Origin of the sequence: Bacillus norwichensis (assembly GCF_014836955.1) — a bacterium.
Taxonomy (GTDB): Bacteria; Bacillota; Bacilli; order Bacillales; family Bacillaceae_C; genus Siminovitchia; species Siminovitchia norwichensis.
In genome coordinates, this window is sequence record NZ_JACSPV010000009.1 from 1 (window position 1) to 52306 (window position 52306).

Consider the following 52306-nt stretch of genomic DNA (forward strand, 5'->3'; position numbering starts at 1 on the left):
AGTATAAAAAAATTGAAAGTCATGTTGGGTAGAATGAGCTTCCACCTCACTCTACCCCAACATTTGACATAGAACCTGTTTTCGGGAGCCGGATATATGAACTTAATGATGACTTATTTAATGGATCGCCGTTTTTTATGGCTGTTATTAATTGTAAACATTATTGGAACAGTTTACGGTTATTATTGGTACATCCCTCAGTTGGATGTTACACCATTGATTTTTGTCCCATTCGTGCCCGACAGTCCAACAGCAAGTTTGTTTTTTGTCTTCGTATTAATTGCTTTCCTTCGGTATAAAAACTACCCTCTTATTGAAGCGCTTGCACTGATCACATTAATCAAATACGGAGTATGGGCAGTTGTCATGAATATTTTAACGCTTCAAGTCACTGGCTATCTTCCATGGCAAGGCTACATGCTGATCGCATCCCACGGAGCGATGGCTGTCCAAGGCATTCTCTACGCAAAATTTTATAGATTTAAACTATGGCACGTCCTTGCAGCTGGCATATGGACCTTACACAATGATGTAATAGATTATGTCTTCATGCAGTATCCAAAATATCCGGGTCTTGAGCTGTATGTCAGAGAAATTGGTTATTTTACCTTTTGGTTAAGTATGTTGTCAATTGGCGTGGCTGTTTATATCTATCAAAAATTGAAGCGGGAACAAGAATGAGTTAACAGGATAGGACAGGTCTATTCTTGTCCGCTTCCTCATACTTTATTTATAGGAGTATGAGGAGGGGGGACCCTTATGAGATCATTTGTGGCTATACTATTCACCTTTTGCTTGGTCTTTAGCGGATTATTTGCATTTGCTTCATCCAATTCAGCACTTGTTGAGCTAGATAAGATGGCTGATGAAGCTTTGCAGTTGACCAAGTTTTCACGGTTGGAAGAAGCCAAATCAATCCTTGAAAGATTTTCAGTACAGTTTTCAAAAGAAGGGATTAAAGAGGGCAAATTTACCATGGATGAGTTGAGAGTGCTCACAGCCTCTCATCATGAAGCGCTGCGGGCTGTGACAAATATAAATATGAGTCTGGATGAAAGGGTCAGGATTGTCACTTCATTCCGATTAGCTACGGATGCCGTTGCATCAACACATCAACCGATGTGGGTTGAAATGGAGGCATCTGTCATGAAGGATTTTCAAGGAGTGAAAAACGCAGCTTTGGAAGGTGACAAGGATGCCTATAATCAAAATCTTAACACCTTCCTTTCAACATACACAGTCATTCAACCGAGCCTGAAAATAGACCTGACTGCTGAGAAACTGCAAAAATTAGATTCCAAAATAACGTATTTAGATCGTTACCGAGCTGATTTTTCCGAGCAGGAATGGACAGCTCATCTGGAATCACTGGAGCAGGACCTTCAGAAGTTGTTCTCTGATCCAGGTGAAGATGAAGCAGATCCATCACTCTGGTGGGTTATCTCCATGACAGGGAGTACAATCATTTTAACTCTTTCATATGTAAGCTGGAGAAAGTATAGAGGCCAAAAACAGCAAAGTAAGCGAAAAAGACTCAAATAATTGACCTTAATATTGAAATCAAATAGAATAATATTAGAGAAACTGTTATTGGAGGATGAAAATGGGCGGCTTTTTGATTTACTTTCTTATCATCATGATTGTCCCAATTTGGGCCCAAATCAGAGTGAAAAGCACGTACACCAAATATTCAAAGGTTGCAACGACGGAAGGTATGCCAGGAGCCGAAGTTGCAAGAAAAATTTTAGATGCAAACGGTTTGTATAATGTTCAGGTGAAAGAAACATCAGGTGTTCTCAGTGACCATTACAACCCTATGACAAAGACGGTAAACCTATCTTCGGAAAACTATCATCAACCCTCGATTGCAGGGGCTGCTGTTGCAGCACATGAAGTCGGACATGCTATTCAAGATCAGCAAGGCTATGCAGCACTCCGTTTCCGCCATGCATTGGTCCCTGTGGCCAATATTAGTTCAAATATTGCGTGGGTCTTTATTATTATCGGTTTGCTCTCAACAGCTATGTCTAGTATGCTTTTGATTGGAATCATCTTGATGGCAGCGGGAGTTTTATTCCAGCTCGTTACACTGCCTGTTGAGTTTAACGCCTCTTCAAGAGCGATGGATCAAATGGTGTCTCTTGGATTGATTGGAAACAGGGAAGAGCGTGACGCTAAAAAAGTATTAAATGCAGCTGCCATGACATATGTTGCAGCAGCGGCAGTAGCAGTATTGGAATTGCTTCGTCTCATCTTGATTTTTGTCAATAGGGATGACTAAGAGGATATGACAAATATGCTCGAACCGCACCATGAATAATAAGGTAAAAAAGTCGAAACAGGTTACTTTACTGTTTCGACTTTTTTATTCAGGAGTAAGAAGAATCTAGCTACGACGGACAGGATGTCCTAGTGCAAGCGAAGCGACAGGAAGTCGCTGCTCTGAGCCTACCGACGGAAAGGAACTACTAATATCACCGAAGCCACAAAATCAAGCACGCGGAAGTCATTCATTAAGAATCAGCTTTGCTGTGGTGGCTAAGGAGCTCTCTTATCAAAATTCTCCAAAGGTTGAGCGCCTTCCACATTTCATGTTTCAACGTTTATACGTCAATAGGCCGTTTGTTTTCATCAAGGGTGAATCCTTCTCCCATTACATCATGGACGACAATCACGGAAACGAAAGCGTGGGGATCAATGGTGTGTATGATTCTTTTCAAATTCACTATTTCGTTCCTGCCCACTACGCAGTACAGAACCTCGCGGTTTTCTTTTGTAAATGAGCCATAGCCTTTCAGCATGGTGACTCCTCGGCCCATTTCTTTCATAATGGCAGCCGCCAATTCGTCATAATGCTTCTCAGATATGACCATAGCTCCTCTTGCTGCGTAAGCTCCTTCTTGCATAAAGTCGATCACTCGGGCGCCGACAAAAACAGCAACCAGGGTATACATAGCTTCCTTATGATCCAAATAAGTTAAAAGGGAGACAAGAATAACGGCCGCATCAAATGTAAACATTGTCCTTCCCATGCTAATTCCTTTATATTTAAAGATGAGTCGTGCGATAATATCTACACCGCCGGTTGTTCCGCCAAAGCGAAAAATGATTCCGAGGCCGATACCGGCGAACACTCCGGCGAACAGAGCTGCAAGAAAAAGATCTCCATCTAACGGAATGGCGATTTGGAATCTTTGAAAGATAAATAGGAACACAGACACCGCTACCGTTCCTATTACGGTATATAGAAAGGATTTTTTTCCAAGCAGCTTCCATCCGATCACAAAGAGAGGAATGTTCAAAACTAAGTTACTATACGAAGGGTCAATTTGGAATAAGAAGTACAGAAGAAGGGTAATTCCTGTAAATCCGCCTTCGGCTAAGTTGTTTTGCATATTAAAATGTACTAGTCCAAATGCAAAAATTGCTGCTCCCAAGAGAATCAATAGAATATTTTTTATTTTTAATTGGAAAAGCACCACTACGCCCCCTGGCACAAAATATTATTGGAATTCTAATTATAACCAATACAGGATTATATCAGCAACTTCCACCAATTGAGCGCTTTCGTTTGTATATGAAAAAAGAATTAGCTAACATATGGTAAGAAGGTGAGGAAAATGAAAGAAAATAAAACAGTTAAACAACTCCAAAATGAAGTGGATGAATACATCGGACAGTTTAAGGAAGGGTATTTTAGCCCACTTGCAATGACTGCCCGGTTAACAGAAGAGCTTGGTGAGCTGGCCAGGGAAGTCAACCACTATTATGGAGAGAAGAAGAAAAAAAGTGATGAAAAAGAAAATACAGTTCAAGAAGAGCTGGGAGATTTGCTTTTCGTCATTATTTGCCTGGCGAATTCGCTTGATATTGATCTGCAGACAGCTCATGATCAAGTGATGTATAAATTTAAAACGAGAGATAAAGACAGATGGACAAAAAAGGATGAAGGTGATTTTGATGAGTGAAGCGATTCGAGTGATAGTAGCAGGCCCACGAGGCCGTATGGGAAAAGAAGCTGTTCAGCTTGTAAAAGAGACGCCAAATTTTGAACTTGCAGCAGTGATTGATAGAAAGTATGAAGGTAAACTCCTTTCAGAAGTGGAAGGTTTTGCAGGATTGGATGTTCCTATATTTATTGATCCAGCTGAATGCTTTCAACAGGCGAACGCGGATGTTCTAATTGATTTGACAACCCCTGAAAGAGGATATATACATACAAAAACTGCTTTGGAACATAATGTACGACCAGTGGTGGGAACAACAGGTTTTACCCCTGAACAGCTTGATGAATTAAAGGGGTTGGCTGAACAAAAGGGAATTGGATGTATCATAGCTCCGAACTTTGCTATTGGCGCTATTCTGATGATGAAATTCTCAGAAATGGCCGCTAAATACTTTAATGATGTAGAAATAATAGAGATGCATCATGATCAAAAGCTGGATGCACCTTCAGGTACTGCTATAAAAACTGCGGAAATGATTACTAATAATCGGAAACCCAAAAAACAGGGACATGAAGATGAAAAAGAAACCATTGAGGGAGCTCGGGGAGCAGATTTTGAAGGCATGCGGATTCACAGTGTAAGGCTTCCAGGACTGGTTGCTCATCAGCAGGTCCTGTTCGGAGCGGGCGGACAGACCTTGACAATCAGGCATGATTCTTATAATCGCGCTTCTTTCATGTCCGGTGTAAAAGTATCCGTCGAAACTGTTATGGGATTGGATACCCTTGTTTATGGACTTGAATCTATTTTAGATTAAGGTGGGATCCAGTTGATCCAAGAAAAAAAAACTGATGTGCTTGCTTTCGGTGCCCACTCTGATGATGTGGAAATCGGGATGGCCGGATCTATATATAAATGGACGGCATCCGGCAGGAATGTAGTGATATGTGATCTGACGAGGGCAGAGCTCTCTTCAAATGGAAACATGGAAACAAGGTTGCAGGAAGCTTCAGAAGCTGCAAGCAGGATGGGTGTACGTGAAAGAGTAAATCTGCAATTGCCAGACCGCGGCTTGTACATGAAAGATGAGTACATCCGGCAGATAGCTGATATGATTCGAAAGTATAGCCCAACCCTTGTATTTGCTCCATTTTCTGAAGATCGGCATCCTGATCATGGACGCTGTGCTGAACTGGTTAAGGAAGCATTTTTTTCCGCAGGAATTAAAAAATTTAAGACTCCTGGCGGATATAATGCCCATAAGCCGAATAATCTGTTCTACTATTTTATTAACAGCCAGCCGAACCCGGATTTTGTGTTGGATATTTCCGGATTCATGGATCAAAAGCTCTGTGCACTTCAAGCGTATCAGTCGCAATTCCAACCAGGCGAATCGGGTGTTAAAACTCCATTAACTGATGGTTATTTAGAAAGAGTCGAGGCTAGAGAGAGAATCTACGGAGTAGAAGCGGGGGTCACTTTTGCAGAAGGATTTAAAATAGACCGTCCGCTTTTAATCAATCAAAATATTTTTGGGGAAGGATTATGAAACTAAACATAGGCATTACTTGTTATCCGACGGTGGGCGGTTCTGGTGTGGTAGCAACGGAACTGGGAAAACACCTGGCCGAAAGGGGCCATAAGATTCACTTCATATCTTCAAATATTCCATTTCGGCTGAACCTATGGCATCATAATATATTTTTCCATCAGGTAACAGTCAACCAATATTCGCTTTTTCAATATCCTCCTTATGACATTGCATTAGCTAGCAAAATGGCGGAGGTTATCAAAAGGGAAAAGCTTGATATTTTACATGTGCATTACGCTATTCCCCATGCAGTTTGTGCGATTTTGGGCAAACAGATGTCAGGTACAGATGTAAAGATTGTAACAACTCTGCATGGGACAGATATTTCAGTTTTGGGATATGATTCAACATTGGCGGAAGCGATCAAGTTCGGAATCGAAAAGTCAGACCGGGTTACCGCTGTTTCGCATGCACTGGCCGCTCAAACAAAAGAGCTGGTAGCCCCTGATCAATCAATCAATGTGATTCACAATTTCATTGATGATCGGATCTATCAAAAGGTGAACACAGATGGCTTGAAAGAGGCGTATGGAATTTCTCCAGACGAAAAAGTGGTGATTCATGTCTCCAATTTTAGAAAAGTAAAAAGGGTTCGTGACGTTATTATCGCTTTTTCGAAAATCACCTCCAAAATTAAAGCCAAATTACTTTTGGTCGGCGATGGGCCTGAAATGACAGATATTTGCGGACTTGTAGAACAACTATCTTTAGATAAAGAAGTGTTGTTCTTAGGACGGCAGGAACATTTGGAAGAACTCTATTCGATGAGTGATCTGATGCTTCTTTTATCTGAAAAAGAAAGCTTTGGCCTTGTAGCCCTTGAGGGAATGGCATGCGGTGTTCCCTGTATCGGAACAAGGATCGACGGCATTCCGGAAGTAATTGAAGATGGATATAATGGATTTTTATGCGAGCTTGGCAATACTGACGATGTTGCGGCTAAAGCTCTGCTTTTGCTAAAAAATGATGAATTGCTGAACCGTTTTTCCAAACAGGCTATGTCTGTTCCGACAGAGCGGTTTGCTTCCGAAATGATTGTTTCTCAATACGAGGATCTGTACGAGTCCGTTCTTGGCAGTAAGAAAGAAGGATGAAATCATGAAAGAACCATTTTTGTCGGCTCTGCCGATTATTGAGAAAATTCAAAAGGCAGGATTTGAAGCTTATTTTGTGGGCGGTTCGGTTAGGGACTTTCTGCTTGGGAAAGAAATTCATGATGTGGATATCGCAACTTCTGCAACCCCTACAGAATTGAAAGCCATATTTTCCAAAACTGTAGATGTCGGCATTGCTCACGGTACCATTATCGTGATCAGAAATGGACAGGGGTTTGAGGTCACTACCTATCGGACAGAGGCAGAGTATAAGGATTACAGGCGACCTGAGTCCGTTTCTTTTGTACGCCACTTAACAGAAGATCTGAAACGCCGTGATTTTACAATGAACGCGATCGCTATGGATAAAAGTGGTTCGCTTGTTGATCCATTTGAAGGACAAAAAGCATTGAAGGATAAGTTAATTGTAACAGTCGGTTCTGCCGATGAACGGTTTCAAGAGGATGCTTTGCGTTTAATGAGAGCAATTCGATTTGTAAGCCAGCTAGGCTTTCAGCTTGAACCGGAAACGGAAAAAGCAATTGGGACTTATGCCCATCTTCTACAGCATATCGCTGTGGAAAGGGTTACGTCTGAAATGGCAAAAATTCTGGACGGACCTTACAAAGCGGACGCATTTTTAATCCTGTTAGAAAGCGGGCTTTATCGATATTTGCCTTCCTTATTCAAAGAAAGAGATGTTCTTTTAAAAAGTCTGGATTATAATGTTTCAGCTTTGACTGAGAATCAAATGTGGCTGTTAGCTTTGCATCTTTCACAAGCAACCGACAGTGCCAAACAGCTCAAAGAATGGAAGCTTCCGGCAAAAAAAATGAAGGCGCTGCTCCGAGCGTTGGATTTTTTAAAGCTAAGAACGCAGCATGACTGGTCTGCCTATCATTTATTTATGGCTGGAAGAGATACAGCTGTACTTGTCGAGACTATTTACCAAACTATTCAACATAAGGCAATCGATAGCTCCATCAAGCAAGTCAATGACCATTTTGATCAGCTCGCGATCAAAGCAAGAAATCAGTTGACTGTGACAGGAAATGATTTGTTAATATGGGCAGATGCTCCAGGGGGACCTTGGGTGAAGGAATTATTGGAGAACATCATTCAAGCAGTACTGAACGGAGATGTTGCCAATGATAAAGATCAAATCAGGAGGTGGATAAAAGCTTGCGGACTTCTATAAGACAGCAATTAATTGAGGCTCTCTCAGGAGCGGGAGGAGAATTTCTATCAGGACAGGCTCTGGCAGAAATCATCGGCTGCTCCAGAACGGCCATTTGGAAGCATATTGAGGAACTTAGGAAGGACGGTTTTGTGTTGGAGGCCGTTAGAAACAAAGGGTATAGAATTGTCAGTACTCCTGAAGACATAAGTGAAAATGACATCCTTTTTGGACTTGAAACCGACAGGTTTGGAAGAAATGTCCACTATTATGAATCTCTTGGCTCTACCCAAAAAGCAGCTCACCAGTTAGCGTATGATGGTGCACCTGAAGGTACACTTGTCATTGCAGAGGAGCAAACTTCTGGAAGAGGCAGGCTGGGAAGAGAATGGCATTCTCTAAGCGGCAAAGGGATTTGGATGAGCCTTATTGTAAGGCCAGATCTGCCGCCACAACAAGCTCCCCAATTCACCTTGGTCACTGCTGTTGCGATTGCTCGTGCCATTGAAGAGGTTACAGGGATTACGCCAGAAATAAAGTGGCCGAATGATGTGCTGATTAATGGTAAAAAAGTGGTTGGCATATTAACCGAGCTGCAAGCTGAATCCGACAAGATCTCCTCATTAATTATTGGAATTGGAATGAATGCGAATCATGAGCATGATGATTTTCCACCAGCTGTTAAACAGACAGCTACATCGCTTTTTATCGAAAAAGGAGAAAAAATTCCACGTGCCAGATTGATTCAAGCCTTTTTAAAAAATTTCGAACGGTATTATTCTCTATATATAACTGAAGGATTTAAGCCTATTCGTATTTTATGGGAAAGCTATGCTATTAGCATTGGAAAGAGGGTCAAAGCCACAACAGTAACAGGTATAATTGCTGGACGGGCTCTTGGCATTACTGACGAAGGAGTTTTGAAAATCGAGGATGATGAGGGTGTCATCCACAATATATATTCTGCCGATATACAGACAACTTAAATTTCATTCACCAATCAGGTTGATTTACACTTTTGTTGGTCATTCGACGCAATATTTGCTATACTTTTTTTGGGTGGTATCATTTATGAGCTGCACCACAGAATATAAGAAAAAAACGATTAATTCTGCCTTGATCCGCTAAAAGGACGGGGACAGAGGACCGAAACGAACGAGTGACAGTTACGGAGTCCTTCTGCCTTTTTTGGGAGAGGACTCCTTTTGCATTCTAACCACTGCTGCTCCGATTCATTTCGTATCCTCTACAAAAAAGGAGGATGAACAAAATGAAGTCAACAACAGATTTTTTGAAAATGAAACAAGCCGGGGAAAAAATTGCGATGCTTACTGCTTATGATTACCCGCAGGCAAAGCTCGCCGAAGAAGCGGGAGTAGATATGATTCTTGTTGGTGACTCCCTAGGGATGGTTGTGCTAGGGTATGATTCGACAGTACCTGTTACAACGAATGACATGATCCATCACACAAAAGCAGTTAAGCGAGGTGCGAAGGACACATTCATAGTCACTGATCTCCCATTTATGACGTTTCATATTAGCAAAGAAGAGGCTCTGAGAGCTGCAGGTAAAATCATGCAGGAAAGCGGAGCACATGCTGTCAAGATTGAAGGCGGGGGAGAAGTGGTTGAAACGATCAGGGCTTTGACAAATGCAGGTGTGCCTGTTATGGGTCATCTTGGGCTGACGCCGCAAACAGCGGGAGTGCTCGGGGGATATAAGGTACAGGCAAAAACAGCTGAAGCTGCTTCGGAATTGATTGAAGAGGCAAAAAAATGTGAAGAGGCTGGTGCTTTTGCCATCGTTTTGGAATGTATACCGCATCAATTAGGAAAAGAAGTTGCTTCCCAAATCAATATCCCTGTCATTGGGATTGGTGCAGGGCCCGACACAGATGGACAAGTTCTTGTTTTTCATGACGTTGTGACGTTCGGTGTAGATCGTGTCCCTAAGTTTGTTAAAAAATTTGCAGATATAGATTTTGAAGCATCAACAGGAATTGGGAAATATGTTGAAGAAGTAAAATCAGGTGTGTTCCCCGATCTTCAGCAACATACATTTGAAATGAAACAAGAAGAACTATCTTTTTTGTACGGGGGAAAGAAAGCATAGGCCATGAAAGAAACTATAAAAGAAGCTTTTTTTTGATTAGCTTCGCGGGACAGGACAACCTAGTGCAAGCGAAGCGACAGGATGTCGCGTTCTGAGCCTGCCAACAAGTACCTCCTCTACAAGCCGCTACCCTTTGTGCCTGAAGAACAGCGCTCAAGCGGCTTGTTTGCCTTAGCAGGGCAAGGAGTTTGCACTTTTCAAAAAAAGAATTGTAAGAATAGATGAAAAAATAAGTTTGTATATGTCTAGCTACAGGTGCTCATCGGCGCAAGGAGCAAGTCAAATTGTTTTGGTGGTTAAGGAACTGCCCCATTTTTAAAATTTGCCTTGTGCTGATCGCATAAGACTGCGCACCTTTCGCTTTTCTTGGGAGGAAAATGAATTGATCACAATCACGACAAAGCAAGAAATGCAACAACTGGCGAAACAACATAAGACAGATGGAAATTCTATAGGCTTTGTCCCGACAATGGGTTATTTGCATGTAGGACATTTGAAGCTTGTCAAGGAAGCGAAAAAAAACAATGACATCATCATTATGAGTATTTTCGTCAACCCGTTGCAATTTGGCCCTGGAGAAGATTATAAGGCCTATCCTCGAGATCCTGAGCGAGATAAACAGCTGGCTGAGGAGGCAGGGGTAGACATTTTATTTATGCCGAGCCCGGGAAATATGTATCAAAACGAAAAATCCATAAGAATGACTGTATTAAGGAGAACCGATACTCTTTGTGGGGTCAATCGCCCAGGCCACTTTGACGGTGTTGTGACGGTGTTATCGAAGCTTTTTAATATTATAATGCCTGACCGTGCCTATTTCGGTTTAAAAGATGCACAGCAATTTGCTGTTGTATCTGGTCTAGTGGAAGATCTTGATTTTCCATTAGAGCTGATTCCTGTCGAGACAGTCAGGGAAGCTTCCGGTTTAGCGGTCAGTTCAAGAAATGTCTACTTAAACGAAAAGGAGCGGATTCAGGCATCTGCTTTATATAAAAGTTTGCAGAAAGCAAAAGAATTAATTAATAGCGGTATCCAAGACATTGAAGCCATTATTTGTGAAGTGAAGGATTATATGAAAGCAAATATGGAAGGCGACATTGATTATGTGGAATTATTAAGCTTTCCTGAACTGGAGCAGATTACGGTTCTAAAAGGTAAAGTGATTATTGCAGTTGCTGTTAAATTTTCCAAAGCGAGGCTCATTGACAATATTATTATTGATATATAATTGGTTTTGATTTTGGGTGGAAAGAGGGCTCATATATGGTAAACTAACTAAGAGCAACGATTGTTTATAGTGTTAAAGGTGTGAAGCGGATGGCAGACAAATATGTCGTTGTAGATGTTGAAACAACGGGAAATTCATACGTAAAAGGATCTAGGGTAATGCAAATTTCGGCAGTTGTTGTCGAAAATGGACGCATTATGGATCAATATACTTCTTTTGTCAATCCTGAAGTGCCCATCCCTTCTTTTATTAAAGAATTGACAGGCATCGGAGAGGAAGAAGTAGCCAAAGCACCAAAATTCAAGGAGATTGCCGGAGTGGTCCAGTCCTTATTGGAAGGGGCAGTTTTTGTGGCCCATAACGTTAAGTTTGACCACAGTTTTTTAGCTGGTGAATTGGAAGCTGCTGGTTTAACCAGTCCAATAAAGAAAACCTTGGATACAGTTGAACTAGCCAATATCCTCCTTCCAGAAGCAAACAGTTATAAACTGGAAGAGCTTTCTGATCAAATGGAGCTTGAGCATATCACACCGCATCAGGCGGATAGTGACGCCCTTGCTACAGCGGAGTTATTGTTGATATTGCTGGAAAAAGCAAAAAGCCTCCCTATCGAAACCTTGGATATGCTTTGTAAATTATCAAAGAAACTTAACAGCAACATGCTTTCTTTTTTTGAATCGGTTAGGAAAGAAAAGGATAGCCTTTTGGAAAACCTTCCCGATGACCTTGATTGGTTCCGAGGTATTGTACTCAAGAAAAAAGAGATCCCATTCAAGGAAACTCCAATTCGTTCGTTTGACTATCCCGAAAAAATGGATGATAAAACAAAACTTCTTCAGCCCTACTTGGAAAAGTTTGAGCCGCGGGATGGACAATTTGAAATGATGGATACTGTTCATGATTCCTACCGTACTGACAGGCACGCTGTAATAGAGGCAGGTACTGGGATCGGAAAGACGATAGCCTATTTGCTCCCAAGTATATATTTTTCGATTGCTACAGAGGAAAAAGTAATCATTAGTACATACACTATTCAATTACAGCATCAGATTTTGGAGAAAGAGATAAAGGTACTGAAAGAGGCTATTCCTTTTTCATTTAGGGCTGCTCTGATCAAAGGCAGAGAGCATTATATTAATATGCTGAAGTTTGAACAGACGCTTATGGAGCCAGATTCTTCTTACGATGAAACGATCACCAAAATGAAGATTTTGATTTGGCTTCTTGAGACGGAAACAGGGGATATGGATGAATTGAACCTATCAAGCGGAGGGAAACTTTATTGGAAAAGGATCTGCAATGATGGTTCTTTTGTTGATCAATACAATGACCCTTGGGCTTCTCATGATTTTTATTTATATTCCAAAAAGCTCGCCGAGCATGCCGAAATCATTATTACAAATCATTCCATGCTAATTGCTGATTTGAAACATCAAATTTTGCCAAAAAGCCGTTATGTCGTAATTGATGAGGCGCATCATTTGGAAAAATCGGTAAGGACTAACCTTGGACGACAGCTTGATTATCAGCATATTAAGTTTTTGCTTGGAAAATTGGGAACCACCGAAAAAAAGAAGCGTTTTTACGTTCTTGAAAAGCATACAGCCAAGTTGAATGCGTCTCTTTCCAGGGATTCTTTCCTTGTTGACAGGGCAATAGAAGACCTTGAAGCAGAAACTGATGATTTATTTATGCTATTGAGCCAATTACTCAAGAATTACCAATCTCACAAAGAAAAGAATAGGAGAGCTAAACTGAGGGTAACTGAAAACATTCGATCTTCAGGAAGCTGGCAGAGAGTCATATTGTGTGCTGAACGTTTTTTGGATTTCCATAAGCTCATTTTGGACGGAATGGATGAGCGGCTTTCTCTGATCAAAAAAATGCAGACATCTCTTAAACCATCAGAATTGGCGTTTTTGGAAGAAATGACCGGTTTTTATGACGAATGGGCTGAAATAGGGCAACAGGTTAAATATTTGTTGGCACATTACGTAGCAAATGAGGTAATCTGGCTGGAAAGCGATCAAAAAATCTCAGCAAACAGAACGAGCATTCACAGACAGCCGTTAAATATTGACCAATTTTTAGCTGAAAAGCTCTTTAGAGTGAAGAAAAGTGTTATCTTGACGTCTGCATCTTTGACAACCAATAATACATTCAAGTTTTTTAATGATGAGATAGGTATTCATTCATTTGACAGAATCGAAACCAGAATTGCTTCTCCATTTCCATATCAACAGATGGTGAAGCTGTTTATCCCGACAGACCTTCCAGATATCAGCGCAACACCAATGGAGGAGTATGTGGAATCCATAGCCTGTCATTTGATTGCTGTTGCGAATGCAGCGGAAGGGCGGATGCTCGTGCTGTTTACCTCTCATGAAATGCTGCGAAAAACGTATGAATTACTTTGCGACAGTAATGAACTGGCAGATTTTGTGCTTTTGGCACATGGTGTTTCATCAGGGAGCAGGGGTAAGCTTGTGAAAAACTTCCAGCAGTTTCAAAAAGCGATTCTTTTGGGTACCAACAGTTTTTGGGAAGGGATTGATATTCCAGGAGAAAATTTGTCTTGCATCGTTGTTGTTAGACTGCCATTTTCACCAATCGATGAGCCAGTCACGGCTGCGAAATTGGAGTCCATAAAGGCGAGCGGCAAAAATCCATTCTCAGCTTACTCTCTTCCGGAAGCGATCATTCAATTCAAACAGGGGTTTGGACGCTTAATTAGAAAAAAAACTGATAGTGGTGTCTTCTTTGTCTTCGATCAGAGAATCATGACAACCGTATACGGAAAAGCTTTTATAAAGTCCATTCCTTCCATCGGAATGGAAAAGGGAGCATTAAGTAACCTGATCCCTTCAGTTGAACAGTGGTTAGAGAAAAAGTAAAACGCCGCGAAAAAAAGCGACGTCTTACAATTGTGGACTAGATTTTTTTAAAAAACGACGGCGTCATCATGATATAATGTTGATGGGATACCGCGTTGCTTACTAATATTGTGGCATAAAACAGGCCGCTTATAAGTAACAAAATATGTGTATTGAGGAATGCGTACTCAATATAACGAAGATTTTCTGCATGAACGAGGGATGTACATGTATAAATGGCTCGCAATTACCCTCTCCTGCATTTTACTTATTGTAGGAATTGGCGGATGCGTTTATAGCAAAGCGAAGGCACCCATAAAGAAAGCAAGGGCTGCTGCAGAGGAAAGACTTAAGAAGGAAACAGATATTAAAGAAGTGGACGAGTTTTATTTCTATAATGGTTCAAGCACTTACTATACTGTAATAGGGAAAAACAGCAAAGGCCAGGAAATGGCTGCTTGGATCTCTCCTAATAAAAAGGAAAAAGTCCATGTGAAGAAAATGTCAGACGGTGTTTCAAAACAGGATGCGCTCAATAAATTGCTGAGTGAGAAGAAGCCGAAGGAAGTTCTGGGCGTCAGGCTTGGAATGGAAAAGGAACTGCCTGTATGGGAATTGTCCTATTTGGATGAAAACTCAAACTTGAATTATTATTATATCCACTTTGATTCTGGAAAATGGTGGAGAAAAATAGAAAATCTATAAAAGGAAGCAGGGAATGCAAATGATTGAATTATCACATCGGGTGTCTAAAGTTGCACCTTCATCCACATTGGCTATAACAGCAAAAGCAAAAGAATTAAAGGCGAGCGGCCTCGACGTGATTGGGCTTGGTGCTGGTGAACCCGATTTCAATACTCCAGAAAACATTATTCAAGCGGCATACCGTTCCATGGAAGAAGGGCATACAAAGTATACACCTGCTGGCGGTCTTGCTGAATTGAAGAAGGCAATCATTGGAAAATTTAAAAAAGATCAGGGTCTTGATTATCTTGCTTCCGAAATTATTGTTACAAATGGAGCAAAGCATGCACTTTACACACTTTTTCAAGTCATCTTGAACGATGGGGATGAAGTGATTATTCCAACACCATACTGGGTTAGCTATCCTGAGCAAGTAAAATTGGCAGGAGGAGAGCCGGTTTTTATCAACGGGGAAGAAGCCAACCATTTTAAAATTAACGGAAAACAGCTTGAAGAAGCGATAACCCCAAAAACAAAGGCCGTTATTATTAACTCTCCAAGCAATCCGACAGGTATGATTTACTCTAAAGAGGAATTGGCTGAGATTGGTGAAGTATGTAAAGTACATAATATATTGATCATCTCTGATGAAATATATGAAAAGCTTTTATACGGCGGCAATGAGCATGTTTCAATAGCGCAGCTGTCACCCGAATACAAAGATTTAACAGTTATTATTAATGGGGTGTCCAAATCGCATTCTATGACAGGCTGGAGAATTGGATATGCAGCAGGGAATGAAAAAATCATCAAGGCGATGACAGATCTTGCGAGTCATTCAACGTCAAATCCTACTACCACATCCCAATTTGGTGCAATTGAAGCCTATAATGGAACCCAAGAATCTGTTGAGAAAATGAGACAGGCTTTTGAAGAACGAATGAACATCATTTTCGAGAAGCTCACAAGTATACCAGGTGTAACTTGCTTGAAGCCTCAAGGAGCATTTTATCTGTATCCAAACGTCAAAGAAACAGCTGAAATTTCCGGTTTTAAGGATGTAGACAGCTTTGTAGAGGCATTGCTCGAAGAAGCTCTGGTAGCTGTGGTTCCTGGTTCCAGCTTTGGATCGCCCGAAAATATCAGGCTCTCCTATGCGACATCGCTTGAATTGCTAGAGGAAGCAATCAGCCGCGTTCATTCTTTTGTCGAGTCTAAAAGAGATTAATTTATTTTGCAACTAAAGCCACGTGCAACTTGTGCGTGGTTTTTCCATCGAAGAGCTAAGGTGAAAAGCGGTTCTTCGAGTTGAACCGGAAACAATTTACAAACTTAAGTATTGTTGCTGAACTAAAAGTTAATTTAGTCAGGACAAAGCGGTTTCCACGCTAGTAAAGACGAGGTGCTGAATATGGATAAAGATATAATAGTGTCGTGGATGGAAGCCGGTATGATTCAAGTCCCGAATCTTTTATTGCAAAAGTATAAGCAGATCGGTTTGGATGAGAAAGAATTAGCATTACTATTGCATATTATGTCATTTATTGAGTCAGGAAATGGTTTTCCTACACCTGAACAATTGGCTGAAAGAATGACAATCAACACCAGTGAATGTTCCACTCAGTTAAGAAAACTTGTTCAGATGCAGTTTCTTTCAATTGAGGAAGGGATGTCGGAAGATGGAATCCATTTTGAGACATATTCATTAAGTCCATTATGGGTAAAACTTGCTGATGAGCTGCAATTTGAGAAGAAACAGAGCGACTTAAAACAAACCTTACATGAAGAAAATAATTTATATACTATTTTTGAGCAGGAATTTGGAAGGCCGCTATCTCCAATGGAATGCGAAAATCTAGCCATGTGGCTTGATGACGATGGACAGGATCCGGTACTTATCAAAGCAGCATTGAGAGAGGCAGTATTGGCGGGAAAGCTAAGCTTTCGTTATATAGACCGCATTTTATTCAATTGGAAAAAAAACGGAGTCCGTACAATCGAGCAGGCGAGGATGCAAGGCATACAATTTAGGCAAAAGTCAAAACAGCCCTCACGGCCGGCATCAGAAGCATCGTCCGAGACCATCCCGTTTTATAATTGGCTCGAACCATAACCTATGGCAATGGAAGGTGAGGCATATGTTAAATAAACAGGATATCCGGTTTTGTATAGATACAATGGGAGAAATGTTTCCGGAAGCAGAATGTGAACTAAACCATTCAAATCCGTTTGAACTCGTTATTGCTGTTTTATTATCGGCACAATGCACAGATGTACTTGTCAATAAGGTAACAAGATCGCTTTTTAAAAAATATAAAACTCCAGAGGACTACTTACAGGTTTCTGTAGAGGAACTGCAACAGGATATCCGATCAATCGGCCTTTATCGTAATAAGGCGAAAAACATTCAAAAATTATGTCTATTATTATTGGAGGAATATGGGGGAGAAGTTCCTCAAGATCGGGATGAGCTCGTTAAATTACCTGGTGTTGGGCGCAAGACTGCCAATGTAGTTGTCTCTGTCGCTTTTGGAGTTCCTGCCATTGCCGTTGATACGCATGTTGAACGTGTTAGCAAGCGGTTGGCATTTTGTCGCTGGAAAGACAGTGTATTAGAAGTTGAAAAGGCACTAATGAGAAAAATACCGGAAGAACTATGGTCTGTCAGTCATCATAGAATGATCTTTTTTGGAAGATACCATTGTAAAGCTCAAAATCCTCAATGTCCTATTTGCCCTTTACTTGATATTTGCAGGGAAGGAAAAAAAAGAATGAAGAAGAAAGATGCAGCAACAGTAAAATAATAAAAAACGGATGATCAGAAAAAGCGAAAGGCGCCTGTAGCTGGACAAGGCTAATTTCCTTTGAAAGAACATTTTCCATAACTTTCTTTTACTCTTTAAAAAAACGGGCTAAGTGCCCGTTTTTGTGTTTTTATAAATGCTTGCTAATAAAATAAGCATGAAGGTAAAAATAAATTTTAAAAAATGATCAGTGGTTTGAGTTCAACGCAGTCCGACCAAAAGAACAGAGCCATCGGTTCTATAGCCAATTGCAGCAGACACCAAAAATAGAAAATCAGTCGGGGAAAACGAAAGAACTGTTTTCCTCTCGACTGATTTACTTTTAGACGACCTCATTTTTTATTCATTATCTTCCTCACGGCCATCAGGGATTACATTGGTTGGTGTTTCAGGATTATTTGGTTCCTTATCCTTATTATCTTCTTTATTGTCATTTCCAGGATTTTGATTTTCTGGATTTTCATTGTCGTTATTCCCATTATCCCCGGGCTGCTGTCCATTGTCTTGATCTTGTTTACCATCATTTTTGTCCTTATCAGGCTCTTGATCCTTATTCTGATCTTCATCTTGCTTGTCTTGATCGTCTTGGTCCTCAGAATCCTGATCTTCCTCATCTTGCTTGTCTTCATCTTCTTCGTCCTCATCTTTTTCATCTTCGTCAGATGGAACTGTAACACTGGCTGTTCCAGCAGCACTTCGTTGTGAATCAGAAACGGCTACAACTTGTATTCCGTATGTTTCACCCGGTTCTACCGAACTGATTGTGTATCCAGTATCGGTTGTTGTACCGAGGTCTTTTTTCTTGCCGCCTCCAAGGTCAACCTGTACGCTGTATTTCACGTCTTTATCAGAATGACTCCATGAGAAAACAACTTGTTTTCCACCTTTGTCGTATTTTCCGTTCACAGATGGAGCATCCAGTTTATCGTATGTCTGGGACACTTCTGTTGGCTGCGTGCCTGCGACAAATAACTCGTATACAATATTGCTTTCAGGAGTATGCTTACTTGGCTTTTTGGCAGGATTGGATCCTTTTTCAACTGCAGCTTTTACTACACTCTTAGGCATGGTAAAATCAGGTGTTTCAATATCTGCTGACACGTGGGTCATCAGGTTTTTGAATAACTGCTGAGAAATTGTCAAGTCATTTGGAAGGATTGGATTCTTCCTGTTTTCATAACCTGTCCAAACTGCGATTGTATAATTCGTTGTATATCCCGCGAACCAAGAGTCCGGGGAACTTCCAGCTGGAATGTTGTATTTTTGCATTTCCTCTGATGAATAATTGGTTGTTCCTGTTTTACCCGCAACAGGAAGCCCAGGAATAGCCGCTGCTCCACCTGTAGCACCAGCCTTACCCGAAAGCACGTCTTTAAGCATATCCGTGACCATGTAAGCTGTCGAATCCTTCATGGCAACTTCCGGCTCCACTTTATTCTTAATTTCGGTTTCTTCATCCATTAGAACGATTTTTTTCACCGTATGCGGTTTATTGTACATCCCATTATTGCCAAAGGCTGCATAAGCACCGGCAAGAGTCATAGGGGAAGGGTGTTGTTTACCGCCACCGATTGAGTCTGCTTCCACAAGATCAGCATCGTCCATTCCCAGTTTTTTAGTAAATTGTTTGACATTTTCCTGTCCTACTTCATGGAAAGCTTTTAGTGCAGGGATATTTCTTGAACGATATAATGCTTCGCGCATCGACATTTGTCCAAGGTGCGATCTGTCGAAGTTATTAATTGGTATACCACCATGATAAGTATATGGTTCGTCCACAATTTGCTCATAGGTTGACCAATTTAGATATTCAATAGCAGGGCCATAATCAAAAATCGGTTTTGCAGTAGATCCCGGCGTTTTATCTTTCAATTGTGTAGCGAAGTTTCGTCCGCGTTTAACCTCTTGGTTCCTACTGCCTCCAATTGCTCTTACTTCTCCTGATTTCGTATCCATTAATACGATCCCGGCTTGGAATTTTTCATCCGGATATTGGACGACTTCGTCTGTAAAAAGCATATTTTCGGTGTGTTTCTGTGCATCTGGATCAAGGGTTGTATAAATTTTCAACCCATCTGCAAAGACATTATAGTCTCCCATTTCTTCGACTTCCCTGATGACTTGATCCACAAAAGAATCATATTTATAAGACTCTTTTTGGTTCTGCTCTTCGGGGACGAGTGTTTCGGCAACGGAAATTTTCTGTGCTTTTTCCATTTGTTCTTTACTGATTTTGCCGTGCTGATGCATCAGTGATAAAACGATGTTTTTCCTTTTATCCGCTTTTTCAAGATGTTTATACGGATTATAGTTGTTCGGGCTTTGCGGAAGTCCAGCCAAAAATGCTGCTTCCTGTAACTCCAATTCATCAAGGGTTTTATTAAAATAGAATTTTGAGGCTGTTTCAATACCGTGAATTCCGTTGGAATAATAAATTTTATTCACATACATCTCAAAGATTTGGTCTTTTGTGTAATTATTTTCAAGCTGGATAGATAGCCATGCTTCCTGCGCTTTTCTTTTCAGTGTTTTTTCATCAGAAAGGAAAGAACGTTTAACAACCTGCTGTGTTAAAGTAGAAGCTCCTTCAGAACCGAATCCGCGTGAAAAGTTCGCAAGGACGGCGCCAGCAAGTCTCTTGACATCGATCCCATGATGCTTATAAAAGCGCACATCTTCTGTAGCTAAAACAGCATCTTTAACCTGCTTAGAAATATGATCAAATTCAACATAATCGCGTCGTTCCGCTCCCAGTGTTGTAAATACTTCTCCGTTAATATCCAGCAATTGCGATGCAACGGGGTCAACCAGTAATTGTTTATCTAGTTTTGGTGCATCCTTCACATACCAGGCAAATGTACCGGCACCAGCCGCCAAACCTGCAAATGCAAGAATCAAAAATATTACAAACACTTTTTTGAATAAGCTTTTTTTCTTACCCTGATTTTGCTTTTTATTGGCACCCACTTTACGGCGGCGCCTTTCTGTCCGAGATTGATAATTCTCTCCCATTAATAAATCCTCACTTTCCGTACCGCTGTATCCTTATCCCATTAGAAAGAATAGAGATTCCGTAAGATTTTTAAATAATCGATTCTTGGTGCCCATCCTATTTCAATGGAATGCCCATATGCTTTTAATTCCTGTTTCGTGATTGATTTGCGGCCGCCATTTTCCATGCGGTCCCAAAATTTGAATAAATGCTCGCTTTCAAGCAAAAAGATTTCTTCGGAAGCTGCAAAACGAATAATGACAAAAGCAATTCCATTTTGTTTAATGACATTTTTCATGTGATCTATCTGGTGTTCATGAATATTTTTTAATGGAAAGGATGTAGAACTTTTTGTCTCTTTTGCCTCGAAATCAATATATTTCCCATTGGATATTCCATTATAATCAGTTGTTGATGCTTGGCGAAAGTATGCTTCTTTGATAACGGCTGTGCTTCTCTTTGCGTAATCAACATGAACAATTTGAACAGGCGTTGGTTTTTTATGGATGACAGCCAGTCCTTTAGTTAAATAATATTGATTTGTCTCGTTTAAATCTTCTTCCAGTGTCATACCCCTATTACTATAAATAATATCTTTATTAGGAGACTCTGCTTTTTTAACTGTTTTAGGCTGTGCCACATATTTCCGGCCTGTAGGATAATGAAATTCCATGATTTATCCCCCTTATGAAACTAAATTATATCACAGGCATTGCATAAAAATATGGAACTTTAGTACATATTAAAGAGAAAATGATTTGGAGCAAATAGTGATGAAGCCCGATAGTTCATTTTACAGGATTCAATCCAATGAACATTTTATTATAAATCAAATTAGACAGGAAGAGTATAGAGGAAATAAAGATAATATTTCAAGGACAAAAGCCTACCAACGCTATTTTTTGAAAAATCCAGAAATACCCTGGGCGTTTTTGGCATCAATGGTTTCTAGGAATACCGGTTGGAATATGGGAGATTTATATGGAGAAGTAATCCCTGATCTGCTTGATGAAAAGATCCGAAAAAGACTTTTTCTTACATTGGAAAAGGCGAATTGGATCATTTTTAAAGATGCCTTTCCTCAACTGCTTTTATATCAATATTCAAAAAAGGCTGGGCGGCCCATGTTCCATTTGCTTAAGTATTTTAATGTTTCGAGCTTTATACAATATGAATGGCAGCTTTTTTGGGAAACGGGCGACAGGAAGCGGCTGCTGTATGCTCTGATTGTCAACGAACAGCATGTCATTCAAAAACCGGTTATTTTACATCCATCATATAAATACAAAATATTTCATTCGGCATTTTTTATTTTTCATGAGCTTTTCCATTTTAATTGTATTATTTTTCCGACAATAAATGGCGAGTTGTACGGAGAGAGTGTAGTTCAATTTACAAAGGTATGGAAGAGGATCGGTTTAGGCAAACGCCTTTCCACTATTTTGTTTGATCCCGATCTTTACCCGCGTTTTCTCCATTTCGCTATCAACACAGAACCTACCGGCTCACGTCATGATTACGAACAGTATGGTTATGAAAGAAGGAGGCGGAAGACTCCTTTTATTAGAGCAGTAGTGCCTATTATTGAACATCAGAGAAGGCAGGTGGAAGACTGGTCAATCCATCATCATCCAAAACCGGGATGGGAGAAAGCTCCTCTCCCGAGTCCTTCGGTGGCTTTGACAAGTTGGTTTTATCAAAAGAATGAACAAATTGAATTGTATCATCTTGCAAAACGGTTACTATCAAAACGATGACTACCTGTCGAAAAGAGATGCTGGGTAAAAAATTAACACTTTGTTTGCCGATTTGCTTCTAGTTTTGTCAGTCTGGAAGGAAGTTGATTGGTAAGGGAGAATACGTTATCAAACAAGTCTGGACGGAGGAGATAACGATGAATATGAAAGATTGTCTCAACAGGCTGGCGGAAATCAAAGAACAGTTGGATTTGTTGGAGGAACAAGTTTGCGAAAGGGTGCGAAGCGAAGAGTCGAGCGAAACGGCCGCTATGAATCGTGAAAGAAGATGTGTAGATAGAAAGCTTGCCCAATTGGAACTAAAGAGTGCGAGAGAGAGATTAAAGCAATACCATGTTTCATAAAGCCATCTTGAAATGCTGCTTGTAAGGGTATAAGATGATATTGCAGTTAGTCGCATCAGACAGTTCTGTTCAGCTGTAAATAGAGAGGGCGGGCTGAAGAAATATGAAATATAACCAATTAGAAGAAATGACAAGGGAATTGCTCGAATACAATCGTCAGGCAGCAGAATCCTATCATCATTGCCGTAAAACCGGGGAACAGGGTGATTTTTATAAAGAGGTAAAGCCATTCGCTGATAAAGTCAAAGCAATGAGCGAGAAATGGGAACAGGAAGCAGTTCAATGGGTGGCTGATATCAGGCCAAAAAATCTGTATCCCTTACAAATAAAGAACACTGCTGAAAATCTGCAAATGGTATCCGTCAGAGCATTTTTTTCAAATACAAGCTTAAAAAAATTCAAGAGCCATATTCAATCTATTGAATATGTACTGGAGCGAACCCTTGAAGAAATAAAAGAAAGCAAATCCCAGGGGCATTGATCCGGGATTTGCTTTCTTTTATGCTTCCGTTTTAATAGCGCTTTCAAAATCTACATCTACATTGTAAGCTCCCAGTGCTTCTAATTCACGAACGATAGACCGGTATTCCTTTAAGGATATTTCGTTATTAATATAAGTCTGTTTAGCAAAGTCCAACAATTGACATGTGTCCTCAATAGAGTATGACCTTTTTTGGAAAAACTTTTCCTTTAATTCGTGAATTGTCATGAACATACCTCCCAGGCTTTTTTTACATAGTAACATAAAATTTTTGATTTTCTTTTTAATAGAAAAATGAGACTTCCGACAAAGGAAAAGAAAAATCGACATTTTTTGTATGCGTTTCCAATTAAGTGTTTATCACTTATTACCTCAAAATGCATATTTTATATGTAGAGAAATTTTGAAGAAGGAGGATAACCTAGATGTACTACATGGGAAGGAATACGCCTTTATTATCTCCTTATCATCACATGTACGCTCCTTATCATACAGGCTATGGGATGTATCCCCCTAATAATGGCTATTACCAACCAACTTCACAAATGAATCATATATATCCTCAACAACAATATGTAAATCAGCCTCAAGGTGGTAATAACATACCGAGCCAATTATTTCACAATCCGTTGCAGACTGAAGAAGATCAGCTGCTAGCCCAGTATCAGGGTGAATATACTCAGCCTTATCAAATTCCCAAGTTCCCAAAACAGGCGCAGGCAGGTCATTTCAACTCGTTTTTGAATTCATTTAAATCTCAAAGCGGTTCCCTTGATTTAAACAAAATGATGGATACTGCTGGCCAAATGATGAATGCTTTGACACAGGTTTCAAACATGGCAAAAGGTCTTGGGGGATTTTTTAAATCCTAAATCCAGGATGTTATTATCGGATTAAGCTAAGGCGAGGGCTTGCTTTTGTTTTTACGTTTCTGGCACTCTCAGACATGAACAACACTGTCTTGAATCACCGCAAAACGCTATATTATGTGGTTCTCGATGGAGATAGAATGATTCACAACTTCATTTCCTAGAACATGAAAAAAGGAATCGGTCTAAGAGGACCGTTCCTTTTCTCATGTAATATCCACTTTTTTTCCCCTTAGCTTGTTGATGGAAACTGTTAAGAGGCCGTTCTCGTATGTTGCTTTCACATTTTTAGTATCAATAGCTTTTGTAAGTGGTATAGTTCTTGAAGCTCTTCTCATTGTATCTTGATGCTGAATCAATTCCTGTTGTTGGTTTTCAGTGGTGATTATTTCATGATGCATAACAGTGATTGTGATGTACTGCTGCAAAACATCAATTTCAATTTGTTCCTTTTTAATTCCGGGGAGCTTCGCCTGAATGATATATTTTGAATCAGTCTCTTTTAGTTCTACCGGCAAGTTGCTGGAAAAAGGGGAGGAGGTGAATAATTCATCAAGGTTTTCCAAAAAGCCTTTGACAGGGCGATGCTCGAAAAAATCATTCATTGCCTTCATTAAGTGATTGATCGGCTCAGGGTTCTTATCCTCTGAAGATTTTTCTGTCATTGAGGGTCTCCCTCCTTGGGTTAATATATGGTATAGTATGAATGTATAAATTAAAAAGTTCTCTATTCAATTACGATAATGAACAGATTGAGTGGAAATAGGAAATATTCTAAAAACATTTCCCGGGCAAGCGCAACATTCGACTCTGAACAGGGTTTTTTAGCGCAATTTGTTCAGTCATGTCGTTTGCTGTACAAATTTTTTTAGACGTTTTTATCAGTAAAATAGGTATTTGAATCAGTACATGTATGGTTATTTTACATAGGGTGTTAGTGTAAGAACTAATGGTGAGAAAGGAGTAACGACCTTATGATGGCAAATTGCGGATGTGGAAGTTGCGTCAATTGCGGAACACAAGTACTCCCTGCTGTGGTTCACCCCACTAAATGCTGTGTAAACCATAAGTTTTTTAACAATATCATCCCTGAAATTCACCCAACCCATACAACTAATGTTAACCATATTAATTGTGAGCATCAGCATTATTTCCCGCAGACTCAATCAACTGTGAATCAAGTGACAAATACGCAATCATTTGCTCCTGGCCCAGGACCTGGGCTTGGTATGGGACCAGGACCAGGGATCGGCCCGGGATTTGGCCCAATGGCTGGACCAGGAATGGGTCCTATGATGGGTCCTGGAATGGGCCCCGGTGCGGGACCAATGGGGGGACCGATGTTTCCTTATTAAATTGAGAGGAACAAGGATGACAATTCATCCTTGCTTCCAATACATACAATGAAAAATCAAGAAATAGATGTAAAAGCGTCTAATAATCCGTTGGTTAAATTGACAAATAACCAATATTTTGAAAGAATGATATTAATGTCGTTTGAATTTGAGGTGGTCTCGAATGTTGGCTGAGAAATTAAAACTAACTGCTAAAGAGATATTGGAAAAAGAATTTAAATCAGGTTTGCGAGGATACAATCAAGAAGAAGTGGATAAGTTTTTAGATTTGATCATTAAGGACTACGAGTCGATGCATGCAATCATCGATGAGATGCAGCAGGAAAATATGAGGCTGAAGAAGCAGCTTGAAGAGAGTTCTCGCCGTCAGCATATCCAACCTGCTGGCACAACTAACTTTGACATTTTAAAACGGCTTTCAAATTTGGAAAAACATGTTTTTGGAAGCAAACTTGATGAAAATGTATAACTGATTTTTTATTACTACTTGAAAAAAAACAATAACATAGTATAATTATCATTTAGTTGAATAACATTCGGGTAATCGCTGTGCGTCTTTTAAAGGCGACAGAGGAAAGTCCATGCTCGCACGGAGCTGAGATGCCCGTAGTGATCACGCCTGGTGAAACAATAAGCCAGGGCAGTCGGTTTCCGACTGACGGCAGGGAAAGCATCTACGTTCTTTTAGGATATGATGCGAATACCTTGAAGGTGCCACAGTGACGAAGCTTTGTTGGAAACGACAAAGGTGGAACGAGGTAAACCCCGTGAGCGAGAAACTCAAATTATGGTAGAGGCACTTTTTATTGCGGAAATGAACGCAGTAAGAGGCAGGTAAAACTCCTGCAGATAGATGATTACCGCCCGAGTACGAGGTCACCCTATGATCGATTGCAGTACAAAGGTACAGAACATGGCTTACAGAGTGTTATTTATAGGTGAATCAACAAGTAATGCCTTCCAAATCTGGAGGGCATTGATTTTTCTTTTGTATGAAAACCCTTTCAAATAAGAATAATTTCAAGGTCTTTAGAATATACTTTTGTTATAAATTCCGAAAGAGGGAGTGATTTATGGGTATGCCTCATATGATGAGCAATTTTAAAAGAATATCTGATGCGTTGTATTCCTCAAGTGAGATGTTGCAAAATGAGCATTTGCCTGAAGAAGCAAAGAAGCGTCTTCAAGAAGCTGAACAGAGTCTGAGTAAGGCTCTTCATCATGTTCTTTCAGAAAATAGGAATATTGCTCAGAAATGAACGCAAGTGAATTCAACTCACTTGCGTTCAAATATTTTTTCTGGTTTGAAAGTAGCTCATATCATTTTTTATGGTGGCAATTGGCAAAGTTTATTCTGAAACAAACATCCCTTAGCAAACTCCCAGGGTGGGATTGCATCCCGAGGGTGTGAGTAAATCAAGTGAGTTTTCTTAATCAACAGGGCAATATGCTAGAATAGGCTGTTGGTTTATTATAAAATCAATATAGCTATACATATTGGGGGCGTTTACATGAGGTTGAGTGAGAGCGAAACTTCTTTTATGGAGTATGTAAAAAAGATGGGAGCATTTAATGAGGCTCTCCAGCTTATTTATTGGGACTTGAGGACAGGAGCACCGAAAAAAGGGGTAAAACAACGATCTCAAGTGGTTGGCGTTCTTTCCAATGAGTACTTTCAAATGTCAACATCCGAAGAAATGGCCGCTTTTATTGCAAAATTATACGGAAGGAAGCAAGAGTTGCCAGAGTTAGTGCAAAAAACTCTGGAGGAGTGTAAGAGGGTCTATGACCAAAACAAGAAAATTCCTCCTAAAGAGTATAAGGAATATGTCATTTTACAAACAGAAGCGGAGAGTGTATGGGAAGAGGCTCGTGAAAAATCCGATTTTGCCATGTTTAAGCCCTATCTAGAACAGCTTGTCGATTTCAATAAGAGGTTCATAGAGTATTGGGGTTATAGAGGCAACAAATATAATACATTACTTGATTTATATGAACCCGATATGACAGTGGAGATGATAGACAAGGAATTTGCTATGGTAAAAGAGGCTATCATCCCTTTAATAAAAAATATACAGGAATCAGAGAATCAGCCTGAAACAGATTTTCTTTATCAGTTTTTTTCGCAGGAGAAGCAAAAAGAATTCAGCCTAAAAATATTGGAACAGATGGGTTATGACTTTGGAGCGGGAAGGCTTGATGAAACGGTTCATCCGTTTGCCACAGGTCTTAATCCGGGGGATGTGCGCATAACAACAAGGTATGACGATCATGATTGGAAAATGGCTATCTTTGGTACAATCCATGAAGGCGGGCATGCGTTGTATGAACAAAATATTTCGGAAGAGTTAATTGGAACTCCTCTTTGTACTGGAACCTCGATGGGGATACATGAATCGCAATCATTATTTTACGAAAATATATTAGCGAGGGATAGATCCTTTTGGGAATATAATTTTGAAGGGTTACAAAAATATGCTGACAACCAGTTCGATCATATCTCTATCGATGAATTTTACCATGCGATTAACAAAGCAGAACCTTCTTTGATCCGGATTGAATCCGATAATTTAACGTATCCACTGCACATTATCATTCGCTACGAAATCGAAAAAGGCTTGTTCAATAACGAAATCAGCGTTGATGACTTGCCGGAAATATGGAATGACAAATATGAACAATATTTGGGAATCCGCCCCAAAAATGATGCTGAAGGTGTGTTGCAGGATGTACATTGGGCAGCCGGGAGTTTTGGATATTTTCCTTCTTATCTGCTTGGCTACATGTATGCTGCTCAAATCAAAAATGTCATGGTGAAAGCTATCCCAGAATATGATGATTTATTAAAAATAGGAAATCTTCAACCTATCAAGCAATGGCTTACTAAACATATCTATCGTTATGGAAAAACGAAAAAACCGCTTGAACTGATTAAGGAAGTCACAGGGGAGGGACCATCAGCTAAATACTTAACAGAATATCTTGTTGAGAAATATACGGCTCTTTATAAATTGAATTGAAAATTGCGGAAAATTAAGGGCTTGGGGCTAAATCAATGAAATGGTTTGGCCCCAAGCTGATACCACTGAATTTTGTTAGCTTCCGGTATTTACAGCTTAAACCGTAATGCTAATAAACGAATTTATAGATCATTCGTTGTTCTTGCCGCAGTTAGATGAACAACCAGTTATTGATAATCGCGTGGATACTGAGGCGCCTTTTCCTCTATGGGCCGAATTCAATCGGTCATATCTCCTCTCTTTATACCAGCTTCCTTTTTCTTCACATTTCCCTTTTCCGTATTTATGAGAATCCTCATACAAAGTAATAAATTAACTATACTATTTGTAATAGAATTGTATTAATATAAAAGCTGGACGCTAAGCTAACAAGCGCTAATACCCATGTAAATATAAGGAGATAAGTATGAAAAGTCACCGCTTACATTGGCTCATGGCCCTTTGGGCTGTGTCGATTGCAACTCAATTATTACTTCCTACCACAATGTTTTTTATTCAGGCAAGTGTCGTCATTATCATATTGCTGTTGATGACTCTATTTAAATCTAGTGTTAATTTCCTAATCTTTCTTTCAACCATTCTAGTATATGGGTTTTGTCTAACAGTCTATTCAATGAATCATCAAATATTTGATGCAGGGCAATATGAATTAATTTTAGCACATTTACTATTGACAGCTTCTATACTACTAAATTGGCTTATTGTACATGAGTTAAAAACACTAAATCAAAAAATACAAGAAATGGAAGTGCGTTTAAATCAGCTTGAAAAAATCGATAATGAGACAAAAGCATTGTCCTTCCCAGAATTTTTAGAAAGAGGTCTATTAATTGAAACAGGTATGCGCCGTCGTGGAGAAAAAGGCTATTTACTCTATTTTACAATGACTGACATTGTTCCTTTAACTGTGAAATCATCCTTGCGACAAGAATTTATTAAAGCCTGCCTTCATACGGTCAGAGCCGGATATGATCTTGTCACTTCACCTACCGACGAGGAAATTTTGATCTTTCTTCAAGCAACTGATGAAGCAGGGCGAGACATAGTCATTCATCGAATAGAAGAGGCTATGAAGCAAAACGTTAATTGTATTTCTATGCCATTTTCTATACACTCTTGGGAAGTTGAAAACCTCGAAGAAAAGTTAGACGAGTTGATGAACCGGAAGGGAGCTTAACCATTGAGTATTATTTTATTAATTGAATCAATTTCATAAGTATGCTTTAAAAAAAAGTGTAGAGTAGTCCCTTAAATTCTTTCGTGATTTTTTAAAGTTAAATATGCTCTATATCATGCTGCTTCAGAGATTTGTTCTGCTTTCATCTTTCTGATTCGATCCGTAGCCAATCTGGAGGCATTATAAACAAGCGTCACCAATTGGAAGTGAAGCTTCGCTTTCTTTCCGGTTCGATGACGAACATTATTGAGTCCAAAAAATTCTTTCAGATACGCGTTGACCCTTTCGACTGCAGTGCGCTCTTTATATAGCTCATCCCATTTTCTTGAACCCCTAGCCGGAAATGTATATTTCCGGATATCAGTGGACTGCCTGATTTTAAAGGTCTTCTGACAAAGTGAATCATGGCGTAAAGGGCAAGTCGCGCATTCTTTGGGTTGGGTATATTTCAGAGTTTTGTACTTTGGATCGAAGCTGTCGTAGCGATAGGAATACTCCAGGACACACGTCGGCGCGAATTTTTCATCGAAACCGATGATTTCCCCCTCATTTCGGCGATTATACGGAATGACAGCCTGCAGTCCCTGATCCGACAATTGCTGATAGATTGGCTCAAAGTCATAGCCGGCATCAAATAGACCAGCAGTAAACAGATCCGGGAGATCCCGTTTGATTTTCTTCAACAGCGGTATGGCGGCTTTTCCGTCGTTTAGATTACCGGACGTCATCATGCCCGCAAGGATATATTGACTCTTTGTACTGACCACCAGATGTGCCTTGTAACCGAACCAGTAAATGTTTTTCCCGTCGCTGTTCTTCTTGACACCCCACTTGGGGTCAATCGGAGCCTCCTTAAACAATGTTTCAACCGATTCGGGCAACTGATGGATCATCTCTTTTTCATAAATTGGAAGCGCATCTTCTTGGTCCTGTTTTTCTTTCAGCCACTGTTCGCGTTCGGCTTTAGGTTTACGGCCGCGCTTTTTCGGTTCTGGCTTTTCTTTCTTTTCGGATGCCTGGGCACGATCCCTTGCTTCAAAATGACTAGCATCAACGGCGACATTTTCCTCGCCGATATGCTCTTCACTCATCGCAAGAAGGATCACTTCGTCATTGACATCGGCCATCGTATCCGACTCACTGAGGACTGCAATCATTCTGGAATAGGAAGCCTCGGATGGGACTTGATCAGAATGAAGAAAACCGCAGTCATACCGGAAGAAAGGGTCGCGTCTTAGGCGCCTGATTAGATCTTTGATCGTTGGAATCCGCTCCACCACACGAGCGATCAACGAATAGACCATGGCGCTGTAATTCAACTGTCTCGGGGCACCCATATTGTTCGGTTTTCTTAATAATCCCCAGATAGGAGCCAAATCCAGAGTTGAAAAGACAGCCTCAAAATGATGGGTAGGTTCCATCTCATATAATTCATGCATGTCAAATAGACTTTGTTGTCGTATAATGGACATAGGGGCATTTCTCCTGTCTGTTAAGGGTTGTGTGGTAACTACCATTATACAGAACTTGGGGAGGTGCTCTATTTTTTATGTCTTGGAAGCCTTGAGCCTCTAGGGCTCTAAATTATGAAATTAACTCAATTATTACGGCTTTCTTTTGGGGTCTCTTACTATTCTACTCGATTTTGACATTGGCAGGTGTTTACTTTCGAATCAAAAAAGATAATCCAACTGCACTTGAAAAGTATCCAGCAGTATCCGTTCTGATCCCGGCTCATAATGAAGGTATCGTGATTCAAGATACCTTGAGTGCAATGAGCAAACTGGAATATCCAGGAGAACTCAATATATATTTACTGGATGATGGGTCAACGGATGATACTGCTCTTATCGGAAAGGACTTTCAAAGAACATTTAGTCGAATACATTATATTTCCGTTCCACCAGGTGAGCCAAAAGGAAAATCCCGTGTTCTAAATTATGGACTTTCATTCATTAAATCAGAGTATTTCATTGTTTATGATGCTGATAATGAACCTGAGCCAGATGCTGTTCGATTGTTAGTCGAAAAGGCTGAAACTACGCCTGGTGCAGCAGGAGCTGTAGGTTATGTTAAAACTAAAAATGTTGCTAAAAATTTTTTAACACAAATGATTGCTTTAGAATTTCAAGTTTTTCAGCTATTGATGCAGTGTGGTAGATGGCAGCTTTTTAAAATTGGATCATTAGCAGGCACCAATATGTTATTAAAGAGAAATCTCATTGAAGAAGCAGGCGGCTATGACGTGTATGCCTTAGCAGAAGATGCTGAGCTTACAATAAGATTAACCGCTAAAGGCTATTTGATACCCGTCGTACCAGAATCAAAAACATGGGAACAAGAACCTGAAACCGTCAAGACTTTCATAAAGCAACGCACAAGATGGCTGATTGGAAATATCTATTTGCTTGAAAAATTATTTACTTCTCCTAAATTTTGGAGAGAGAAGGCATTCCATCATTCTGTTCACCATTTAACGGTCTATTTATTTTTCGCCATACTGCTTTTGTTTTCACACATTTTCTTTATTGGAAGTCTATTCGATTTATTCGAACCAAAATATGCTTCCCCAATACTTATGCTCTGGTTTATGAGTTATATTGTGTACACCTCCCAATTAGTGGGTGTCATCGTATTAGATCAGGATGTGTCACCAATTAAAGTCTTAATGGCTTTTATCATGTACTTTACTTATGCTCAATTATTTGTCATCCTCCTAATCCGAAGTGTAGCCATTTATTTATGGAAAAGATTAATTAGAAAAGAAACGATTAAATGGGACAAAACCAATCGTTTTAAGAAACAAGCTGGGTGAATGATGTGTTAAATAAATGGTTAATTGTAGGAGGAGCAGTCATTCTTTTACTAGGTTTTCTTGTTACTTATACCTTTGAGCATAGGGAAAATAGTCGGGATAAATGGACTGAAGAAGAATTCATTCATATTGTGAACAAATATTATATGGACAGTTCAGGTAAAATAAAATCGTATGGAACAGTAGGTAACGAGGAGTATCTTTTAGAGTCCATGGGTTTGTATATGGAATGGCTTTCCGAACATAATCGAAATAAAGAAATTGAAAAGCTCGTTCAAACGGTGCAAAATGAATTTGTTTTCTATGATTCTGATGAAACATTTTTGTCATGGAGAATTGAGAAAGGGAAGAAGGAGTCTGCTAATGCTTGGATTGATGACGCAAGAATCCTTTCTGTCCTTGGACCGGGACATCCATTATTTAAAGACATAACCGAAGGGCTGATAAAGCATCAGATAAAAGATGGTTTGATAATGGATTTTTATGATTGGAAACAGAAAGCGGCTAGCGAGAGAGTTGTTCTAAGCTATGGAACGATTCAAAATGATTGGCTGCCGTTGGAGAAAATGGACGATTTATACGTTGAAGTTTCAACCATGGGAGCTCCTTTTTACCCTGAATATTATAGTATTATAGAAAAATCTTTTATAAAATTGGACGAAGTGCATATGGTTGATCAATTGCTCATTGCAACAGAATTAGAAAAGAAAGAGCTGAATAACGACGAATTTTGGCAATGGCTGAAATCAGAGTGGAAACAGCATCATTTGATTGCAGGAAGATATGATCGATCTTCAAAAAATGGCAAAGGGATTGAATCTGCTGCAGTCTATCGTATAGCAGCTGGATTAGCCAGTTTAAAGGGTGAAGATAAGCTCTCGGAAAAATGGAAGGATAGAGGGCTTCAATTAGTAAATCAAAAAGATCTCAAATTTGATGACATTCATTTTTTTGATTTAATATCGAATGCTCCGTAGTTGTATGAGTGTCCCCGGATTTATTTGAGGTGAGAATCTGCCTATTTAGCGATTAGGGCGTGGACAAATAGGTAGGCCGTTTAAAAATGTTCTATCAATAGACTAAAAGAAAAACGATTCAATTTCGGGAAATCGAAATTGAATCGTTTTGGTTTAGATATTAAAGATTGGCTGTATCTTTTTCAATTTTTCCAGCAAAAGCTTTAGCTTCTGCCATGTATTCGTTGAATTGTCCAATGTCCATTTGCTGAGCGGAATCGGAAAGTGCGACTGCAGGATCAGGGTGTACTTCTGCCATGACTGCATCCGCTCCAATTGCAATTGCTGCTTTTGTTGCAGGAAGAAGGAGATCTTTCCGTCCGGTTGAATGAGTAACGTCAACCACAACTGGCAAATGCGTTTCTTTTTTCAAGATTGGAACAGCAGAAATATCAAGAGTGTTCCTTGTTGCCTTTTCATATGTGCGAATTCCTCTTTCACAAAGAATGATTTGGTCATTTCCTTGTGCATGAATATATTCCGCTGCATACATGAACTCTTCAATCGTTGCTGCAAGTCCGCGTTTTAAAAGGACAGGTTTGCGTACAGCACCGGCAACCTTCAATAACTCAAAGTTTTGCATGTTGCGTGCGCCAATTTGAATAACATCTACATAGTCGAGTGCTGCTTCCATGTCATAAGGATTTAGAATCTCACTGACAACAGCCAGACCTTCTTCATCAGCAACCTGTTTCAAAATCTTCAAGCCTTCCAAGCCAAGCCCTTGGAAGTCGTAAGGAGAAGTTCTTGGTTTGAAAGCTCCTCCACGAAGAAGTTTTAAGCCCTGAGCTTTTAATGCCTGTGCAACAGCTTTTACTTGGTCGTAGCTTTCAACTGCGCAAGGTCCCATGATAAAGTGGGCTTTCCCATCTCCGATATCCTCACCATGAACGGAGACGATTGTGTCATCAGGTTTTTTCTTTCTTGAAACGAGCAGGGCTTGACGATGATCATCTTCCTGCAATTCAAGACTTGCTTTAAAGATTTGTTTGAATATGTGTTGGACAGTTGATGTAGTAAACGGGCCTTCGTTGTGATCTGCAATCATATTTAACAGCTTTCGCTCTTGGACAGGGTCAAAACGCTTCACGCCCTGCATTTCTTTTAATTTGCCGATTTCTTGAGCGATTCGGCCTCGTTCGTTTAACAGTTCTAAAATTTGTAATGTGGTTTTCTCAATTTGAGAACGTAACCCTTCCAGTTCTGACAACGATAAGCCCTCCTTGTTTTATTCACTGCCTCCAGCAATTGAAGAATTTTTTAAAAAATAACTTTAGGACTTCAACGCTGTAAAGCATGTGTGTTATAATTTTTATTGATAGCTCAACACATTAAACCGTATTTGAACTCTTGTCAAGTGGATATTTTAAATTGTTTGCCTATTTTTAATTATACCATCATGTCCCCGTAGTGATGGGCGGTAAATATGAACAATTCGTCTAATATAGGGGATATTCAGAAAGTCAGCAAGTAGGAAGCAGTAAATCTTTTTAGTTGGTTTGTTTTAGTGCTTTTCTATACTCCATATGTGTGACATTGCCGATGCGGGTGTTTGTCAGTACTGATTGTAAAATAGAAAAATCGTCTACATGAATAACTTAATAACACAAAAATGCTTTACAAGAATATCTTAATGTGGTAAAAATTAATGTTAAATAACTTTGAAAATAGCCATGACAGGACACAGTAGTGTTCATCTCCCTGTTTCGTAGAGAGCTGATGGCCGGTGAAAATCAGCACAAAGATGAATGCGAATTACTTCCTTGAGCTTCTTTTAGGAACGCCTGCACGTTCAGGTCAGTATGAAAAGACGGGAACAGCCGTTATCTGTTTCGAGTGGCGGAAAATAAATTTCCGCAATGAGGGTGGTACCGCGATAATCAATCGTCCCTGCTATATGCAGGGGCGTTTTTTATTTTAATTAGACTATTGGAGGGCTTTGAGAATGAGATATTTAACAGCTGGAGAATCACATGGTCCGCAGTTGACTGCAATATTGGAGGGAGTTCCGGCAGGTTTGACTTTGACTGCTGAAATGGTGAATGAACAATTATCCCGACGTCAAAAAGGTTACGGCCGTGGAAGAAGGATGCAAATAGAAAAAGATCAGGTTCAAATTTTAAGCGGCGTTCGTCATGGGAAAACGATGGGCTCACCGATTACACTCGCCGTCGAAAATAGGGATTTCAAACATTGGACTAAAATAATGGGAGCTGCTCCGCTTCCAGAAGGTGAAGAGGATGAAGTGAAAAGAAAGCTGACTCACCCTCGTCCAGGTCATGCAGACTTGAATGGAGCTTTGAAATATGGCCATAGAGATATGAGAAATGTGCTGGAGCGGTCTTCTGCACGTGAAACAACAGTAAGGGTTGCTGCAGGAGCAGTTGCAAGAATTATTCTTGAGCAGCTCGGTATCAAAGTTGCTGGACATGTATTGGAGATTGGAGGGGTCCGAGCTGTTCATACAACTTATGAAACAATTAATGATTTGAAAGAGCGATCTGAAGCATCACCGGTTCGCTGTCTTGATGAAGAAGCCGCAGAAAAAATGATGCGAGCGATTGATGAAGCCAAAGAGCAAGGGGATTCAATTGGAGGAATCGTAGAAGTCGTTGTCGAAGGTATGCCTGCCGGAGTCGGAAGCTATGTACATTACGACAGAAAGCTTGATGGTAAATTGGCTGGGGCTGTCATGAGTATCAATGCATTCAAGGGAGTGGAAATCGGCATCGGTTTCGAAGCAGCGCATAAACCGGGAAGTCAGGTGCATGATGAAATATTGTGGGATGAAGAAAAAGGCTACACAAGAGGATCCAATAATGCGGGTGGTCTGGAAGGCGGTATGTCGACAGGAATGCCGATTGTAGTAAGAGGTGTTATGAAGCCGATACCGACACTTTATAAACCACTGCAAAGCGTAGATATTGATACAAAAGAACCTTTCAAGGCAAGCATCGAGAGATCTGACAGTTGTGCAGTTCCAGCAGCAAGTGTAGTTGCTGAGTCTGTTGTTGCTTGGGAACTGGCAGTCGCCGTGTTGGAGCATTTTGGACATGATCGAATGGATGCCATAAAAGAACACGTCGAACAATATAAAGAATATACAAGGAACTTTTAACATCCGGGGCAGTGTCAGCTCTGCTGAATGATAGGTGCTAATGTCATCCAGTAGAAGTCTCCCACTTCTGTAAGTGGTGAGATAAAAGTATATCGGTATTCCATTCAGCGGGGTTCAAACCCCGGCTGAATATGTCACAGATTTTCAGAGGAAATGTATCGAGCGTAAGATCGATACATTCCAGGTGCAAATACGCCGTGGCGCATTTGATACAAAAATAAAGGTGGGGAAATCAATGAATGTAAAAGTGAGGCCGCAACTGCTTTCATTGAAAGCATATACTCCGGGAAAATCCAGTGAAGAAGTACAGCGTGAATACAATTTAGAGAAAATTGTCAAGCTTGCATCTAACGAAAATCCTTATGGAACTTCACCGCTTGTTAAGGAAGCAATCTCTCTAAATAACTTTGCTATATACCCTGACGGAGCATCAACTGCTCTTAGAAAGGAAGTGGCAGAGTATACAGGAGTGAAGGAGGATCAATTGATCTTTTCCAGTGGGTTGGATGAACTGATTGAAATTATCAGTAAAGCCTTACTGGATGAAAACTTCAATACTGTCATGGCATCTGGCACATTCCCTCAATATCGCCATAATGCCGTAATTCAAAATGCTGAGATCCGTGAAGTTCCATTGAAAAATGGCCGTCATGATCTGCCAGCAATGGCAAAACAAATAGATGATAAAACTCAGGTTGTTTGGATATGTAACCCGAATAATCCAACGGGTACATATGTGGATGATAAGGAGCTTGAACAATTTCTGCAATCTATCCCATCACATGTCCTCGTTGTCATGGATGAGGCTTACTACGAATACGTAACGGCGGAGGATTATCCTGAAACAATCCCGCTTCTTGATCAGTACGACAATCTTATGGTATTGAGGACTTTTTCCAAAGCATTTGGACTTGCATCATTTCGTGTAGGATATGGGATCGGGGCTGCCTCCTTTATTCAGCAATTGGAGGTTGTCAGGCTGCCATTCAACACATCTGTGCTTGCTCAAAATGCTGCACTTGCTGCCCTGGGGGATTTAGAATTTGTTGAAAAGAGTGTCAGCTTAAATGCCATTGAGCTTCAAAAATATTATGAGTTCTGTAAACAGCATCAAATAGATTACTATCCTTCACAAGGGAACTTTATATTCATCTCAATTCCAGGAAAAGAAAGTGCGGAGGTTTTCCAATATTTATTGGAAAGAGGCTATACTGTTAGACCATTCCCTAACGGGGTCCGCATCACAGTTGGAACAAAAGAAGAGAATGAAGAACTCTTTGAATTAATCGAAAAAATAGTCCTGATTGCACATTAGACTTAGCAGAGAGGAAAATACAGCTTGGACAAAAAAGTTTTAATCATAGGGGTAGGATTGATTGGTGGCTCTATTGCTTTAGCCATCAAAAAGGAACATCCCGAAGTTCATATTACCGGCTATGACCTGAATGAACAAAATTGCAGGCTTGCCGAAAAGATGAAGATCATTGATGAATGTTCTACATCTTTTGAAACAGAAGCAGTAACTAGTGATCTAATCATTTTAGCCTGTCCGGTTGAAGAAGTTGAGCAAAAAATATGTCAGCTGGCGGAACTGTCTTTAAAACCGGAGACTATTATTACTGATGTGGGAAGCACAAAAGTAAAAATAATGGAAAAGTCAGCAATTTTGCGCGAAAAAGGGGCTGTTTTTATTGGCGGTCATCCTATGGCGGGCTCCCATAAATCAGGGGCTGGAAGTGCAAGGGAGCATTTGTTTGAAAATGCTTTTTATCTGCTGACACCAACTGAAGGTACAAATGAAGAAAAAGTAGAGGAACTAAAAGATTGGCTGAGGGGGACCGGTGCAAACTTTGTTATCATGGAGCCGGAAGAACATGATATGATTACCGGGGTTGTCAGCCATCTGCCTCATCTGATTGCCACAAGTATTGTTCGCCAGGTGGAAAGCCATGCTGGGGTTAATGAGCGGGTTCGTTGGTTAGCAGCGGGGGGATTCAGGGATATCACTCGTATTGCCTCCAGCAGCCCGGCTATGTGGAGCGACGTTGTTAAACATAATCAATCCAGCTTGCTTTCGCTGATTGATGAATGGATTACTGAAATGAAGTATGTCAAGGGGCTTGTTCAAACGGGGGATAAGGATCATATCTACAGTTATTTTGCTGACGCGAAAAAATTTAGAGATTCGCTTCCTGTCAGAGCAAGAGGCGCAATCGACGCCTTCTATGATCTATACGTAGATGTTCAGGACAAACCAGGAGTCATTTCGCATGTGACCACTATCCTAGCTGAAAAAAGGATCAGCTTGACAAATATACGAATTATCGAAGCACGTGAAGATGTTTTCGGGGTGCTCCGTTTGAGCTTCCAAACAGAGGAAGACAGAGAAAAAGCGGAGGTTTGCTTGAACGAAAATGATTATGAGACCTATTTAAATATGTAGGGGGAAGTCCTGTTGACGAATACATTAAAAACAGAAGGCAATATTCAACTCAAAGGAACAATCCGAGTGCCGGGCGATAAATCAATCTCCCACAGGGCAGTCATGCTCGGAGCTATTGCCAAGGGAAAAACGAGGGTTTATGGCTTGCTTACAGGTGATGATTGCCTAAATACAATTGAATGCTTCAGGAAGATGGGAGTAGAGATTAGGCGCGATGGAGATTATGTGGAGGTTGATGGAACTGGATTTGCCGGCTTGCAAGAGCCTGTTGATATTCTGGATGTCGGAAACTCCGGAACGACTATTCGCTTAATGCTGGGAATTTTAGCTGGGGCTCCTTTCCATACTTGTCTTATAGGCGATGCCTCTATTGCGAAAAGGCCTATGGATAGAGTTGCTGTTCCTTTAAGGCAGATGGGAGCTAGAATAGACGGCCGTAAGGATGGCAGCTTTGCTCCCATTAGCATCAGAGGAGGCGGAATTGAAGGAGTTGATTACGTTTCTCCTGTTGCCAGCGCCCAGGTAAAATCAGCCATTTTATTAGCGGGACTTCACGCAGAAGGGGTGACGACGGTTACCGAGCCGCAGTCATCGAGAAACCATACAGAAAGAATGCTGAAAGCCTTTGGTGGGCAAGTTGAGGTTGATGGATTAACAACTTCCATTAGAGGAAAACAGGATTTACAAGGAACGACTATTCATGTCCCTGGAGATATTTCTTCGGCAGCCTTTTTCCTTGTGGCTGGTGCCATTGTCCCAAATAGTGAGTTAACAATCCAAAATGTAGGAATAAATCCAACAAGAACTGGAATAATAGATGTATTGAAAGAAATGGGTGCAGATATTATAGAAGAAACTGCATCAGACGAAATTGAACCAGCTGCGGATATTACAATCAAATCATCCAACTTAAAAGGTATAGAAATCGGCGGGAATATCATTCCAAGGCTAATAGATGAGATTCCAATTATTGCGCTGGCTGCTACTCAAGCTGAAGGCAGGACTATTATAAAAGATGCGGCAGAATTAAAGGTGAAAGAAACAAACCGCATCGATACAGTAGTCCAAGAGCTGAAAAAGATGGGAGCAAGGATTGAACCGACTGACGATGGAATGATCATCCACGGTGGAACCAAACTGCACCCTGCTCGTGTAGACAGCCACGGAGACCACCGTATCGGCATGATGTTGGCGATTGCCTCTTGCCTTGCCGAAGGTGAAACCGTGATTGAAAACAGCGAAGCCATTTCGATTTCTTACCCTAATTTCTTTCAGCATTTAAAAGAACTGAAATCTTAACTTACTTTAGGACAAGAATCCGAAAGGGGATATTCAATTGCCGTACATTGTATCAGTCGGAACAGGAGTCCCTAAAAATAAAATTTATCAAAAAGATGCCATGGAATTTGCCAGGCATCTTTTTTCCAAGTCAGTTGATCATATTGACCGTTTGCTGAAAGTTTTTCATAATGGTGAGATTGAAAAACGGCATATTGCGAAAGACATATCATGGTATCAATCGGAACGCTCATTCGCGGAAAAAAATGATGCTTTTCTTGAGGCGGCAGTTGATCTGAGCATTAAGGCCATTAAAGATTGTTTGAATTCCCCGTTATTAAAGAGGACGATCGAATATGAAGAGATAGATGCCATTTTCATGATTTGCACTACCGGACTCGCTACACCGAGCTTGGAGGCAAGAATCATGAATATTCTTCCCTTTTCAAGGCATAGTAAAAGAATTCCGATCTGGGGGCTGGGCTGCGCTGGCGGGGCGGCGGGACTTTCCAGAGCCTCCGAATATTGCCGGGCATTTCCTGAGGCTAAAGTACTGGTTGTGGCTGTTGAATTATGTAGCTTGACATTCCAAAAAGATGACCTTTCCAAAAGCAATTTGATTGGCACATCCCTATTTGCTGATGGAGCCGCTGCGGTCCTTATCGTAGGAGCAAAAGCAGGTCATGAAACATATACAGATAGTCTGGTCCCGAGAATTATGGATACAAAATCTACTTTATTAAGCGATTCTCTGGATGTGATGGGCTGGGATGTTAAAGATGACGGCTTATTTGTTGTATTTTCAAAGAGCATTCCGTCACTCGTTGAAAATTGGCTAGAGCCCAACGTATCGGGCTTTTTGGAAGAACATCAAATGACAATCCGGGATATCGGACAATTCATTGCTCACCCCGGCGGCAAAAAAGTGATTTCGTCCTATGAGAAAGCTCTAAAGCTAGAGCAAAATAAAACTGCAGAATCGTTAAAGGTACTCCGTGAATACGGTAATATGTCATCATCCACCGTTTTATTCGTATTAAAGAATGTTTTAAATAAAGACATAAGAAGCGGAGAACACGGTGTGATAACCGCCCTAGGACCGGGATTTAGTTCAGAGCTTCTGTTGGTTAGGTGGGAATGATGTTCTTCACAATATTCGTGGTGATTGTTGTCATCCAGCGTTTGTGCGAGCTGATATTGGCTAAAAAGAATGAACGCTGGATGAAAGAGCGCGGAGCCGAAGAATATGGAAAAAGACACTATTGGGCAATGGTGTCGATCCATATTAGCTTTTTTGTTTCACTAATTCTTGAGGTGACTTGGCATCATCGGGAAATCAATCCGTATTGGCCATTGTTTTTCTTCATATTTCTACTGGCGCAAGCTGCTAGAATATGGGTTATATCGACATTAGGAAGATATTGGAATACGAAAATCATTGTCCTTCCGGGAGCAAAATCGGTGAAAAAGGGACCGTTTAAATATACGAAGCACCCGAATTATTTGATTGTAACCGTGGAATTGCTGATGATTCCTGCTATTTTTCAGGCATATATTACCGCGGCAGTGTTTTTTGTTCTAAATCTACTTATATTATCCGTCCGAATACCAATAGAGGAAAAAGCTCTTCGAAAACACACAGATTATCTGCACCGATAAATGTTTAGGCTATAATATATGAAAATGGTAAAAAATTAGGTAAAATGAATGATAGAAAAGAAAAAGTAAGGGGATTGTCAACGCAGATGGTAGAGGTATTGGAAAGATCCATACATGATGTTCGTCTTCAGAAAGCACTCACTTTGTTTGAGAGATTTCAGCAAAATGGAGATTCGGTACGTGCCGATAAAGCGGCTAAATTGCTCAAAAAGATGAATGAAAGTGAATTTATTACAGCTTTTAGCGGCCATTTTTCCGCTGGAAAATCCACCATGATCAATACATTGATTGGTGAGCAAATTCTTCCTTCAAGTCCGATTCCGACAAGCGCTAATCTCGTAAAGGTTCATGACTCTGAACAAGAATACGCTAAGGTTTATTATAAGAATGAAAAACCTCTCTTATTTAAAGCTCCGTATGATTTTGATACAGTGAAAGAATTTTGTAAGAGTGGAGAAGTACTTGAAGTAGAAATAGGGAAGCCTAATTCCAAGCTTCCGCCAGGAATTACAGTTATGGACACACCAGGTGTCGATTCGACTGATGACGCCCATAGAATATCCACAGAATCAGCTCTTCATTTGGCTGATATTGTATTTTATGTGATGGACTATAATCATGTCCAATCCGAACTGAATTTTGTTTATACAAAAAATTTGCTTCAGCACGGTGTAAAGCTTTATTTGATCATCAATCAGATTGACAAACATAATGATGATGAGCTGTCATTTGAAACGTATAAACAATCGGTCCGCGAATCCTTTGCGGCGTGGAATGTGCACCCAGAAGAGATCTTTTATACGACGTTGAAGGCTCCTAATAACAGCCATAATGAATTCAGCTCTGTAAAAGCGCTGATTCAGGATGCAATCGCCAATCCTGAGGAGTGGATTCAGCATACAGTCGAAGCAGCTTTTCACCAAATGATCGAAGAACATGAGGAATGGTTGCAGGAGGAAAAAGTGCAGGAGGCGCTACCGTTTCAGGCTGTTATTGATGAGCTTAATGAAGAAGATCTTGAAAGCATTTTTAATGAGCAGGAAAATCTGCGCCAGAAAGAAAAAAATCTATTAAATCTGGCAGATCATTGGGTCAGAGATTTTGAAGAAGAAAGGGCGAGTTTATTAAAAAATGCTTACTTGATGCCGTATGAAGTAAGAGAGCTTGCAGAGCCTTTTTTGGAGTCCGCACAGCCTGATTTCAAAGTTGGCTTTTTTATGAGCAAGAAAAAGACGGAAGAAGAGAAAGCGAACCGCCTTAAAGCATTTGCTGACAGTATTCGCGGTCAGGTGGAGCTGCAGCTTGAGTGGCATTTGCGAGAGCTGTTCGCACGTAAGCTACAGGCAAGCTCCATTTCGCAGAGTGAGTTGGAAACCGGAGCCCAAAGCTTAACGGTTGATTTTGACCATGACTTGCTATTATCAGCCATCAACAAAGGAGCGCGGGTGACTGGTGAATATGTGCTGAATTACACTGAGGAGCTAGCAAGTCAATTAAAAAGGTTAGCCATCATTCAATCTGACAAATTAAAAGAACAAATCGCGGCAGCCATTGAAGAAAAGGCAAAAGATGAATTACGTTCTGTTCAAGAGGAAGCTGCTGACGTGAATAAAGTCTTTGAAGCTATCGAAGAGCTAAAAAGACTTGACAAAGATTATAAATTAAAGCTTGAAAGCATTGAGATGCCAACAGGTACAGAAAATAATCATTTTGAAAAGCTTCAGGAGCAATGGGAACTCCTAGAAAAAGATGTGAATATTTTCCGAGAGTTGACTCATGATTATGCAACACCTGAATTAGAGCCTGTGGAACAAGCTTCAATGATAATGGAAGAAGCTGACAGTGCTTTACATCAAAAAGATGTTATCCAAAGGGTCGAGCTGGCGGCGTCTTACTTATCTAAAGAAAAAGGTTTCGAAAGAATAACTGCACAGCTTTTGCAAAAGGCATCCGGGTTGAAAAACAATAACTATACAATTGCTTTGTTCGGTGCTTTCAGTGCAGGGAAATCTTCCTTTGCCAATGCTATGCTTGGAGAAAAGGTTCTGCCAGTTTCACCAAATCCTACAACGGCCGCTATTAATCGCATATGTCCACCGAATCAGGATTATAAGCATGGCACTGCAGTCGTTCGTTTGAAAGAACCTGAAAATATGCTTGAAGATGTGAAACAGTCTCTTCAGCTTTTTGGGAAAAATTGCGGAACTCTTGAGGAAGCTCGCCAACTGATTCCAACTGTCCTGGCTCAAAAAGAGGGAGAAGGAAAAGAGAAGGTGCATTTATCTTTTCTGAGGGCCTTTGAAGCAGGGTATGAGGAGTTTAGTCACAAGCTTGGTCAGTCTATTATTACAGGTATTGAAGATTTTCAAGGTTTCGTCGCCAATGAATCCCAATCATGCTTTGTTGAACTGATCGACTTGTATTATGATTGTGCTTTTACAAGAGAAGGCGTTACTTTAGTTGATACACCTGGTGCAGACTCAATCAATGCACGGCATACAGGTGTTGCCTTCAACTATATTAAAAATTCTGATGCCATCTTATTTGTCACTTATTACAATCATGCCTTCTCAAAAGCAGATAGGGAATTCTTAATCCAATTGGGCCGGGTCAAAGATGCTTTTGAGCTTGATAAAATGTTCTTTATAGTCAATGCTATCGATCTGGCTTCCTCGGACGAAGAAATCAATGATGTGCTTGAATATGTCAAGGGTCAATTGACAGAGTATGGCATTCGCTTTCCAAGAATTTTCGGTCTGTCAAGTAAGCTTGCACAAGAGCGGGAAACAAAAGAAGCCTCCAATATTGAGGAATTTATAAATGCATTTTCGCACTTCCTTGAACATGACCTGGCCAAAATGGCTGTTCAATCCGCTGAAGCAGAGTATCAACGTGCCATTAAAATGCTTGATCAGCTCATCGATTCTGCAAATGAGGATGAATCCAAGAGAGCCGCTCGGAAGAGCCAGCTTCTTGAAACGAGAGACAAACTGAATAAATGGCTCGGAGATATTGACTTGGCGACGATGCCTGACAGACTTTCACAAGAGGCACAGGAACTGGTCCACTATGTCAAACAAAGAGTCTTCTATAGACTTCCGGACTTTTTCAAAGAAGCTTTTAATCCAGCTGCATTGCAAAACAATAGTAAAGAATTATTGAACAGGGCCTTGGAGGAGTACCTGGAAGCTTCTGGTTTTGATTTTGCGCAGGAGCTGCGAGCCACGTCTTTACGGGTCGAGCAATTTGCGATAAAGCTTCTTAAAGAACGCTTTGAGCAAATTAATCGTGAGATCTTGTCAGTGAATGAAGACTTATTGATATCGGAACCGGAAATTGAACAGGCGGATACACTTGATTTTGCCCCTGCTTTTAAAGACAGCGACAGGAAATACTTTGCTGGGACATTCAAATATTTTAAGAATGCCAAGGCTTTTTTTGAAAAGAATGAGAAAAAGCTTATGGAAGAATCGTTGGAAGAGTTGCTTTCTCCGCTCGCAGATTCATATTTGAAACAAGGACTGTCTAAATTAGACCACCACTATCAAGCTATGCTTGACGTAGAGTTTGAAGGAATGAGAAAAAGTATGACGGATGATCTGAATGGACAATATTCGACTTGGCTGCTTGCATTTGAAGATAGTGGCAGTATCGATCATTGGAAGGAAGTCCGCCGGGCGATTGCTGTTGATGAGTAAACCTCTGAAAAGGAGAAATTACCATGTTTGTGAAATCAGTAGAATGGCTAAAAGAGAGAGTTAAAGATGAAAAAGTCCGGATTGTTGACTGTACCTACTCATTAAATGATCCTTTACATGGAAAAAACACTTATGAAAGAAAACATATACCGGGCGCTGTCCATTTTGATTTGGCCGATGATTTATCTGAGAAGGTCAAGGAACACGGAGGACGTCATCCACTGCCTGATATTCAAATACTGAAACAAAAGCTTGAAGAAGCAGGCATTGATCAAAACACGACGGTTGTCATCTATGATGGCGGGGAAGGCTGCTTTGCTTCCCGCTTCTGGTGGCTGTTAAAATACATGGGGCACTCTGATGCTTATGTGCTGGACGGGGGAATGGAAGCATGGGAAAAATCTGGTTTTCCCCTTACGGATGTCAAACCGGATTTTAAACCTGTTCAATTTACTGTTAATTTGAATCAAGATATGCTTGCGGACATTGATGATGTGAAAGCTGCAATCGCTGATCAAAGAACCGTACTGATAGATTCAAGGGCAAAGGAAAGGTACTTAGGCCGTATCGAACCGCTTGACCGCATACCAGGACATATACCAGGCGCCATTAACCGTGAATGGACAGAAGGATTTGAAGCCGGGCGCTGGAAGAGTCGCGATGAACAGCAGAGCAGATTTTCTGATTTAGAGAAAGACGGAAAAATCATTGTTTATTGCGGATCAGGTGTATCCGCTACTCCAAACATTTTAGCGTTGCTTGAATCAGGGTTTGAACAGGTGAAATTGTATGCTGGAAGTTATTCCGATTGGGTTTCATACCATGATAATCCAGTTGAAAAGGAAGAAAACTAAACAGGGGCTTCTTCGCAAGCCTCTGTTTTCTTTGTATAAATGTTGCGTTCAGCTCAAATCGGTCAAGATGTTGATATGTCGATTAGTACTTGTAAAGCAAAATCACTTGATAAAAAGGCGCGCGTATGAGTGTTCATGGTATAATGGTATAATACAAGAATGGTTGAAAGGTGTTATTCATAAATGGATAATAAGAAGTTATTACTTGTTGACGGTATGGCATTGCTTTTCCGTGCTTTTTTTGCCACGTCCGTCAGAAAACAATTTATGATCAATAGTAAAGGGATTCCGACAAACGCAGTTCAGGGCTTTTTGCGCCACTTTTTGTCAGCAATGGAATCAGCACAGCCTTCACATGTTGCAGTTTGCTGGGATATGGGCAGTCAGACATTCAGAAATGAAATTTTTCAAGATTATAAATCTAACCGGGAGGCTCCGCCTGTCGAGCTTCTTCCGCAATTTGATTTGGTGAAAGAAGTGACATCTGCTTTTTCCATTCCGAATATCGGACTTTCAGGTTATGAAGCAGATGATTGCATCGGGACTATTTGTGAGCAGATGAAACAAGATATTCCAATTACTGTTTTGACTGGTGATCGAGATTTGCTGCAAATTTTGGACGATCAAGTGCATGTGTGGATTTTGCAAAAAGGCATCGGTAATTATACGAAATATACTAGGACGGCTTTTACGGAAAAATTCCAATTTGACCCCAAACAGCTTGTGGATGTAAAAGCATTGATGGGAGATCCAAGTGACGGCTATCCAGGTGTTAAGGGTATCGGTGAAAAGACAGCAACAAAGCTGATCCAGGAGCATGGAGATATCGAGTCATTACTGGAGAACCTATCTACTTTAACCCCATCACAGCGGAACAAAATAGAACAGGATCAAGAGATGATGCATCTATCTAGGGAATTGGCTCAGATACATCGCGAGGTCCCAGTCGCCATTGATCTTGAGACAGCGTATTGGTCAGGTGTTCCTCAAACGGCTCATGAAATGGTTCAAGAACACGAATTAAACATAGTGCGCCGCCAGCTTCAGCAACTAGAAAAAGAACTATTGGAAAATCCATTTACTGATCGGGAGCTGACTCGTTGAGTGGAAGTGCGTCTAACTTCATTCAGCCTTCTGTAAGTGGTGAGATGAAAGCATAACGGTATGCCATTTAGTGGGGGGGCAAACTCTCTGCTCAATAAAGTTAAAGCGCCCAGATTTTGTTGAGCGGAGCTTGATAAAATCTGGCGCAAATACGGCAAGGCGCATTTGAAAAAACGAATAGATCTTTCTTAATGATTCATCCGGATGGCTTTTTTGGCAAGTTCATCCGCTTTTTTATTTTCTTTTGCTGGAATCCATTTGATGAAAAATAGATCGAATGATTTTGAAAGTCGAAGAACAGTCTCCAAAAGCGGAGTATATTTTTTATTGCGTACGAACTCATTTTCAACGGAATCGACTACTAGAGAAGAGTCAGATCTTACAGAAATGATGGAATAAGAATGATCTCGGCAAATCTCCATTGCTTTGATCAAAGCCCAGAACTCGGCTTCGTGGTTGGTTAATGATCCAAGTGGAATCGAATGTTTTTCCACTTGTCCATTATTTTTGATAAAAATACCAATGCCGCTCGGGCCTGGATTGCCTGCGCTGGCACCATCTATGTAAACTTCAATCATCTGAACAGGCATCTCCATTCGGTTATTTCTTGCAAGATAAGGAAGTATAAAATTAGATGAAATATTTTGTTCGAATTAAAGAAAGTATACAATTTTTATCGTTTTCATTTCCATATCAGATTTTCGAGTCTAGCCCCGCAGGATCAAGCCTCTTCCCTGTGGCGGCTGAAGAATTGCTTGGGAATCGACTTGTTTGCCCGCGCTGACCAAGGCGCTTGCGCATTTCTCAGAAATGGGGAAATATCATATTTAAAGAAGATAATTTCATTATATCTGATACAAGCAATCTAACCAATAAAAATCATATTGAGGGATCAGTTCAATGGAAATTAAGTTGAAATTTCACTACAAAGGCTCAAAAACAGAAGAGATTCAATTAGAGTCGGAATGGATGGACTCTAAAGCCATCAATCCACTGGTTAGCGACATGCTGAAGACGGGAAGAATCAAAGATATCATTGTAATGGACGAAATGGGCAATGAATGGACATTAAAAGAATTTAAAAAGCTCATGGAAAAAATAGAAGAGGAACCGAGAAATCCAGTCATCTATTTTGATGGGGGATATGACAGGGAAAAAAAGGAATCTGGAATTGGGATTGTTATTTATTATGATAAAGGTGAGGAGAAATTTCGCGTTCGATCTAATGCGAAATTACATGAACTGGACAGCAACAACGAGGCTGAATATGCTGCTTTGTACAACGCCGTGGAGAGGCTTCACCAAATCGGAGTGCAGAAAACCCTTTGTGTCATCAAGGGTGATGCACAAGGAGTGCTAAAGCAGCTTGCGGGTGAATGGCCTTGTTATGAAGAAACACTGAATTTATGGTTAGACAGGATAGAGGGTAAGATAGATGCTATAGGACTTAAACCATCGTTTCAAATCATTTCTCGCAACGAAAATAAAGAAGCGCATAAGCTGGCAAGTCAGGCACTTCAAAATAATATCATTGACAGTCATCTGAAAATCGATGGATAAAAAATATTTAGGAAGAAAAAGACTCAGTTTCCAGGGAAGGTTGGTCATATGAACCGTACAGATGTGATGAACGAAATCAATGATTTACTGAAAACCTATTGTGAGGATTGTTTTTTAAAGAAACATTTCAGGAAGGAATATAGCAAGACGTTCGCCCATCATTTTTGTATCAAGAAGTGTACAGTTGGAGAAAGCATTCAACGGAAAGGGAATTTATTATTAAAGAAACTATAAAAGGCTGACAGTATTGTCAGCCTTTTCATCTTTTTATATAGAAGCTACTTTATTTACGTTAGCTGCTTGAGGCCCACGGTTTCCTTCAACAATTTCGAAAGAAACTTCTTCGCCTTCTTCCAATGTTTTAAAGCCTTCACCTTGGATTGCGGTAAAATGTACGAAAACATCGTCTCCGCCTTCAACTTCAATAAAACCGTAACCTTTTTCATTGTTAAACCATTTTACTTTTCCATTTTGCATGCACTTAATCCTCCTAAAATCTTCGGCAATGAAATGCCAATAAAAAATATTATCACAAAGCAAAACTGAAAAATCTGTAGATTCCCTATATTTTGCTTAAATGATAAATCAACTATACACCAGGTAAAATAAAGAGTCAAGAAAACCCAGTCAATTAACTTGATTTATTCGAAAATTACAATAATATAAAACACACCGAAACATAGAATACTTGTTAAAAATCCCTACTTATAGTACACTTTTAATGCTATTACAGGAAAAGAGGAGGGATAAAGATGCCAACCCCAAGCATGGAGGATTATATTGAACAGATATATTTACTGATCACCAACAAAGGATATGCCAGAGTTTCGGATATTGCAGAAGCTCTAGATGTCCATCCCTCCTCAGTTACGAAAATGGTTCAAAAACTTGATCGGGAAAGCTACCTTCATTATGAACGATACAGAGGTCTTGTGTTAACATCTAAGGGAAAAAAAATTGGTAAACGGCTGGTTGACCGGCATGACTTGCTTGAAAAATTTCTAATGATCATAGGAGTAGATAAAGAAAATATCTACGATGATGTAGAAGGAATTGAACATCATTTAAGTTGGAATTCCATCGACCGAATCGGTGATCTTGTACAATATTTCGAGGAAAGCACAGAAAGAATTGCGGATTTGAAACTCATTCAAGAAAAGAATGAGGAAGAAACGGCAAATCAATAAAGTTATCTCTAACGAACGCTTTGATATAATTTCAAGGCGTTTTCTTTAGGTTAATAAAAGGAAAAGATAGGACTATATGGTACAATTAATTTAACTTCATTCAGCAGAAGTCTCCCCACTTCTGTAAGTGGTGAGATGAATGCAAATTGGTATTCCATTCAGTGGGGGTTCAAACCCCGGCTGAATAAAGTTAAAGCCTCCGGCGGATGCCACAGATTTTCAGAGGGAATTTATCGAGCGGAGCTCGATAAAATCTGGGCGCAAATACGCCAAGGCGCATTTGATAAAATCGGGAGGTATGCAAGTGAGCGGAAAACAGCCAAGTGATATTGAAATTGCACAAAACGCCGAGTTAAAGCCTATCCAGCAAGTTGCAGAAAAGATAGGATTGCATGAAGAAGACATTGAATATTACGGTAAGTACAAAGCGAAAATTTCTTTTGATAAGATTAAGGAACTTCAGAAAAACAAAGATGGGAAAATTATACTCGTTACGTCAATCAACCCAACACCGGCAGGCGAGGGTAAATCTACGGTGACTGTCGGGCTCGGTGATGCTTTATCAAAGCTTGGAAAGAAGACGGTGATTGCTCTACGTGAGCCATCTCTTGGCCCGACTATGGGAATTAAAGGCGGGGCAACAGGTGGCGGCCGTGCGCAGGTTCTGCCTATGGAAGAAATTAACTTGCATTTTACAGGTGATTTGCATGCCATCACCACTGCTAATAATGCTCTTGCTGCATTACTCGATAACCATATCCAACAGGGGAACGAGCTACGAATTGATCAGAGGAGAGTTGTTTGGAAACGGGCTGTTGACTTAAATGACCGAGCTTTACGTGAAGTTATTGTTGGTCTTGGAGGGCCGGCTCAGGGTGTTCCTCGCGAAGACGGCTTTGATATAACGGTTGCTTCCGAAATTATGGCCGTCTTATGTCTATCTACAGATTTAGCGGACTTAAAGAGCCGGCTTTCCCGGATGGTCATAGCTTATAATATCGACAAGAAGCCTGTTACTGTAAAGGAACTCGACGTTCAGGGGGCTCTTGCTCTTTTATTAAAAGACGCACTCAAACCGAATCTGGTCCAGACAATTGAGCAGACGCCGGCGATCATTCATGGAGGCCCATTTGCTAATATTGCTCATGGATGTAACAGCATCATGGCCACGAAAATGGCTGCAAAAATGGGTGATTATGTGGTTACGGAGGCTGGTTTTGGAGCAGATCTAGGGGCGGAAAAATTCCTCCATATTAAATCTAGAAATGCAGGACTACAGCCAAATGCCGTTGTGATTGTGGCTACCATTAGAGCTTTAAAGATGCATGGAGGGGTTCCGAAGAACGAGCTAAGCCATGAAAATGTTATGGCCCTTGAGAAAGGTCTGGAAAATTTAAAGAAGCACACAGAAACAATTGCTAAATTCGGACTACCATTTGTCGTGGCGATTAATAAATTTGCTGCTGATACGGACTCTGAAGTATCACTGCTTGAAAAATGGTGTGATAAACATGACATTCCCGTGGCCCTGACGGAGGTTTGGGAAAAAGGTGGAGCAGGTGGAATCCATCTTGCAGAAAAGGTATTGCATGAAATAGAATTCGACAAGCAACAATTTAACTATTTATACGATCTATCGGATTCCCTTGAAGATAAAATCAAGACGATCGTTCAGCAAGTTTATGGAGGAAAGGATGTAGAGTTTTCGGTTGTAGCATCAAAGCAATTGAAAGAATTCGAAGAACTGGGATGGGGAAATCTCCCTGTCTGTATGGCAAAGACTCAATACTCTCTTTCCGATGATCCTTCCAAGCTTGGGCGTCCTAAGGATTTCATCATCCATGTCCGTGAACTGAAGCCGAAGCTCGGTGCTGGTTTTATTATAGCGTTAACCGGAGAAATGATGACAATGCCAGGCCTTCCAAAAGAACCGGCTGCGAACCATATGGATGTCGACGAAAAAGGGAGAGCAATCGGATTATTTTAACTTCATTCAGTGGGAATGTAACACCAAATAATCTGTTTGGAGCGCGCCGAGCCCATTTGGGTGATGGCGCGCTCCAACTCT

Annotated in this window: 49 protein-coding genes, 1 other RNA gene and 1 other annotated feature; of the genes, 41 read left to right on the forward strand and 9 right to left on the reverse strand. The window is 40.4% G+C overall.

Annotated elements, in window-relative coordinates; all coding sequences use genetic code 11:
• Positions 1–96 precede the first annotated feature (96 nt).
• The 3 genes from H9631_RS07045 (at position 97) to H9631_RS07055 (ending at position 2281) form a co-directional block, all read left to right on the forward strand.
• A complete protein-coding gene (locus H9631_RS07045) occupies positions 97–681 on the forward strand; it encodes a DUF1405 domain-containing protein (RefSeq protein ID WP_191811328.1) in 585 nt (194 codons plus the stop codon).
• Positions 682–759: 78 nt separating this feature from the next.
• Positions 760–1542: a sporulation protein YpjB gene (ypjB, locus tag H9631_RS07050; protein WP_191811330.1), complete on the forward strand. Its 783-nt coding sequence runs from the start codon at positions 760–762 to the stop codon at positions 1540–1542.
• A gap of 61 nt (positions 1543–1603) precedes the next feature.
• Positions 1604–2281: a zinc metallopeptidase gene (locus H9631_RS07055; RefSeq protein ID WP_191811332.1), complete on the forward strand. Its 678-nt coding sequence runs from the start codon at positions 1604–1606 to the stop codon at positions 2279–2281.
• Positions 2282–2603: 322 nt separating this feature from the next.
• On the opposite strand, the gene H9631_RS07060 is transcribed toward H9631_RS07055, so the two are convergent.
• Positions 2604–3479 (reverse strand): YitT family protein, encoded by an 876-nt coding sequence (locus H9631_RS07060; RefSeq protein WP_191811334.1) that lies wholly within the window; start codon positions 3477–3479, stop codon positions 2604–2606.
• Between the two features lie 141 nt (positions 3480–3620).
• On the opposite strand from H9631_RS07060, the gene H9631_RS07065 reads away from it, so the two are divergent.
• The 13 genes from H9631_RS07065 (at position 3621) to nth (ending at position 17511) form a co-directional block, all read left to right on the forward strand.
• On the forward strand, positions 3621–3968 hold the full coding sequence (locus H9631_RS07065; protein WP_191811336.1) for a nucleotide pyrophosphohydrolase: 348 nt from the start codon (positions 3621–3623) through the stop codon (positions 3966–3968).
• Entirely contained in the window at positions 3961–4764 is an 804-nt protein-coding gene (dapB, locus tag H9631_RS07070) for a 4-hydroxy-tetrahydrodipicolinate reductase (RefSeq protein WP_191811338.1), read from the forward strand. Before H9631_RS07065 ends, dapB begins: the two co-directional genes overlap by 8 nt.
• Before the next feature lie 12 nt (positions 4765–4776).
• On the forward strand, positions 4777–5496 hold the full coding sequence (gene bshB1, locus H9631_RS07075; RefSeq protein WP_191811340.1) for a bacillithiol biosynthesis deacetylase BshB1: 720 nt from the start codon (positions 4777–4779) through the stop codon (positions 5494–5496).
• The gene (gene bshA / locus H9631_RS07080; RefSeq protein ID WP_191811341.1) at positions 5493–6632 is read left to right on the forward strand and encodes an N-acetyl-alpha-D-glucosaminyl L-malate synthase BshA; all 1140 of its coding nucleotides are present in this window, start codon (positions 5493–5495) and stop codon (positions 6630–6632) included. The genes bshB1 and bshA overlap by 4 nt, the downstream gene beginning before the upstream one ends.
• Before the next feature lie 4 nt (positions 6633–6636).
• Positions 6637–7830, forward strand: coding sequence for a CCA tRNA nucleotidyltransferase (locus H9631_RS07085; protein WP_191811343.1), 1194 nt, complete (start codon positions 6637–6639; stop codon positions 7828–7830).
• Positions 7815–8795: a biotin--[acetyl-CoA-carboxylase] ligase gene (locus tag H9631_RS07090; RefSeq protein WP_191811345.1), complete on the forward strand. Its 981-nt coding sequence runs from the start codon at positions 7815–7817 to the stop codon at positions 8793–8795. Before H9631_RS07085 ends, H9631_RS07090 begins: the two co-directional genes overlap by 16 nt.
• Positions 8796–9079: 284 nt before the next feature.
• Positions 9080–9922: a 3-methyl-2-oxobutanoate hydroxymethyltransferase gene (panB, locus tag H9631_RS07095; protein WP_191811347.1), complete on the forward strand. Its 843-nt coding sequence runs from the start codon at positions 9080–9082 to the stop codon at positions 9920–9922.
• A 382-nt stretch (positions 9923–10304) separates the two neighbouring features.
• The gene (gene panC, locus H9631_RS07100) at positions 10305–11150 is read left to right on the forward strand and encodes a pantoate--beta-alanine ligase (RefSeq protein ID WP_191811349.1); all 846 of its coding nucleotides are present in this window, start codon (positions 10305–10307) and stop codon (positions 11148–11150) included.
• A gap of 89 nt (positions 11151–11239) precedes the next feature.
• Positions 11240–14044: an ATP-dependent DNA helicase DinG gene (dinG, locus tag H9631_RS07105; protein ID WP_191811351.1), complete on the forward strand. Its 2805-nt coding sequence runs from the start codon at positions 11240–11242 to the stop codon at positions 14042–14044.
• 207 nt (positions 14045–14251) lie between these two features.
• The gene (locus H9631_RS07110) at positions 14252–14728 is read left to right on the forward strand and encodes a cell wall elongation regulator TseB-like domain-containing protein (protein WP_191811353.1); all 477 of its coding nucleotides are present in this window, start codon (positions 14252–14254) and stop codon (positions 14726–14728) included.
• 22 nt (positions 14729–14750) lie between these two features.
• The gene (locus tag H9631_RS07115; RefSeq protein ID WP_191811533.1) at positions 14751–15935 is read left to right on the forward strand and encodes a pyridoxal phosphate-dependent aminotransferase; all 1185 of its coding nucleotides are present in this window, start codon (positions 14751–14753) and stop codon (positions 15933–15935) included.
• Positions 15936–16118: 183 nt separating this feature from the next.
• Positions 16119–16820, forward strand: coding sequence for a DnaD domain-containing protein (locus tag H9631_RS07120; protein ID WP_191811355.1), 702 nt, complete (start codon positions 16119–16121; stop codon positions 16818–16820).
• A gap of 25 nt (positions 16821–16845) precedes the next feature.
• Positions 16846–17511: an endonuclease III gene (nth, locus tag H9631_RS07125; protein WP_191811357.1), complete on the forward strand. Its 666-nt coding sequence runs from the start codon at positions 16846–16848 to the stop codon at positions 17509–17511.
• Positions 17512–17850: 339 nt separating this feature from the next.
• Here the strand turns inward: nth and H9631_RS07130 are convergent, their stop codons facing one another.
• Both H9631_RS07130 and recU read right to left on the reverse strand, forming a co-directional pair.
• A complete protein-coding gene (locus H9631_RS07130) occupies positions 17851–20523 on the reverse strand; it encodes a transglycosylase domain-containing protein (RefSeq protein ID WP_191811359.1) in 2673 nt (890 codons plus the stop codon).
• Positions 20524–20564: 41 nt separating this feature from the next.
• Positions 20565–21176, reverse strand: a complete 612-nt coding sequence (recU, locus tag H9631_RS07135; RefSeq protein WP_191811360.1) for a Holliday junction resolvase RecU — start codon at positions 21174–21176, stop codon at positions 20565–20567.
• A 100-nt stretch (positions 21177–21276) separates the two neighbouring features.
• On the opposite strand from recU, the gene H9631_RS07140 reads away from it, so the two are divergent.
• The 3 genes from H9631_RS07140 to H9631_RS07150 all read left to right on the forward strand — a co-directional run bounded on the left by H9631_RS07140 (position 21277) and on the right by H9631_RS07150 (position 23085).
• Positions 21277–22260, forward strand: coding sequence for a DUF2515 family protein (locus tag H9631_RS07140; protein ID WP_191811362.1), 984 nt, complete (start codon positions 21277–21279; stop codon positions 22258–22260).
• Positions 22261–22397: 137 nt separating this feature from the next.
• A complete protein-coding gene (locus tag H9631_RS07145; RefSeq protein ID WP_191811364.1) occupies positions 22398–22604 on the forward strand; it encodes a hypothetical protein in 207 nt (68 codons plus the stop codon).
• Between the two features lie 103 nt (positions 22605–22707).
• Entirely contained in the window at positions 22708–23085 is a 378-nt protein-coding gene (locus H9631_RS07150; RefSeq protein ID WP_191811366.1) for a YppE family protein, read from the forward strand.
• A gap of 18 nt (positions 23086–23103) precedes the next feature.
• Here the strand turns inward: H9631_RS07150 and yppF are convergent, their stop codons facing one another.
• Positions 23104–23313 carry a YppF family protein gene (gene yppF / locus H9631_RS07155; RefSeq protein WP_191811367.1) on the reverse strand — a complete coding sequence of 70 codons (210 nt, stop codon included), beginning with the start codon at positions 23311–23313 and terminating at the stop codon, positions 23104–23106.
• A 197-nt stretch (positions 23314–23510) separates the two neighbouring features.
• Here yppF and H9631_RS07160 point away from each other — a divergent pair, with 197 nt between their 5' ends.
• Positions 23511–23957 (forward strand): YppG family protein, encoded by a 447-nt coding sequence (locus H9631_RS07160; RefSeq protein ID WP_191811369.1) that lies wholly within the window; start codon positions 23511–23513, stop codon positions 23955–23957.
• 203 nt (positions 23958–24160) lie between these two features.
• Here H9631_RS07160 and H9631_RS07165 read toward each other — a convergent pair whose 3' ends face one another.
• Positions 24161–24619: an Hsp20/alpha crystallin family protein gene (locus H9631_RS07165; protein WP_191811371.1), complete on the reverse strand. Its 459-nt coding sequence runs from the start codon at positions 24617–24619 to the stop codon at positions 24161–24163.
• Between the two features lie 309 nt (positions 24620–24928).
• Between H9631_RS07165 and H9631_RS07170 the strand changes: the two genes are divergently transcribed.
• The 6 genes from H9631_RS07170 to H9631_RS07195 all read left to right on the forward strand — a co-directional run bounded on the left by H9631_RS07170 (position 24929) and on the right by H9631_RS07195 (position 29506).
• Entirely contained in the window at positions 24929–25309 is a 381-nt protein-coding gene (locus tag H9631_RS07170) for a CotD family spore coat protein (RefSeq protein WP_225220920.1), read from the forward strand.
• A 163-nt stretch (positions 25310–25472) separates the two neighbouring features.
• Positions 25473–25778 carry a cell division regulator GpsB gene (gene gpsB, locus H9631_RS07175; RefSeq protein WP_160706782.1) on the forward strand — a complete coding sequence of 102 codons (306 nt, stop codon included), beginning with the start codon at positions 25473–25475 and terminating at the stop codon, positions 25776–25778.
• A 63-nt stretch (positions 25779–25841) separates the two neighbouring features.
• Positions 25842–26235: RNase P RNA component class B (gene rnpB / locus H9631_RS07180), an RNA gene on the forward strand.
• 147 nt (positions 26236–26382) lie between these two features.
• On the forward strand, positions 26383–26568 hold the full coding sequence (locus H9631_RS07185; RefSeq protein ID WP_191811373.1) for a hypothetical protein: 186 nt from the start codon (positions 26383–26385) through the stop codon (positions 26566–26568).
• 252 nt (positions 26569–26820) lie between these two features.
• Positions 26821–28329, forward strand: a complete 1509-nt coding sequence (locus tag H9631_RS07190; protein WP_191811375.1) for a carboxypeptidase M32 — start codon at positions 26821–26823, stop codon at positions 28327–28329.
• 406 nt (positions 28330–28735) lie between these two features.
• On the forward strand, positions 28736–29506 hold the full coding sequence (locus H9631_RS07195; RefSeq protein WP_191811377.1) for a hypothetical protein: 771 nt from the start codon (positions 28736–28738) through the stop codon (positions 29504–29506).
• Positions 29507–29619: 113 nt separating this feature from the next.
• Here the strand turns inward: H9631_RS07195 and H9631_RS07200 are convergent, their stop codons facing one another.
• Positions 29620–30978: a transposase gene (locus H9631_RS07200; protein ID WP_191811379.1), complete on the reverse strand. Its 1359-nt coding sequence runs from the start codon at positions 30976–30978 to the stop codon at positions 29620–29622.
• Between the two features lie 179 nt (positions 30979–31157).
• Between H9631_RS07200 and H9631_RS07205 the strand changes: the two genes are divergently transcribed.
• Complete coding sequence (locus H9631_RS07205) at positions 31158–32321, forward strand: glycosyltransferase (protein WP_225220921.1); 1164 nt, start codon at positions 31158–31160, stop codon at positions 32319–32321.
• Positions 32322–32326: 5 nt separating this feature from the next.
• Entirely contained in the window at positions 32327–33298 is a 972-nt protein-coding gene (locus H9631_RS07210; protein ID WP_191811381.1) for a hypothetical protein, read from the forward strand.
• Positions 33299–33458: 160 nt separating this feature from the next.
• Here H9631_RS07210 and H9631_RS07215 read toward each other — a convergent pair whose 3' ends face one another.
• The gene (locus H9631_RS07215) at positions 33459–34547 is read right to left on the reverse strand and encodes a bifunctional 3-deoxy-7-phosphoheptulonate synthase/chorismate mutase (RefSeq protein WP_191811382.1); all 1089 of its coding nucleotides are present in this window, start codon (positions 34545–34547) and stop codon (positions 33459–33461) included.
• A gap of 454 nt (positions 34548–35001) precedes the next feature.
• Positions 35002–35232 (forward strand) — a binding site (T-box leader).
• Positions 35233–35282: 50 nt separating this feature from the next.
• Here H9631_RS07215 and aroC point away from each other — a divergent pair.
• The 9 genes from aroC (at position 35283) to H9631_RS07260 (ending at position 47491) form a co-directional block, all read left to right on the forward strand.
• Complete coding sequence (aroC, locus tag H9631_RS07220) at positions 35283–36455, forward strand: chorismate synthase (RefSeq protein WP_191811384.1); 1173 nt, start codon at positions 35283–35285, stop codon at positions 36453–36455.
• A gap of 235 nt (positions 36456–36690) precedes the next feature.
• The gene (hisC, locus tag H9631_RS07225; protein WP_191811386.1) at positions 36691–37770 is read left to right on the forward strand and encodes a histidinol-phosphate transaminase; all 1080 of its coding nucleotides are present in this window, start codon (positions 36691–36693) and stop codon (positions 37768–37770) included.
• A gap of 24 nt (positions 37771–37794) precedes the next feature.
• The gene (locus tag H9631_RS07230) at positions 37795–38898 is read left to right on the forward strand and encodes a prephenate dehydrogenase (RefSeq protein WP_191811388.1); all 1104 of its coding nucleotides are present in this window, start codon (positions 37795–37797) and stop codon (positions 38896–38898) included.
• 12 nt (positions 38899–38910) lie between these two features.
• Positions 38911–40197 (forward strand): 3-phosphoshikimate 1-carboxyvinyltransferase, encoded by a 1287-nt coding sequence (aroA, locus tag H9631_RS07235; protein ID WP_191811390.1) that lies wholly within the window; start codon positions 38911–38913, stop codon positions 40195–40197.
• A 37-nt stretch (positions 40198–40234) separates the two neighbouring features.
• Positions 40235–41317 carry a type III polyketide synthase gene (locus H9631_RS07240; RefSeq protein WP_191811392.1) on the forward strand — a complete coding sequence of 361 codons (1083 nt, stop codon included), beginning with the start codon at positions 40235–40237 and terminating at the stop codon, positions 41315–41317.
• Positions 41317–41835, forward strand: coding sequence for an isoprenylcysteine carboxyl methyltransferase family protein (locus H9631_RS07245; protein WP_191811394.1), 519 nt, complete (start codon positions 41317–41319; stop codon positions 41833–41835). Before H9631_RS07240 ends, H9631_RS07245 begins: the two co-directional genes overlap by 1 nt.
• Before the next feature lie 44 nt (positions 41836–41879).
• Positions 41880–45533: a dynamin family protein gene (locus H9631_RS07250; RefSeq protein WP_225220922.1), complete on the forward strand. Its 3654-nt coding sequence runs from the start codon at positions 41880–41882 to the stop codon at positions 45531–45533.
• 23 nt (positions 45534–45556) lie between these two features.
• A complete protein-coding gene (locus H9631_RS07255) occupies positions 45557–46387 on the forward strand; it encodes a sulfurtransferase (RefSeq protein ID WP_191811396.1) in 831 nt (276 codons plus the stop codon).
• A 183-nt stretch (positions 46388–46570) separates the two neighbouring features.
• On the forward strand, positions 46571–47491 hold the full coding sequence (locus H9631_RS07260) for a 5'-3' exonuclease (RefSeq protein WP_191811398.1): 921 nt from the start codon (positions 46571–46573) through the stop codon (positions 47489–47491).
• A 188-nt stretch (positions 47492–47679) separates the two neighbouring features.
• On the opposite strand, the gene H9631_RS07265 is transcribed toward H9631_RS07260, so the two are convergent.
• Entirely contained in the window at positions 47680–48069 is a 390-nt protein-coding gene (locus H9631_RS07265; RefSeq protein WP_191811400.1) for a reverse transcriptase-like protein, read from the reverse strand.
• Positions 48070–48391: 322 nt separating this feature from the next.
• On the opposite strand from H9631_RS07265, the gene H9631_RS07270 reads away from it, so the two are divergent.
• Complete coding sequence (locus H9631_RS07270; RefSeq protein ID WP_191811402.1) at positions 48392–49051, forward strand: reverse transcriptase-like protein; 660 nt, start codon at positions 48392–48394, stop codon at positions 49049–49051.
• A 48-nt stretch (positions 49052–49099) separates the two neighbouring features.
• On the forward strand, positions 49100–49285 hold the full coding sequence (locus H9631_RS07275) for a zinc-finger domain-containing protein (RefSeq protein WP_160706796.1): 186 nt from the start codon (positions 49100–49102) through the stop codon (positions 49283–49285).
• A gap of 33 nt (positions 49286–49318) precedes the next feature.
• Here H9631_RS07275 and cspD read toward each other — a convergent pair whose 3' ends face one another.
• Positions 49319–49528 (reverse strand): cold-shock protein CspD, encoded by a 210-nt coding sequence (gene cspD / locus H9631_RS07280; RefSeq protein ID WP_120117437.1) that lies wholly within the window; start codon positions 49526–49528, stop codon positions 49319–49321.
• Positions 49529–49803: 275 nt separating this feature from the next.
• On the opposite strand from cspD, the gene mntR reads away from it, so the two are divergent.
• Together mntR and H9631_RS07290 are read left to right on the forward strand one after the other, a co-directional pair.
• Positions 49804–50238: a transcriptional regulator MntR gene (gene mntR / locus H9631_RS07285; RefSeq protein WP_191811404.1), complete on the forward strand. Its 435-nt coding sequence runs from the start codon at positions 49804–49806 to the stop codon at positions 50236–50238.
• 298 nt (positions 50239–50536) lie between these two features.
• Entirely contained in the window at positions 50537–52225 is a 1689-nt protein-coding gene (locus H9631_RS07290; protein ID WP_191811406.1) for a formate--tetrahydrofolate ligase, read from the forward strand.
• Positions 52226–52306: the final 81 nt, after the last annotated feature.

Bases quoted from the DNA above. Each gene is read 5' to 3' on its own strand.
- H9631_RS07045 (WP_191811328.1), top strand. From the start codon at position 97: ATGAACTTAATGATGACTTATTTAATGGATCGCCGTTTTTTATGGCTG.
- ypjB (WP_191811330.1), top strand. From the start codon at position 760: ATGAGATCATTTGTGGCTATACTATTCACCTTTTGCTTGGTCTTTAGC.
- H9631_RS07055 (WP_191811332.1), top strand. From the start codon at position 1,604: ATGGGCGGCTTTTTGATTTACTTTCTTATCATCATGATTGTCCCAATT.
- H9631_RS07065 (WP_191811336.1), top strand. From the start codon at position 3,621: ATGAAAGAAAATAAAACAGTTAAACAACTCCAAAATGAAGTGGATGAA.
- dapB (WP_191811338.1), top strand. From the start codon at position 3,961: ATGAGTGAAGCGATTCGAGTGATAGTAGCAGGCCCACGAGGCCGTATG.
- bshA (WP_191811341.1), top strand. From the start codon at position 5,493: ATGAAACTAAACATAGGCATTACTTGTTATCCGACGGTGGGCGGTTCT.
- H9631_RS07085 (WP_191811343.1), top strand. From the start codon at position 6,637: ATGAAAGAACCATTTTTGTCGGCTCTGCCGATTATTGAGAAAATTCAA.
- panB (WP_191811347.1), top strand. From the start codon at position 9,080: ATGAAGTCAACAACAGATTTTTTGAAAATGAAACAAGCCGGGGAAAAA.
- dinG (WP_191811351.1), top strand. From the start codon at position 11,240: ATGGCAGACAAATATGTCGTTGTAGATGTTGAAACAACGGGAAATTCA.
- H9631_RS07110 (WP_191811353.1), top strand. From the start codon at position 14,252: ATGTATAAATGGCTCGCAATTACCCTCTCCTGCATTTTACTTATTGTA.
- H9631_RS07120 (WP_191811355.1), top strand. From the start codon at position 16,119: ATGGATAAAGATATAATAGTGTCGTGGATGGAAGCCGGTATGATTCAA.
- nth (WP_191811357.1), top strand. From the start codon at position 16,846: ATGTTAAATAAACAGGATATCCGGTTTTGTATAGATACAATGGGAGAA.
- H9631_RS07130 (WP_191811359.1), bottom strand. From the start codon at position 20,523: ATGGGAGAGAATTATCAATCTCGGACAGAAAGGCGCCGCCGTAAAGTG.
- recU (WP_191811360.1), bottom strand. From the start codon at position 21,176: ATGGAATTTCATTATCCTACAGGCCGGAAATATGTGGCACAGCCTAAA.
- H9631_RS07140 (WP_191811362.1), top strand. From the start codon at position 21,277: ATGAAGCCCGATAGTTCATTTTACAGGATTCAATCCAATGAACATTTT.
- H9631_RS07145 (WP_191811364.1), top strand. From the start codon at position 22,398: ATGAATATGAAAGATTGTCTCAACAGGCTGGCGGAAATCAAAGAACAG.
- H9631_RS07150 (WP_191811366.1), top strand. From the start codon at position 22,708: ATGAAATATAACCAATTAGAAGAAATGACAAGGGAATTGCTCGAATAC.
- yppF (WP_191811367.1), bottom strand. From the start codon at position 23,313: ATGACAATTCACGAATTAAAGGAAAAGTTTTTCCAAAAAAGGTCATAC.
- H9631_RS07160 (WP_191811369.1), top strand. From the start codon at position 23,511: ATGTACTACATGGGAAGGAATACGCCTTTATTATCTCCTTATCATCAC.
- H9631_RS07165 (WP_191811371.1), bottom strand. From the start codon at position 24,619: ATGACAGAAAAATCTTCAGAGGATAAGAACCCTGAGCCGATCAATCAC.
- H9631_RS07170 (WP_225220920.1), top strand. From the start codon at position 24,929: ATGATGGCAAATTGCGGATGTGGAAGTTGCGTCAATTGCGGAACACAA.
- gpsB (WP_160706782.1), top strand. From the start codon at position 25,473: ATGTTGGCTGAGAAATTAAAACTAACTGCTAAAGAGATATTGGAAAAA.
- H9631_RS07185 (WP_191811373.1), top strand. From the start codon at position 26,383: ATGGGTATGCCTCATATGATGAGCAATTTTAAAAGAATATCTGATGCG.
- H9631_RS07190 (WP_191811375.1), top strand. From the start codon at position 26,821: ATGAGGTTGAGTGAGAGCGAAACTTCTTTTATGGAGTATGTAAAAAAG.
- H9631_RS07195 (WP_191811377.1), top strand. From the start codon at position 28,736: ATGAAAAGTCACCGCTTACATTGGCTCATGGCCCTTTGGGCTGTGTCG.
- H9631_RS07200 (WP_191811379.1), bottom strand. From the start codon at position 30,978: ATGTCCATTATACGACAACAAAGTCTATTTGACATGCATGAATTATAT.
- aroC (WP_191811384.1), top strand. From the start codon at position 35,283: ATGAGATATTTAACAGCTGGAGAATCACATGGTCCGCAGTTGACTGCA.
- hisC (WP_191811386.1), top strand. From the start codon at position 36,691: ATGAATGTAAAAGTGAGGCCGCAACTGCTTTCATTGAAAGCATATACT.
- H9631_RS07245 (WP_191811394.1), top strand. From the start codon at position 41,317: ATGTTCTTCACAATATTCGTGGTGATTGTTGTCATCCAGCGTTTGTGC.
- H9631_RS07250 (WP_225220922.1), top strand. From the start codon at position 41,880: ATGAATGATAGAAAAGAAAAAGTAAGGGGATTGTCAACGCAGATGGTA.
- H9631_RS07255 (WP_191811396.1), top strand. From the start codon at position 45,557: ATGTTTGTGAAATCAGTAGAATGGCTAAAAGAGAGAGTTAAAGATGAA.
- H9631_RS07260 (WP_191811398.1), top strand. From the start codon at position 46,571: ATGGATAATAAGAAGTTATTACTTGTTGACGGTATGGCATTGCTTTTC.
- H9631_RS07265 (WP_191811400.1), bottom strand. From the start codon at position 48,069: ATGATTGAAGTTTACATAGATGGTGCCAGCGCAGGCAATCCAGGCCCG.
- H9631_RS07270 (WP_191811402.1), top strand. From the start codon at position 48,392: ATGGAAATTAAGTTGAAATTTCACTACAAAGGCTCAAAAACAGAAGAG.
- H9631_RS07275 (WP_160706796.1), top strand. From the start codon at position 49,100: ATGAACCGTACAGATGTGATGAACGAAATCAATGATTTACTGAAAACC.
- cspD (WP_120117437.1), bottom strand. From the start codon at position 49,528: ATGCAAAATGGAAAAGTAAAATGGTTTAACAATGAAAAAGGTTACGGT.
- mntR (WP_191811404.1), top strand. From the start codon at position 49,804: ATGCCAACCCCAAGCATGGAGGATTATATTGAACAGATATATTTACTG.
- H9631_RS07290 (WP_191811406.1), top strand. From the start codon at position 50,537: ATGCAAGTGAGCGGAAAACAGCCAAGTGATATTGAAATTGCACAAAAC.